A 57,671-nucleotide genomic window follows, 5' to 3' on the forward strand; every position below is an offset into this window, starting at 1 on the left:
CGGCTAGACCCTGAGGGTCTCGCGCCCGAGCGCACAACTCCTCACGCCCGAATGAAGCCGACTCCTCTGCTTATCTTGTTCATGACTCCGCTGGCGCTCCGCGCGGCGGTGACGCATTCCGGATTCACGGATCCGAATCCCTCCCCCACCAACCAATTCGGGGCACACGTCGTGCCACTGGCGAATGGCAACGTGGTGGTCACCGCCCCGGGCGACAATGCCGGCGGCCAGAATGCAGGCGCGGTCTATCTCTTCAATGGAGCCACGGCGGACCTGATCAGCACTCTGACCGGCAGCTCGACCAACGACAGCATCGGCTCGAATGGAGTCGTGGCCTTGCCCAATGGCAACTTCGTGGTGCTCAGCCCGACTTGGGACAATGGCGCGATCCAGAATGCCGGCGCGGTAACTTGGGTCCATGGCGGCACCGGGATTTCGGGCGCGATCAGTGCGGCCAATAGCTTGGTGGGATCTTCCACCGATGACTTGGTAGGCGCGATCCATTCCGTGAAGGTGCTGGCCAACGGCAACTACGTGGTCTCCAGCACGAGCTGGAACAACGGAGCGGTCGCCGACGCCGGAGCCGCCACCTGGGGCAGCGCCACCAGCGGCGTGAGTGGCACGATCAGCGTCGCGAACAGCCTGATCGGAGATTCCGCCGGCGATGCGGTGGGCGGCGATGTGGTCGCCCTGCCCGGCGGCAATTATGTGGTCGTGAGCTCCTCTTGGGCCAACGGCAGCGATTCCTCCTCCGGAGCGGTAACCTGGGGCAATGGCAGCAGCGGCGTGAAGGGTGTGGTCGCCGCGTCTAACAGCTTGGTCGGAGCCAATGGCAGCGTGGTGGGCAACGGCGGGATCACGATCCTGAGCAATGGCAACTATGTGGTCTCGAGCCCGGAGTGCTGGCGGCAGAATGTAGCCACAGCCGGAGCCGCCACCTGGGGCAGCGCCACCGCGGGCGTGAAGGGCGCGGTCTCCACCAGCAATAGCCTGATGGGGACCCGGGTGAATGACCGGGTCTCTTCCCAAGGCATCACGGTCCTGACCAATGGCAACTACGTGGTCAACAGCCCGGAGTGGGACAACGGCAGCAATGAGAACGCCGGTGCCGCCACCTGGGGCGATGGTGATACCGGGGTGAAGGGCGCGGTCGCCGCCTCCAACAGCCTCGTCGGCAACAAGCCCGGCGACTATGTCGGGAATCCCGGTGCCATAGCCTTGACCAACGGCAACTATGTCGTCGGCAGCGTCTATTGGACCTTCAGCGGAGGAGCCGCCACCTGGGGCGACGGCAGCAGCGGAGTGAAGGGCGTGGTCAGCCTCTCCAACAGCTTCACCGGCACCTTAACGGGTGACGGCGCAGGGTCGCGCATCACCGCCCTCGCCAACGGCCACTATGTGGTCACCTCCGGCGGCTTCGACAACGGCCCGGTCCAGAATGTCGGCGCGGTTACCTGGGGCAATGGCAACACCGGCTTGATTGGCAGCGTCAACGCTGCCAACAGCTTGGTCGGCACCAACACGGGTGACTTGGTCGGCGCATCGGATGTCGTCGCGCTCAGCAACGGCAACTTCGTGGTCGCGAGCGAATACTTCCGCAATGGCGGTGTGAACGAAGCCGGGGCCGTCACCTGGTGCAATGGCTCGGGTCCGGTGATCGGTGTGGTCAGCGCATCCAACAGCCTGGTAGGCAGCACTGCGGCGGACTCGATCGGCCGGAGAGGCACGGTGCGCCCGCTCGCGGGCGGGAACTATCTGGTGATCTCCAGCAAGTGGGACCGCAATGGCACCGTCGATGTGGGTGCGGCCACCTGGGGCAGCGGAACCACGGGCGTGAGCGGCGAGATCACTCCGTCTAACAGCCTCGTCGGTTCCACCCAGCAGGATGAAGTTGGAGAGAACGGCGCAGTCATCCTGTCCAACGGCAACTATGTGGTCTCCAGCCGCCGCTGGGGTGACGCCTTGGGTGCCCTCACCTGGGGCAGCGCGGCAAGCGGCCTCAGCGGCGAGATCAGCGCCGACAACAGTTTGATCGGCACCCGCAGCGGAGATGACATCGGCGACGAATTGCCGGTGCCGCTCTCGAACGGCAACTATGTGGTGGGCGTCACGAACTGGCACTACTTCTGGGACAGCTTCACGCTGGGTAGCGGCAGCAGTGCTCTAACAGGACAGGTGCACCACCATCCTTCCGGCTTCGTGCGCGGTGACGGCCAGACCTCGGTGCTGCCGCGGGTGATCCCGGACGACGTGAATGGCGTCTTCTATTGCTCCGTCCCCGACGCTGGCAAAATCATCGTCGGCTCGCAGACCACCGGCTTCCCGACCACCACCGCAGCCGTCGAACGCCTGGATGGCACGCCGCTGGCCAGCGGCAGCGTCCTTGACTTCGGGCCGGTGGCCACCAACACCGCGCTGGAGATCCCGGTAAAGATCCGTAATGCCGGGCAAGCGCCACTGGTGCTGCCGAATGTGGCGATGCATCAGGAATCAGGCCCTTTCTCGGTAAACTACTTGGGGCCCGTGGTCCTCGATCCCGGAGCCAGCATCACCGCCACCGTGAAGCTTCAGAGCACCCAGCTCGGCGACCGCACCGGGCTGCTGAAGATCACCAGCAACAGCAGCAGTTCTCCCGACTTCTCCCTGAACCTAAAAGGCCGCATCACCACCTTCACCGAGGCCGCATACAGCAGCTTCACCAGCGCCGCCGGCCTGCAAGGCGATGATGCTGCGGACGATGCAACCCCGCACGATGATGGCGTGGCGAACCTGCTCAAGTTCGCCTTCAACATGGATGCCTCCAAGCCCGATCACCGCATGCTCGAACCCGGGGGATCTTCCGGATTGCCGCGTTGCTCGGTGGTCGAGGAGTTCGGCCAGACCTGGTTGCAGGTCGAATACATCGCCCACTACAGCAACGTGATGCTGACCTACACCCCGAAGTGGTCGGCCTCACTGGCCCCCGGCAGCTTCGTGGCGATGACGGGGCCGGTGTCGCAGTATCCCCTGCCGCAGGAAGGCTGGAAGCGCGTGATCGCCCGGCAATCGATCAACCCCGCGATCCACACCCGGCGCTTCGCGATTGTTGAGGTGACGAAGTGAGGAGGGCGAAGCGCCGCGGCGGGACGATGACGACGCAAGCACTCCATCGGCCTCCCGCTGACTGGCGTGTGCTTCTGCCGGCACCCGGGCACGCCACGATGGCCGCGATTGGGCCTGCCGTGATTGGAGCCACAGCTGCGGCTACCAACTATCAGGCAAACCGGAGTAAAGATTCGAACAGATAGGATTGATGGGGAGAAGCCCGGTGTGTTAGAGGGGACTCAACTCCCCTTGAAATGAGAACCGACGAGGAAAAACGCGCCGCATATGAGCTGGCTCTAAAGCGAATGGAACATGAGCACTCCCTTGAAAGTGCGCGTCTGAACTGGTTCCTCGCCTTTGAGGCTTTCCTTTTTACCGGAGTCAGCTTTGGGCAGCTCAATTCCAGCGTCGCCATGGATCCCCGTTTCTTCCGGTGGCTCGTGCCGGGGGTCGGCACCTTGGTGGCGCTGGCGACACTTCTAGGGGTAGCTGCAGCTCAGCAGGCGAGAACGGCGTTGAAAAGGTGGTACCAAAAATACGTGAAGGAAGAGCCGGAGAATGACCCGGCAAGCTCCACAGATTCTTGGTTTAAGAAGTTCCAAGATAAATACTTCAAATCGAAGCTAGATCCGACGATTGAAAACGGAAGCAGTCCCCATCCTCCGTTTAGGCCGTCGCCTCGCGCAGGCGAATGGGGCCGTATTACATCGTGGGCACTTCCCCTTATCATCGTTGGTGGATGGATTGCCGTGATGTGCTTTTGTCATCCTGGCACGAAGACTCCGGGCAGTGAGGAAAGAGATACTTCTCCGGGCAAGGAAGGAGCCGGTACCAAGAAGGAACCGTAGGCGGTGATGGGTAGCCCCAGATCTTGCGCGTCCCATCCGGTGACCGCCCCCTGGGACCGCGAGGCCTCCGCCTCGCTTTGAAGGTCGAGGGGAAGAGAGGGCGTGGCCGGTGGCTTCCCTTCTGTCCAAGCCGGGCTAGAGCCCGGCGCTCCCGGGGGGGCTTTGAAGGTCGCGGGGAAGAGAGGGCACGACCCGTGGCTTCCCTTCTGTCCAAGCCGGGCTGGAGCCCGGCGCTCCCGGTGGCGGGCTTAGACCACGGTGCCCACGCCCGGGATCGGGCAGGGATACATGCCGTCCGATCCTGGCTTCGGGCCCGGGTCGGCATCCCAGGCGAGGCGCTTCGGCATCGTGTCCAGGGTCGAGTTAAGGGCTTGGTCCCAGGTCACCTCTCCGCCGCTGTAACAGGCCATGCGACCGAGGATCGAAGTGAGCGTGCTCTCTGCGGTGTAGTAGGCGTTGTTGATCGGAGTGTCGCTGCGGATGTGATCGTAGAGCACTACGTGCTCGGTGTCGTAGGGGTTGTTGTCCTGGCCGTTGAAGCGCCAGATGACCTTGCCCTTGCGGTCCTTGATCATGCCCGGATAGGCGGTGCCCGCGGTGCCGGCGAAGGTCTCGCTCACCCGCGACCAGACATCGTTCCAATGGCGTGCCTGCGCGTTCATCACCGTCCCGTCGGCATAACTGTACTCGACGTAAAAGTGGTCGTAGATCTCGCCATACTCCTTGCCCACGCGCTTGGTGCGGCCGCCCATGCCCACGGCCTTCACCGGATGGTCCTTCTTGAACCAATTGCCGACATCCAGATTGTGGACGTGCTGCTCGGTGATGTGGTCGCCGCAGATCCAGTTGAAGTAGTACCAGTTACGCATCTGGTATTCCATCTCGGTCATGCCCGGCTTGCGGTCGCGGACCCAGACGCCGCCGCTGACCCAGTAGACCTGCGAGGACACGTGGTCGCCGATCATTCCCCCCTCGATCTGCTTGAGCGTTTCGAGGTAGCTCTTCTGGTAGCGGCGCTGGAGGCCGCAGACGACCTTCAGCTTCTTCTGATCGGCGATCTTCGCGGCCTCGATCACCCGGCGGATGCCCGGGCCATCGACCGCCACCGGCTTCTCCATGAAGATGTGCTTCCCCTGCTGGACCGCATACTCGAAGTGCGCGGGGCGGAAGCCCGGCGGCGTGCACAGCAGCACCACTTGGGCCGCATCGATCGCCTGCTTATAGGCCTCGAAGCCGGTGAAGCGGCGCTCCTTCGGCACATCCACCCGCTCGCCGAACTGGGCCTTGAGCTGATCGTGGGCGATGTCGAGATTGTCGCCGAAGGCATCCGCCATCGCGATCAGGCGGGTGCCCGGCACGGCCAGCGATTGGGCGGCAGCCCCGCTGCCCCGGCCACCACAGCCGATCAGGGCGATCTTGATTTCATCACTGCCACCGGCCTGGGCATGCAGCACGGAGGGTAGAGCGGAAGCAGCGGCGGCAATCGTGCCGGCTTTCAGGAAGGAGCGGCGGTCGGAGCTGGGTACAGTCATGGCGCAAGGAACTACGAAAGCTATGTCGCGTTCTTGCGAGATGTGACACCGGGTTTTCACCGGCCCCCGGCGGGGACCGGCCAAATCCGCCGGGATCCGCCCGGCCTGCCTGCCTCAGGGATTCCCTGCCTTCTCCGGCTCCACGAATTCATCCACCGCGCGGAAATCCACGCGCTTGGTCTGGGAGTTGTTGAAGAAGAAGATGTAAGAGCGGGTATTCGGCTCCACCGGCCAGCGGGCGGAACTCAGCGGCTTATCGCCGTCCTTTTCGCGCACGCCGAAGCCGACGTCGTAGAAACGGCCTTCCTTTGCGCCTTCTGGCCGCAGGATCTGGCCCTTGCCCGGTGCGAGGATGAATTTCGCGGTGCCGACGAAGCCGAGCACGGTCTTGTCGCAGTGATTGTAGAAGTAATTGTCCCCGCGCCGGAAGGCCGGATCGTCGGAACGCAGCACCTCAGGCTTGTAGCCACCCTTCGGGTCCGGCAACAGCAGCACAATGAAGGCCTTGCCGGCGTCCGGCAGGGTAACCGCGGCGATAGGCAACTTCTTGTCCGCGGTGACGACCTTGAACTGGCGTCCAAGAGCCACTTGCGGTTCGGAGACGTTGTTGGTCGGGAGGGTGAAGGCCGCCGAGACCTTGTCTTCACCCGACGCCATCATCACCTCGCCGATTTCCTTCGGTACGCGCTCCGCGAGGAAGCGCACCTTCAGACCTTTGTTATCAGCTTCCTGGCCGTGCAGGATCGAGGAACAGGCGACTAGTAAGATCAGAGCGAATCGCATCATGGCGGGAAGCTATCAGACTTCATCCGGATGTAGCCACCGGAATGCGGCAACTTTGTAGCGGCGGCCGAAATTCTTGTTCGACTCGCTTTGCAGGCTCGCGATCGCCACCTCCGGCTTGTCCTGGCTGTCGACAAAGTCCTTGCCGCGTTCCACAACCGCCTCGCACCAAGCGCGGGCGAGGATCTTGCCGTCCTTGTCCACCGATTCGCCATAGGCGCGGACGATGAAACTGTCCGAGCGGGCCGCGAGCACCGGCGCGATCGGGGTGAGGATGTCGCCTTGCTTGACGATCCCCGGCATGCCGTAGCCGGCTGCGCCTTGCTCGGCTTCGGGGAACTTGAAGCGGCCGGCGACATTGGTGGCGACGGCACGGTCACCGTCGTTGAAGCCGTCGTTGATCTTCACATCCTTGGAGTCGAGCGCGGCCTGGATGGCACCCGCACGGGCCAGATCCTTGTCGTTGCCGGGCCGGCGGTTGATGAAGTCGGCAAGGCTGAGGAAAGGACCGCGCAGGCGGACTTGCTTGACGATGGCACGGGCGAGCTGGTCGATCTCGTCATCGCTCAGGGTCCGGCGGCCGATCCACTGGGCATCATTCATGACGTCCGTGGTGCCGCTCTTCGCGAGGGTGTTTTGCGGCGTCAGCAAGCCGGCGACGGGAGTGTCCTTGTCATTGCCACCGACCACCGAGTCGGCACCAGCGGCGCTGTGGACTACCACCGAGCGGCCCTTCACGCTGCCGAGCAGGGTCTTCCAGGCCTCGATCGAGGTTGAGTTGACGTTGAAGAGGCCATCCACCCGGATCATACTGGCGGTCAGCGTGGTGCCGAGGTCGGTCGGGTTCGCGCCGGAGAAGAGCTGGGCCAGGGTCTTCTGGACATCCACTCCCGAGGTATCGGGCAGGTAGCGGGTCACGGGCAGCTTGCCGCTGCCATTGAGGAATTCCTCGGCGACCACCTTCTGCGCGCGCTGCTTGCTGTAGGTCTTGAGCGTCTGCGGCGTGATCCCGGAGAAGAACCAGGTATCCCACAAGGCTTGGTTGGCGAGGTAGGAATGATCGGCCAGCAGGCGGCCACCGCCGCTCATTGCGCCGTCGGTCTTGTTAGCGGGAATCATCGGCGGAGCGAGGGAGTTTCCGATCGCATGCGAGATCTGTGGCAGCAGGGGCTCGCGCGAGTTCAGGATCGCGTAGCCATACTTCGGCCGGATCATCTCAAAGCCATTGGCGAAGGAGTGCTGGAGCGCCGCGAGAGAAACGATCGGTTCACGCGGGATCGAGTGAGTGATCACGTAGCTCTTGCCGAGCTGGGCATTCATTCCGCCGCCGAAGAATCCATTGCCGGCGCCTGCGGTCTCCAGGCTGCGGTTCTTCCAACTGGTCAGGGAATCAACCGTGTATTCATAGGGCCACGCGTCGAGTTCCTCCTGTGACAGGTCGAAGAAGTCGACGAAGTCGGCCTTGGGATTGAGACGGCTCAGGAAGCGCGTCCGCATCGCGGGATCGGTGCCTTGCTCGGTCTTGGCATTGTAGGAGAAGATCACGATCGGGGCCTTGCCGGCGGAGCCAGCCAATTGCCCGCCCGTAAGCGTCCGGCCGTCCTTCTCGAGGACCGACTTGAAGACCGTGGGCTTGTCCTTGGCAAAGAAACGACCCGTGATCTTGGTGCCGTTGACACCGGGTGCGGTCTGGCCGCGGTCTTCGCCATACTTCAAGCGCTTGTTGCCGAAGTCCCAGTCGATGAACATGCCACCATAGCCCAGGCTGTTGCTGCCGCGGTCATCGCCCACGTAGACCTCGTGGTGGGTCACCGAGAAGTGGCGGCTGTGAGTGGCGTAGCCGGGCGGCACTTGGCCGGTGGAGGATTGGCCGGCGGTGTAACCGTTCGGCCGCACCTCATAGGCAATCTTGCTATTGGCGCTGATCGTGACGGGCGTGCCCGCATCGGTCTTCAACTGGTAAACGATCCCGTTGCCGAGGTTGAAGCCCGCGCTGCCGATCAACTTGTGGTTATCGGTGGTCAGGGCACCCATCGTGTTCATGCCGCCGTTCTGCGAAATCTTGATGACCTCGCCCGGCTTGAAGACGAGCTGTTGCTGGTTCCCCGCCAAGAGCGACACGAAGTTGCCGTCGGAACTGGAGAGCGACTGGATCAAGGGACAGCGCAGCCAGGAGCCGCCGTCCAACTTCACCATGATGTCGTACGGGATCTGCCAGTACTTGATCGACATGTAGGCGCTCGTCGGGATGGCCACCGGCACATCGAGCGGATTCCACATCGTGATGATCGGATCGGCGACCACGGTCAGGGTGGTCGCGCCGTTGACGGTCTGGCTGCCGAGCGACAAGACCATCTGGTAGCTGATGATGGTTGGCTGCTTGAAGTAGAATTCGTCGTCGCTCTGGCAAGCCGTCGCCGACGAATCGACCATCAAATACGGAGCGCCGGAAGGGATGTTGCCGCCACCGGTGGTGTACTTCGCGCTGCCGGTGGTCTTCAGCTCCTTGTAGAGATTGTAGTAGGACCAGAGCTCGAGAAGGTTGATGCCGTTCTCGACATTGCTGCCGCTACCGACCTTGTAGAGCGCCGGCGTCCGCGAGACGTTCAAGGTGGCATTCGCGGTTGCCGAGGGGCGCTCCAGTTGCATGGAAAGATCCTTGCGGAAGCCGCCCGAGCGCACGTTGGTGAGCAAGCCGGTCGACGAAGAGGCGAGATCGTGGAAGAGCTTTTGCGGGGCCTTCGGGGAATTCGCCACAAACCCGGCCTGCTGCCAGTCGGTCACCTTCGGCATGTTGGGGTTGTCCCCTTTCAGATCATCGAAGGGATACTCGGTGCCCGCTTTGGCGAGTTCCACCGCATTGCGGGGCGCGGTCTGCAGACCGGCGCGCGTGGCGGCCAGCGAAGTATCGGTGGACACGGTGGGCGTGGACAGGGCCGCCTTGACGCCCTGGTCACCGGTCCACCAAGCGATCCGGGGGCTGCCCTTGTCATCACCGCTGGTGCTGCCGCTTTGGCGGATCCGCATCGCGGGAGCGTCGACGCGACCTTCGGTGCCGGCATCCTTGCCCAAGGTGCCTTCAGCAACGAGATGAATGACATCCTTGTCGCTGCTGCTCTTGGCGGCGTCGACTTGCTTCACGTCGTCAAAATTGCCCGAGACCAGCCAGGAGCGGAACGAGGGGCCGGGCCGGGTCGTCGCGGTCGAATCCCAGGAATTGTAAACCCCGGTCCAGTGACGACGCTCGGCAGTCGCGGCGGATTCATCGCCCTTGCTGCCTGAGGCCAACTGGTCCGCGGTGGTAGTAATCCGCTGATCCGGGCCAGTCTGCTTCTGGAGCTGGGCAATCGCCATCGCCAAGGCCATCCGGGCATTGGCCCGCGCCTCGGCGAGATTCGATTCCCGCCCTGAAGTGGATAGTGAGACGGTGGATAAGGTTAAGAGCCCCACCGCCAGGATAGTCAGCAAGACCATCAAGGATAGGGAAATGACCAGGGCGAATCCATTCTTACGAAGGGGGAGGAAACGAAGGCGAAAGACTTGGACGCGGGTCGGCGAACAAAGGTTTTTCATCAGACAGCAAACGATCGGGTTTAGATGTAAATACATCCTCCGGAATCTGTCTGACAAATCCTTTTTCCGAAAACCGACGATTTTTTGTATGACAAGGGGTTCCGACCCCACCCGATGGGGTGGGGAAAATGGCCAGAAAACACCCTAAGACGCCCCAAAAGCGGGGAGTCAGGCCTCGCGCGGGTCCTCTTGTGAAGCGCCTCCCGCCTTCGAAAGGGAAGGTGCTCAGAATTCGCAGTGCCCCGGCGTCCGCGCGAAGGGGATCACGTCGCGGATATTTTGCATCCCGGTCACGAACATCAACATGCGCTCGAAACCCATGCCGAAACCCGCATGCGGGACAGTGCCATACTTCCGCGTATCGATATACCAAGAGTAATCCTCCGTGCTCAGGCCGTGCCGCGCCATGTTGGCCAAGAGCACGTCGAGCCGCTCCTCACGCTGGCTACCGCCGACGATCTCGCCGATGCCCGGGACCAGCAAATCCATCGCGGTGACGGTTTTGTCGTCATCGTTCAGGCGCATGTAGAAGGGCTTAATCTCTTTCGGGTAGTTGTAGACCGTGGTCGGCTTCTTGAAGTGCTCTTCGGTTAGCCAGCGCTCGTGCTCGCTCTGGAGATTCAGGCCATACTCGACTGGATACTCGAAGCTCTTGCCCGACTTCAGGAGGATCTCCACCGCTTCGGTATAAGACACCCGCTCGAAGAGACTATTCGCCACGAATTCCAGGCGCTCGCGCAGGCCCTTGTCCACGAACTTCTCGAAGATGCTGAGATCGCCGTCCTGGTGCTCAAGCGCTTCTCTAACAAGATACTTCACCATCGCCTCGGCCAGGTCCATGTCGCCCTGCAAATCGCAGAAGGCCATCTCCGGCTCGATCATCCAGAACTCCGCGGCGTGGCGCGAGGTATTGGAATTCTCCGCACGGAAGGTCGGGCCGAAGGTGTAGATATTTCCCAGTGCCGTGGCAAAGAGCTCACCCTCAAGCTGGCCGGATACGGTCAGGTGCGAGGCCTTGCCGAAGAAGTCCTCTTCGTAGGACTTGGCCTTGCCCGCCAGTGGATCGAGGGTAGTCACGCGGAACATCTCCCCTGCCCCTTCGCAGTCGCTGGCGGTGATGATCGGCGTGTGGATGTAGTAGAAGCTGCGCTCCGCGAAGAAGCGGTGCACCGCGTGGCTCATGCGGCTGCGCACGCGGAACATCGCGCCGTAGAGATTCGTGCGCGGCCGCAGGTGCGCGATGCTGCGCAGGAACTCCGGCGAGTGTCCCTTTTTCTGCAAGGGGAAGTCATCCGGCGCTTCGCCTAACAGGCGCACCGAGGTCGCCTGCATTTCCCAAGCCTGGCCACCGCCCTGCGAGGCCACCAGCTTGCCCTCCACCGCCACCGAGGCCCCCGTGCTCATCCTGGCCAAATCCTCCGACCCGGGAATCCCGGCATCCGCGATCACCTGCAAGTTCCCCATCGTCGAGCCGTCATTGAGCTCCAGGAAAGAGAAGGCCTTCGAGTCGCGCCGCGTCCGCACCCAGCCGGCGGCGTGGACGGAATCGGCGGGGGCGGAGGAAGCGAGAAGATCGCGGATCAGGCTGCGCATGACATGGTCTAGACAGCGGCCCGGGGCCGCGCAAGCCCAGCCCGGAGCCTGCGAATCAATCCTCCCTGCGCGGCACTACAATCACCGCCTCTACCCCCTCCCCCGGAGAACTCCGGATCTCCAGCTTTCCACCCAGCATCCCGATCCGCTCGCGGATCGTGAATAGCCCCATGCCCGTGCCTGCCTGCCTGCCGGTCAAGATACTCGCCGAGTCGAAGCCTTTCCCGCCGTCCTTGACGATGACCCGCAGATTGACCGCATCCTCCGCGGCCAAAACGACCGTCGCAACCTTCACACCCGAGTGCTTCACCACATTGAAGAGCAACTCACGCACGGCGGAGAAGACCAGGCTGCGGATGTCGTGGTTCTCCGCATCGACCTTCCAATCGAGCACGAGCTTCACCTGCAATTCATGCTTGTCCTTCATCCACACCCCACCCAGCCAATCGAGCGCGGAAGCGAGGCTCTCGCTCAGCACCGGCGGTGAAAGCTCCACCGTCAGCGAGCGCAAGCTCACCAGACATTCCCCCAGCAAACCCGCGACCGCGCTCACGTCCTCCTTCAGCTGCTCGTCGCCGCTTCGTCGCATGCCTTCGCAGCGCATCTTGGCGGAGACCAACAATTGCTGCACGTGATCATGCAGCAGCTCGGCCATGCGCGTGCGCTCGCGTTGTTCGCTGCGCGTCAGCTCGGAAGCCAGTTGACGGAGCTGGTCCCTCTGGGCGCTCAACTCCGCGGTCCGCTGCTCGACCCGCTCCTCTAGGCTGTCATGGGCCTGTTGGAGTTGCTCAATTGACTTCTTCCTTGCGGTGACGTCGGTGAACACCACCGCCACCTGCCGCTCCGCGGGCCCGCCGACGCGGAAGGCGAAGAAATCAAACCAGCGGTCGCCCAGCTTGCTCGCCGGCCGCTCAAAGCGGACCGCCTCCCCACTCACCGCCACCCGGCCATAGATTTCAAACCAATGCTCCTCATGCTCCGGGGCGAATTCCCGCATCGTCTTGCCAACCGCATCGTGTAGCCCGGTCTGGCGTTCGAAAGCGGGATTCACCCTCAGAAAGCGGTAGTCCACCGCCAGGCCGTCTTCGTCGAAAATCACCTCGATGATGCAAAAGCCTTCATCGATGGAATTGAACAAGGTCTGGTAATCGACCTCTGACTTTTTCAGCTCCGCTTCGCCCCGCTGGCGCTCGATCAAGTCCGCCGCCTGCCGCGCCACCACATCTAACAGCAGCAACTCCCGCTCCGAGGCTTCGCGGGCCTCCTTCCAGTGAGTGGCAAGCAGGCCCACGATTTTGCCCCGCCGCGATACCAGCGGTGTGTACTGTACCGCATGGATGCCCACCGCTGCATAGAAGTCCGCCGTGCTCGTGTCGCGCATGAGGCCGCAAGCGTGGATGTCCGGCGCACTGTAGCGCCGCTCACTGGCGAGCGCCCTCGCCCCGGCGGCACAGGCATCCGCATCCACCAGCGTCCATGCCGCCACCGCAGCCGCGTCGAAGCCGACGGTTGCCAGCAGCTCCAGCTTCTCATCCTCCTGGCATAGCATCTGCAAGCTGCCGAAGTCCGCACGCGCGAGCCTTACCGCGGCATTGAGCAGCACCTGATAAAGCACCTTGCCCTCGCCCTCTTCCATCAAGCTGCGACTGATCTCCTGGAGTTCCCGGGCATCCGCCACTTCCTGCTCCAACCGGGCTTCGCTTTCACGCAAGGCCTTCTCCGCCAGCCGGTGGGCGAGGATTTCCGCCGCCTGCCGCGCGAGCAAATCAAGAAAGCCGAGTTGCTGTTCATCCAGGCGCGGGTGCTCACGCCAATGAATCGTATAAACGCCGATGACCCGGCCGCTGCGATTGATCAAGGGCGTCGATAGCGCCGAGCGCAGCCCCTCTTGCAAATGAGCGGCCCGCGAGCCATCCGGATCGGAAGCAAGCGGGTCATCGAAGTCCATGATCACGCGCTCACCTGTAGCGAGGGCGATACTACAAGAAGTCTGCGAGTCCCGCTCCAGATGGACGAATTTGGAGATGATCCCCGCGCTCAAACCGCGGTGCACGACGATCGACAGCTTTTCGCGCTGTTCATCCAAGACCTGCACTGTCCCGGCATCCGCCGCCACGACCTGCATCGCAGCATTCAGCAACTCCGCCGCGACCGCCTCAATGCTGTCGCCGCTCACCATTCGGAGGGCGAGATCGCGGGGGAGATTGCGCATGGAGTGGTTTAGCCAAGGGGGTCCGGGCGCGCAAGAGGAAGAAGGAAATGGACAGGATACGGTTCAAGTGATCACGCCCCCCCGCCCGAGTCGGGAAGGGACGAAACCCGAGGTTTCGCAGGGCTGCATTCATTCTCACCAAGTTGTGAATTTTAAACACATGTCATTCAAACGGTCGCGTATCTAATCACCTCAAAAACGGCCAGATAAAATCAGTCTTCGTCCATAATCGGACATTCGCGAATTTACGGTTTCTTTTGTTGAATCGCTCGTTTGAGCCGCGTAAACGCGTCTGCTTCTCACCACTTCATGAGACATTCTATCTATTGTTAGTTTATCTCAGGAGATGCAAGCCAATACACCCACCCTTACATGAACACTACTCCTCGTGTCTATCGGTCCGCGGCGATTGCCTCGGCTGCCATTCTCGCGGCCTGCCTTCCGGCCGGTGCTGCGATCACCTTCGCGAACCCCGGCCTCGACGGCACCCCCGGCTACGGCAACGCTCCGACCAGTTGGCTCGGAATACCCAACGGGACCCCTTATTCCCAAGCCACCACTGCGGACGGATCCCAACCGATCCTCTTGGGGCCTACCGGTTTCAATGTAGCCAATGGATACTTTGGGACTCCTCAGTCAGGAAGTACCTTTGCTGCCGGAATCTACGGCAACATTGCAGGCGGCATCTACCAGCAAGGAATCCAGCAGACGCTCAGCGGCTTCACCGTTGGCGAGACCTATTCCTTCAGCTTCTTTCAGGCCGTGGTGGGATACAGCGGTGCACAGGACGATAGCGGCAGCTGGAAGGTATTCGCCAATGGCACGTTGATTGCGACGACTGCACCAAGCACTACCACCGTGGCTTGGAACGCTCCCGGCAAGCCCCTGATCTGGGAAGAGCGGACTGTCACCTTCACGGCTACTGCGGACACGATCAATATAGCGTTCCTCTCCTACGATCCCGAAGGCATTGGCACTGTGACCGAAGACAGGACCCTCATGGGCATCGACTCATTTTCACCCATCTTTGTCCCGGAACCTTCCGCCGCGATGCTGGGTCTGGTAGGCGCACTGGGCCTCCTCCGTCGCAGGAGGGCTTGAGTGCCTGGAGGCGGCCCCGTATCCGATGGGACTGGGCCGCCTCCGATTTCGCTTACTGCAAGCTCACCCGCACCCGCCCGAAGCGCTTGAGCGTCGGTGGCAAGGTGGCGTCATCGGTGATGAGATGCTCGCGGCGACCGTTGACCGCATTGCCCACGCTGGTGCTGGCATTACCATCCCATGCGGCACCGCCCTTCTGGTTGGAGATCACGGTCCAGTTGACCAAGTCATTCGAGACCTCGACCTCATAGAGGACGTCCGCGGGTATGAACTCCGGCAGGGTGAAGCGCAGACGCAGCAGGTTCTTGCCATTTACCGCCACCACTTCCGGGTTCACGCGCGAGAGGGCCATATCCGCGGCACCCTCAGTCGGATCGCTGCCAAAGGCATACTCGATGAGATTCGCGATGCCATCGCGATCGGGATCCGCATCTTCGCCAACGATCACCGGGTTGCCGAGTTCCTGCTCGCTGAAGTGATCGGAGAGCCACTGGCTGTAGCCTGCCACCGGCATCCAATTTACCGCATCCACCCAGGCCGCATCGGAGCCGCTGCTGCCGCTGCCATCCTTCACATAGCGCCAGCGCAGGACGTGTGCGCCGGGGTCGACCGCATAGGACTTCAGCACCCAGTCGACATTGCCGCTGATTCGTCCGGCCTTCAGCACGCCATCGATGTAGAACTCCAGGTAGTCTCCAACTTGCGAGGAGACCTTCCACCCGAAGCTGATCTCGCCGGGGCCATTTACGGTGGTCTCCATCCAACTCTGCTGGCCGTGGGTGATAGGTGCGCTCTGCGCCGCATCCACGCCATCCATGCTGGTGACCACCTGGCCCATCCAGATGCCATCGCCGCCGGTATTGAAGGCCAGGCTGCTGTCCAACGCGACCGGCAAGCTCACACCGAAATTCGCGGTGATGCTCCGGTTTGCCGTGATCGCGAATTGCAGCGGGTTCACCGTGCCAGTCGCGTTGCCAGTCCAGCCGGTGAAGACCAGCCCCGCATTCGGCGTGGCGGTCAGGGTGACATTGGTGCCGCGGTCATACTTCGGCAGCTCCGGTGACTTGCTCACGCTGCCGAAGTTGGCATTCACCGCCAGGAAGTACTTCGCGGAGTTGATGTCGTTCGGGATCGTGCCGTCAGTCTGTTCGACCAGATTCGTCACGCCGTCGCCGTCCGGATCGCCAGTGGCGGTTTGAGCGAGGCTGTTGTTGAAATACTGCCGCTCCCAGGCGTCGAGCAGGCCGTCACCGTCCTCATCCTCGGTGCCCGCGTTCTTGCCATCGATGGTCACCAGCACATTGGCCGGGGCCGCGCCGCTGTTCACAATCCGCAGGTAGTAGGTCTGCCCCGGTTGCCATGGCCAGCCACTCGGGCTGAGCGCCTGGTTCAGGCTGCTATTGGCGCCGCTGGTGAGCGCGTGCTGATTGCCGCTCAGGCCCGGCAGGGTCCCCTGCTCCACGCGGAGTTGCACCGTGGCGGTATGCGTGGCGGTCCACTTCAGGCGCGTGCCATCCGCCGGTGCCACGATCTTGTAGAGCAGGCTCGCACCCGCCGGCACGCTGGTATCGATCACCCCATTGTAGAAGCTCACCGGCGTGGCGAGCGGGGCAGCTCCCGTGGTGCTGCTGGCCAGGCTGAAGGTGGCATCGCTATTCGCGCGGAAGCCCGCGTAGTAGGTATGGCCGGGACGCAGCGGCGGTGTGTTGAAGGAATACACCGCCGGGGCATCGTGGCCCGCGCTGTCGTAGGGTCCCTGGTTCTTGAGGTCCGCGGACCAGGACTCGATCGAGCTGGTGCTAGTGCCGTTGTTCTGCCCGGAGGGCACGGTATCGCGCACCCACATCACCACATCGCCCACTTGCTGGGTGAAGCCGAGGTTCCAGGTCGCAGGGGCATCGCCCGGGACGGTGAAGCGGTAGTAGCGCCAGTCGCGGCCCACCAGGGTCTGATTCGCCACGCTGGCGCTGGCGATGTCCAGATCGGTGACCTGGCCGGTGGAAGCGATCAGGCGGTAGCGGGCATTGCTGCCGCTCGCGGCTTTCACGCCCAGCACCCAGCGGCCCGGGCGGAGCTGGCGCTCGGTGCGCCCGTCAAAGGGAACCCAGTTGCCATACTCGGAGCCGCTGTCCTCCATCTTGCGGTGCACCAGCGAGTCGCCGGTCGATCCCGTGGTGTTGTGGTCGGTGGTCGGCACGCCGTCCTCACGGATGTAGAGGTTCGGATTGCCGCTGATCGCCTTGAGTTCGGTGCGCAGCAGGCCGGCATTTCCCTGCGGCACCTCAATGGCGTAGAAGTGCCAGTCATCCTGGCCGATATCCACGCCACGGTCGCCCGGCAGCGGGTTGCCGGCGCTGTCATTGCCGCTGTCGCCGAATGTGAAGTTGTGGCCCCCGGGCATCTGCCACGCCGGGCGCTCCAGGGTCACCGGCTGGCTGCTCAGTGTGTATTGGGTCAGGCCGCTGGCCGTCACCTCGATGAACCAGGTCTCGTTGAAGGTGAGGAAGGGAGGCACGAGGAGTGCCGTATTTCCAGTGATGCTGATGCCCGATCCGGGATTTCCCCACTGTTTGTAGATCCGCAGGGTGGTATCGCCCTGCGCGTGGTTCAGCTTCAGCAGCCAGCCGAGCACCGGCTGGTTCGAGAGCGAGGCAGGGATCGCCACTTCGTAGAATTGCTTCTGCCCGTCGGCGAGCTGCTTGGTGTCGCTATTGGAGAAGCCATTGCCATTCTGGCTGGCGGCGAAATTCATCACCGTCCGCGGCTTGGCCACGATCACCAGATCCGCGGTGGCATCCGGATAGACGCTGGAGAGATCGTCCGCACGGAGCGTCAGGCTGTAGGTGCCCGCGGGTGGATTCGGCACGGTGATCAGGTTGTCCGCCAGCACCCGCGCGATTCCGCCGGTGGGCGTGGAAGACTGGCCTCCACTGGTGGCGAAGTCGCTTGAGGAGCCATCCGGATAGGGCAAGCGGCTGCCGGAAATCAGCGCCATGCGTGGATTGCCGGTACGGTTGTTGAGCTGAACTTCCAAGCTGACGATGCCATCCGGGACTGTGAACTGGTAGGCTTTCACCTGTGCCCCAGCGAGGCTCACCGCGCTCGTCAGTGGATTCAGGCTGGCGGTGCCAAGACTGGGGACCGCGATCGGGCCATTGCTTGCCAAGGTGCCATTGCAAGTGCCCGTGCCGATCACATCGCTGGTCGGCGGGTTCACCCCTTCGGCGACCACGGCGATGTAGTAGTCGCCGGCGATAATCTTGTCCTGGTTGTTCGGCGGCAGCAGCACATAGCGCTCGGCTCCGGCCTTCTGGACCTTGGTCTCGCGGCCGTTGTCGTCCTGCATGTCACCGGCCGTGCCCACGCTGAAGTCGGGGATGAAGCCGCGGCGCGCGGCCAGCATCGTCTCGCCGGAAGTCGGCGCGAAGGTGAACTCCCAGCTCGGGGTATTATCCGGCACCGTGACCTTGAAGTAATTCGCCTCGCGCGGCACCAGGTTGCTGATCGGCGCCGTGCTGCCGGCGGCGAAGCCCAGGGTGTCGACCGGGATTGTCTGGCCGTTGCCGATGAAGCGGCTCTCGATGGTATAGGAACAAGGCTGGCCGGTGGTGCCATTGATCGGATCGCTGCCGTCATTGTAGACGCCGATGTAGTAGGTCCCCGGCTCCAGCGGGCGGCCCATCGCCAGCACGAGGCGGTCATCCACGCCGCGACGATTCGAGACCGTCGTGTCATAGGTGCGGCCGGTCCAATCCTTGCCCGCGCCGATCTGGTAGCCTGTCGGCCAAGTGGTCGAGGCCGAGGGCGACCAGCCGCTGCCCCCGCCATTGTGCGTGCCCGAACTGGCGGGCAGCAGATCGCGCCGCACGGTCATGCTGGGATTGCCACCCGTGATGCTCTTCAAGCGCAGGTCCCAGCCCGCCGCACCAGCAGGGATGATCACTTGGAAATACTTCCACGCGGTCGAGGCCTGGTTGCTCACGCTGACGGTGCCGCCGCCCAAGGGCACGTTCTCCGGGGCGTGGGCGATGACTACGAGATTCGCCGTAGCATCCGGATAGCCGCTCACTTCATCCGCACGAACCGTAAGGGTGTAAACACCCGCCGGCGGATTCGCGACGTTCACTAGATCGTCGTCAGCCTGGCGAGCGAGTCCACCGCTGATGGTGCTCGTCTGGCCGCCGCCGGTGCCATAATCGAAGGCTGCGGAATCCGGCTGCGGCACGCGGGTGCCAGACATGAAGGCCATGATCGGATTCCCCGTGCGATTATCCAAGCGGACCTCGAGGCTCGCCGTGCCCGCAGGGACGGTGAAGCGATAAGCCTTCATCTGCGCACCCAGCAGGCTCACCGGCTCGCTGATGCCCGAGAGGCTCACGGCACCGAGGTCCTGCACCGCGGGCGAGCCGAGGTGATTGAAGGTGGTGCTGCTGGTGCCGCTGCCCACCACCGTGCTGGATGGAGGATTCACGCCCTCACCAATGACAGCGACGTAGTAGTCCCCCGCCGCGATGAAGTCCTGGTTGTTCAGCGGTAGCAGCGAGTAGCGCTCCGCTCCGGTGCGCTGCATCTCCATCTGCCGGTTGCTGTCGTCCTGCAGGTTGCCGCCCACGGCAGCATTGAAGTCCGGAATCGCCGAGCGGCGCACCGCGATCATCGATTCGCCGACGCTGTTATTCAGGGTGAAGTCCCAGCGCGGAGTATTCGCCGGGACCGTGATCTTGAAGTAGGCAGCCTCGCGCGGCAGCAGATCGGTGGCGGTGAAGCTCGCACCCGTGTTGAAGGGCACTTCGGCGATCGCAATCGCTTGGCCCGCGCCTATGCCACGGCTCTCAATGCTGTAGTTCGCCGCGGTATTCGCGCTGCCCGTGATCGGGTCGGTGCCTTGGTTATAGACCCCCACGAAGTAGGTACCGGGAACCAGCGGCCGGTTCATCGCGGCCACCAAGCGGTCGCCGGCAGCGCGGCGCGGGGAGGTGGTGCTATCATAAATCCGGCCGGTCCAATCGCTGCCGCCAGCCCATTGATAACCGCTCGGCCACACGTTGTCACCCGAAGGTCCCCAACCGCTGCTGGCTCCGTTAGTCGTGCCGAGGGTCGCCGGAAGCTGATCGCGGCGCACGACCATCTGCGGGTTGCCGCTGGTGATGTTCGCGAGGCGCAGGTCCCAGCCCATCACGCCATCCGGCACGGTCACCTGGAAGTAGCGCCAGGCGGTGGCGGCCTGACCGCTCACAGCCGAGGTGCCGGCATTGAAGGCCAGCGGCATCGGCGCATTCGCGACGATCGCCAGGTTCGCGCTGGCATTCGGCCAGTTGGGAGAAACTTCATCCGCACGGACGGTGACCGTATAGATGCCTGCGGGTGGGTTCGCGATGTTGATCAAGTCATCGTCGGTCGTCCGCCCAATGCTGCCGGCGGGCACCGAGGTCTGGCCGCCACCGACACCGTAGTCGTAGGCGCTGCTGTCCGGCTGCGGAATGCGGTTGCCGGAGATTAGGGTCATCTGCGGATTGCCCACGCGGTTGTCGAGGCGCACTTCGAGACTCGCCGTGCCGACGGGCACCGTGAACTGATAAGCCTTCACTTGTGCTCCTGCCAGGCTCACCGCCTGGGTGATGCCGGCGGCATTTGCGGCGCCGAGATCCTGCACTGCCACTGGGCCGAGATTGGTGAAGATCGCACTGCTGGTGCCGGTGCCGACCACATTGCTCGCCGGTGGATTCTGGCCCTCGCTGATGACTCCGAGGTAGTAGTCACCCGCGGCGATGGCGTTCTGGTTGTTGTCAGGCAGCAGCAGGTAGCGCTCGCCACCGCTGCGCTGGATCTTCGTCTCACGAGCCCCGGTATCCTGGATGCTGCCGCTGGTGGACGCGAACAGGTCAGGGATGAAGTCGCGGCGTGCGGCCAGCATCACCTCACCCGCGGAAGGAGCGAGGCTGAATTCCCAGCTCGGCGTGTTCGCGGGAATGGTGACCTTATAGTAAGCCGCTTCGCGCGGCGCGAGGCTGGAGATGTTAGCAGTGGCACCCGGAGTGAAGGCGAGGTTGTTCACCGGGATGATCCGGCCGGCACCGATGCCGCGGCTTTCCAGAGTCAAGCTCGCCGGCTGGTTGGTGGTGCCGTTGATCGGATCATTGCCGTCGTTGTAGATGCCGATGTAGTAGGCTCCCGCGACCAGCGGACGTCCCTGTGCCGCTATGATGCGGTCATTCATGTCGCGGCGCGGCGCGGCGGGCTGGTCGAAGTTGCGACCGCTCCAGTCAACGCTGCCGGCCCACTGGTAGCCACTCGGCCAAGCGGTGTCGCCGGTTGGTCCCCAGCCGCTGCCCGCCCCATTGCTGGTGCTGGTGCCATTGGGCAACTGGTCGCGGCGCACAACCAGGGCACAGTTGCCACCCGTCACGTTTGCCAAGCGCAAGTCCCAGGCCTGCAGGTCGGCGGGAATATCGACGCGGTAGTAGCGCCACTTCAGTGGATCCACGGTGACTGCCGTACTTGCCTCGGGCGCGACGGCGGGCGGATTGATCGGGCTGACGTTCAGGCTGAAGGCACCCAGCGGCTGCTGCGGGGTGAAGACACCGACATACCAGACGTCTGCCTGATGGTTCACACGCTGGATGAAGCCGGTAGTGCTGGCATCATCCATGTAGGTGTTGTTGGTATCCGTGACGCTGGTGCCGCCGTCCGTGCGCTTTTGCCAGCGCCCGGGGACCTTGTTACGGCGCACGGCGAGCTGGGTGCCGGGCACTTGGTTGGCGAGCTGGAGTTCCCAGCCGAGCGCGCCCACTTGGGAAGGCACATCGGTCAGCGCGTAGAAGCGCCAGCCGGAGCGAGTGTGCTGGTCATTGACCTTGTTGTCGGTGAAGGACAGCGGGGTGATCACCGGATCGCCATTCTTCAAGCTGAAGGTGTAGGGCGCCGTGCCCCACACGGTGATGTACCAGGTGCCGTCGGTCAGGTAGTTCGGCACCAGGGTGATGCCCTCGGTGGCACTGCCGGGAGCGTTGGAGAAGGCTTCGTTGTCAAACTCCGCGGGCACGCTGCCCTTACGCACCGCGATGTCGGGATTGCCGGCCACCGCGGTCGCGTTGATGTCCCAGGCGATCTGGTCCACCGGCACCTGCACGCGATAGACGCGGTAGGGAGCACCGCTCACGGCCACATTGTTGACCGTGCCATTGTAGGCCAAGTTGCTGACCTCTTGGATCCGCGAGTCGAGGCCGATGGTTTCTCCCATCGGCGCGGCCACGCTGGCGAACCAAGAGCTGGTCCCGGCACCGAGAACCGGCGGCACCAGTAGCATCTGCCCGGCTTGTTTGCGGGTGTAGTTCGAGCTCGAGTTCGTGAAAGGCAGCTTGTTCGAGCGCAGAGCGATCTCACGGATGCTGCCGCCGAGCCACAGGCTCCAGGCCGGCGTGCCGAGGGGAATGGAGGACTTGTAGAAGCGGATGCCTTCCGGCGGCATCGGCGTGGCGGGCGCATTCTGCGGCGTCACTGCCTCACCGAGGTCATACTGGCCGTTCGAATTCGCATCTGTGAAGGGGAGCGTGCCGAGTTCATGCACGTAGGGCTTGCCGCTGACGATGCTCCACTGCGCGCCTTCGCTGGCGAAGACCATCAGATTCCACTCTTCGTTCGCTGCGAATTGATCATCGCGCAGCACCAGACCATCCGAGCCCACTTGGGCGGAACTGAAGGTGCTGCTCGTAGTGGTAGGCAAAGCGGTCTTCGAGAAGTAGAGCGCCGCCTCGCCGGAGCTGACCGTCAGGCGCGTGCGCCAGCCGCCGATGTCCGAGCTCTGGCTGGTCACCTTGAAGAAGTGGCGGCCCGCGCGGGTGTTCGTATTCGAGACAATATTTGTCCCGGCCTCTGCCATGCCCGGATCCCACACCAGGATCGTGACAAGGGGCTGCCAGTCATCCAGCACCACCGCGGTAGCGGTGTAGTTCACGCGGAAGGAGCCGCGGTCATTCGGCAGCGTGTAGCGCGAACCATTCGGCAGACCGCTGAAGGTACCGCTGAGGCTGCCGCCCTGAAGGATGGTGAAGCTGTTGCTGGTGGCGATCGTGTCGTGGAAGTTGTTCACCAGATCCACGTTCAGCGTGCCCGTGACCGTCACCGCGCCGGTGGCGGTGATCTTGTCGTAGCTACTGCCCGCCGAGGTGCCGCCAATTTCGATATTCGTCGTAGATCCCGCTTGGAGCGTGAAGGCGCCGTTCACTTGCAGCGAACCAGTGTTGATTCCCGCCGCGGGCGAGACGCTCCCCGCCACGCTCAGGACGCCGGACACATTGCCAGTCATCCGCAGGCTCGCCCCGGGAGAAACCGTGAATGCCGAGGTGGTGAGTGTTTGCGAAGTGGTGGAGCGCAGCAATCCGCTCTGCAGATTGATCGTGGCGGTCCCGGCATTGATGCTCGCACCGAGAACAAACTCATTGGCGGGACTGAGCAACACTGCGCCATTGTTGGTGGTGATCCCCTGCGTGTTACTGATGTTGCGCCCGGCGTTTAATGTGAGCGGCAAGGGCCCACCGGAAGCACTGATGACGCCACCGATGCTGAGATCGTTAACCGCATTCAGCACCAAGCTGCTGGAAGCTCCCGCAGTCTTCGTGATGTTGGCGTTCACCGTGAGGTCACCCAGCGGACCGAAACCGCTGCTAGTATTGAGGATCACGCCATTGCCGAGGTTCAGCTCGGTCTGGATGGTGTTCACCATCACGTTGGCGCTCGCATTTGTAGGCGAGAAGATCTTCGGATTCGTGCCGCTGAACGCACCCCCGCTCGAAGCGGCGGTCGAAACGGTTAGATCGCTCGCCGCATGCAGGCATAGCGGCAAGGCGAACAAGGAGGAGACTAGGCGTTTCATAAATCAGGAGGAGACGGGACGGGCCGCGGCCCGACTTGTTAGGTGAACCGGCGTCTTTGGGTTCCGCCGGGTTCTGCTTTCACCTCGCATGTCGGACAGGGTGCGGATTTCTTGGCGAAATAGTTCCCAAGATCCTCCAAAGGCCACCAATCTGTGCCTGATACCACCCAAAGTGGTAACGCCACTGCTCGCTTTTGCGGATCTAACCGATGGACCAACTCTGTACTTGTTAGAGTGACCCGCCGCATCGATCGGAGAAGCGCCTACTACTTTAGGTGAAGCCCAGCGAAACCCGCTTGACCGCTCTTCGCATCCGGCTCTCGCCGTCCCCCTTTGATCCACCGGACCGTCTTGCCAACCCAGGTTACAATGAAAAGCCCCGGCCGGCATTCACTGCCGGTCCGGGGCTTTTTATTCGTTCTCCTTGGACGGGCTACTTCTTCTCCGCGGAGCCCAGGAAGTTGTAAACAATAGCACCAAGGGCACCGCCAACGATCGGGGCGACCCAGAAGAGCCAGAGTTGCTGGAGCGTCCAGCCGCCGGCGAAAACAGCCACTGCGGTGCTGCGGGCGGGATTCACCGAGGTATTCGTGACCGGAATGCTGATCAGGTGGATCAGCGTCAGGCCCAAGCCGATGGCAATGGGAGCGAAGCCCTGGGGTGCGCGCTTGTCGGTAGCGCCGAGGATGATCAGCAGGAACATCATGGTCATCACCACCTCGGTGACGAAGCAGGACATCATCGAATATTTGTCCGGAGAATGGGCATCGTAGCCATTCGAGGCGAAGCCTGCGGTGACATCGAAGCCTGCCTTACCGGAGGCGATCAGGTAAAGGATCCCGGCACCGGCGATACCGCCGACAACTTGAGCGCCAATGTAGGGCCCGAGCTTCGACGCCGGAAAGCGCCCGCCCAAGCAGAGGCCAACCGAGACAGCGGGATTCAGGTGGCAGCCGGAGATGTGGCCGATGGCGTAGGCCATGGTCAGCACCGTTAGACCGAAGGCCAGCGACACGCCCACAAACCCGATCCCGTGATCAGGATAAGCGCAGGCAAGTATCGCGCTTCCACAACCGCCCAAGACCAGCCATAGGGTCCCAAAAAACTCCGCAGCATATGCTTTCATGATGTCTTCTTGTGTTGATTTTGTGAGGGAGGGCAGCAACGGCGGCGGAGACATTCCGACCCGGGGAATCCCCCGGCCTTGCAAGTCTCGCCACCATTGGGGGCAATAACATCCCAAAAAAATGCGGACAAGGAGAATCGGGGAGGACTCCCGTTAGGAAATCGTCACGGCAGAGAGGCGTCTGATAGAGGCTTGTCTTCCGGCCAAGCCGGGCCCGGGGGATTGCAAATTGCTTCACGACGGTAAGGCAGCCTGCCTGAAAGCGGCAGGCCCCACGCAACCCATTCCCGATGCGCGCCGTCAGGCGCCTTTCTCCTCGAGCGCGTGGATACTGACGGCGTGCTCTTGGCAGAGCTTGAAGATCTGATCACGCTCTAACAGCAGGGTCTTGCGGGCCTCAACGGCGATGGCCTTCACACCGGCGTCAACACAGGCCTGAATGGTGTGAGGGCCGATGACAGGGACGTCAAAACGGAAGTCCTGATCGGGCTTGGAGACCTTGACGAGCATGACGTCCTTGCCCTTGCCGAGCTCGCCCCCGCGCTTGATGCAGGAGTTCGTACCTTCGAAGGCTTCGACGGCGAGGACGGTGCCGTGGCGGACGACAACGGTCTGGCCAATGTCGAGGCGACTGGTCTCCTTGGCGATGCGGAAGCCGAATTCGGCGTCCTCGATCTGGCGCTTCTTCATCGGCGGACCGCAGACGGTGCCGGGATTGGGCAACAGATCTTCGAGGAAAGTCGTGGCGGGTAGCAGGCGGATGTCGTCCTTGCCCAGTTCATCGGCGATGCCGCCGAAAAGCGACTCGGCGTTGCGCTCCTTGAGACGGGCAAGGAGCATGAGGGTGCGGAGATCGGGACGGAGATCGAAGAGATTCTTCGGCGCGATCTGGCCGACCATGATCGCCTCCGAGGCCTTCTGGGCCTTGAAGAATTTGATCATCTTGCCGAGCTGGCCGACGCGGAACCAGGCAGAGGCATCGACGAGCTCGAGGAAATCCGGCGAGGTCTCGCCCTCGAAGGCGGCGGCGACGAGTTTCACATCGGGACACTTCGAGCGTGCAGCACGGGCAAAGGTCTCCGGGTAAACGCCGTTGCCCGCGATGATTCCGATGGTCCGTTGTTCCGCCATGCCTTGCCTCTCAATCGATTCCGGAGGGCCGGAGCCGGATTCTTCTGCCGCCCTGCCTCGCCGTTGGGGAATCCTTGCGGGCACCGTGGGACCCGGCTAGCGCAAAAACGGCTATAACATGGGAAATCCTGTGCCCTCGACGAGAGATACCGTCGATCCGCCATCAAAGGTTTCTCTCTCCTTGTCCTTCTCCTGCTCAAATCCTGACTTTCAAGCCGGGCCAGCCAATCTGATTGGTTTGGAACAGAGGGAAGGCAAGAGAAAGACGGGAGGGAGGAAAGTCAGGTTGAGCCTATTGGTGCGCCGCCATTCATTCACTTGGCAGCACGGACGACGAAGTCCGCGTAAACCTTTTGATTGCCGTCGAGGATGCGGACGCGGAATTCGTCGGGAAGTTCGTCCACGTCCAGGGACTGGCCATTGGTATACTCCCCTTCCCCCAGCTGTTTGGGTGAGCGGTATTCGAGGCCGGTGCGGAACTTCACCTTACCCTCCCCATCGCTGACGATCACCATGAAGTGCTCGGTGGCGGCGCTCTCGTAGTCCGGCCGGATCCAGGTGACCAAGAGGCGGCCCTGCGGAGCGGGTCCGGCGAGTTTCTTTTTGATTTCAGCCTCGCTATAGAGTTCCAGACGCCAGCGCTCGGCCTGGGCCACTTGGAATTGGGCGCGGGACAGCATCTTGACAGTGATCCCCTGCGCGGACTCCGGACTGACCACGTAGGCGTCCGGTAGCTTGGGCTTCGGTGGCGGGGCGGTTTCCCGTTCCTTGGAGGCTTTCAGCATCGCGTCGAGTTCGGCGCGGCGCTTCTCTTTGAGGTAGGCGTCGGCCTTCTCGGGATCGTAGCCGTGCAGCCTGCGGACCTCCTCGGGAAGCTTGGTGAAGGGCACCTTGGCAGTGCCTTCCTCATGGGAAATGGACAGACCGTCGGGCTCGACCTTGGTGACGGTGACCGCCTTGTAGGTCTTGCCATCGGTAGTGGTGAGGTCTTCGGCACGGGCGGCCGCCAAGCCGAGGAGAACGAGGGTGCCGCAGATCGCCCTGCGGAAGAGTCGGCCCGAACGGGTCGGGAATGCCGGAAATGGCTGTGCATCCATGCGGGATGAGAGTTATTCCAAGAGAGATCTATTCACCCGAAAATTGCGCGGTGGCGCGAAGGTGAAAGTACCGGCAGTGGGACTCGAACCCACACTCGTTAGAACTCGATTTTGAGTCGAGCGCGTCTACCAATTCCGCCATGCCGGCTTGGAATGTGGCGGCGATCTAAGGGGGTCACCGGGCCGGAGGCAAGGGGGAAAACGCGCCCCCGCCGATAGAAAGTTCCAGGCACCGCGCCACGCGGGTGACTCGGCGGCGAAAATCCATTTGCGGTGCTACTCGCCGTCATGCGCCTCGCCCCCATGCGTCTCGCTGTCACGCTCCACCGGACGCTGATACTGCACCTTGCGGGCAAATTCCGCACGCTCGGCGAATACCTTCCTGATCTCCGGATTATTGATGCGCGCCCCGAGCTTGAGGGCCTCATCCGGATGGCTCCAGAGCAGGCGGTCCGCGACCGTGAAGCCAGCGGCATCAAAATAGGGTCCGGGCGGAAAGCGGTTGGCCCACGCCAGTTCCTCTTCCACGCTGGAATTCGTCGATTCACTACGGATCCGCTGGAAAAGTGAGAACTCGCAACGATCCCGGTGGGCCATCACGTAGTCCGCGGCGGCCTCCGGGTCGCGCTCGCCCCAGACGCGGAATAGCTCGCTTCGCGCCCAGTCCTGCGGCTGAAATTTCATGACATCGGTCTCGCCGCTCGGTGGCGGGAACATGGCCTCCAGCTTCGCGAAGTCGGTGTCCTCCGGAAGCCTCGTATCGCGCATGAAGAGGCGCTTGAGGTGATCGCCTTTGTCGAGGGAAGGCAAATCCGCCTTCAAGATCTCCAGCACCATGGCCACAGCCGCCTCGGGGTCCGACTCCGATACCACCACGGACCAACCGAGCATGGCTTCCTGGGCACAGGCGGGATTGCTGATCGCGGCGTGGAATGCCTCGAAGTCCCCTGGCTCGGCCGGGGCGCATTTGCCGGCACGGTAGCACCACTCCTCCAGCCGGGAGTCCTGCTTGCCCGCCGCGGCCAACTTGGTCAGCTCCGCCAGGGCCATGCGGGCTTGGTGGCCCTGCGGTGATTTGAAGAGGGTATCCAACTCCGATTCGATCTTCGCCAAGCCATAGCGGGCCTTGTCCTCGATGACGGCGGCGAGGTCGTAGAGATCACGACTGCAGGACAGGGCCGCCACGGTTTCCTTGGCGAGCGCGTCCTGCTCGTCGATGCGGCCGTTATCTTCGCCGATCTCGAGCCAGCGGCGTTTGAAGGAAGCGAGCAAGGGGTTTTGCGACTGGCCCGTGGAATTGGAGTTGCCCTTCGCGGTCACTCCCGCGGATGGCCGGGACCTCGCCGTGATTGCTGTGGCCGGAACCGCGGAGCCTGCCGAGGCCGATGCGGGAGATGGATCACGCAGTGCGAGAGAGAGACAGCTTCCCGCTAGGATAATGATGGCCGCGGCCAAGGCGGATTTCTGGGCAATGGTCATGGCTAGAGTGGTGGTGGCGCTTGTCGCAGTGGCGGAGCCGGCCATCACGGCAAGCGAGCGCTCTGTGACGACTGCGGCCAAACCCAATGGTGCGGGCGGTGCGGCGTGGGCGGCGATGACTCCGGCCAAGCCGGCCGCACCGGCGGCGACCCCGCGCTTGGCGAAGAGCAGGCGCATGCGCTCCACGGCGCGGTTCACGCGTTTCTGCGCGGCCTCGCTGCTGATGCCGAGCACGGCGGCCATTTCGTGCGCAGGCTTCCTTTCAAAGTAGCGCAGCAGGATGGCCTCGCGATCGGAGGGCGCGAGTTCGCCGATGACGGCATCCAGTTGGGGTGAAACTACTTCCCATCCCGGGCCGGATTCGGCGCTGGTATTCATGGCGGCGGCAGCTTGTTCGCGGGCTTGGCGGCGACGCTCCCCACGCACTGCCTGCGCCGCAATGTGGCGCGCGGTGGAATGCAGCCAAGCGGCGAGAGATTGTTGTTTGGCCAGACTCCCCGCGCTGCGGGCCAAGGCGAGAAAGACGCCCTGGGTCACATCCTTGGCCAAATGCGAATCCTGGACCGTGCGCTGCGCGACCGCGTGCACCAGATCGATGTGCCGGCGCACCAATTCCTCAAAGGCGGCATCCGAGCGGCGCTCGATGTATTCGCGGAGGAGCTGGGTGTCGGGAAGCGTCTTCACTCACACTAGAGTAGCCACTGGCGCGAAAAGCGGACAAGAGAAGTCGAGTGAGGTGATTTCCCCGGTAGTGGCGGCGCTTCTGGAAATAGCGTCCTCGAGAAATAACGCCCGGAGAGTGACTCGCCATCCGCGGAGTGTGGGGATGCACGGGATCACATCAGCTCGTCCGGGTATTTTTTCGCTGGTCGGACGGCGGGAGTGAGCCTCAAGGTGTGAACGGGCTTCACGCTAGCCCTTTTTCATTCAGCACTCTCCACCCCACCCGCGCCCCCATGAAGCACCATCTTTGCTTCGGGCGTAGCTGCGAAACAGGCGTCCATCGAAATTGGTGCCGGGTCTGCGGGAGCCTGATTCTTCCAATGATCTTCTTGGAGGGCCTTTCAGCCGCCCCTCGGGTAAGTCCGGATGCATCCAAAGGGACGCCGGAAGTGGGCCACGAGGTGAGTTCGGCTGACGAGTTCCGATATGGAGAACTCACCCGGAGAATCTTCAGTCTATCGCAACCTCGCCCCCGCGCTAATCCCAGCGGCAATCTCGAGGCACTCTTGAAGGCCCGCGAGGCGATGATCGCCCTGCCCGGACATGCGGCGTATCTGAAGAATGAGATCGAGCGGGCCCTACGGAACGAGATCGACGGCAAACAGCCTGACTTCATGCACGAGCGACGCGTCACCTTCGCGGTCCTGGGCGAACTGCGTTCTCCCGACTGTGTCGCATTGCTGGGGAAGTATCTCGAAGATCAGCGCGATCCATGGAAGGATGTCCCGCGAGGAGAGTGGCCTCGTTCGGCCCCCAACCGAACCTACGCGCAGGAAGCCTTGGAGAAGATGGAGATCGAGGGAATCTACCCGCCGAGGACCGGGCTCCCTTGGGAGCAATCAGCGCGCGCCGATCTGTGGAAAATCTGGATGGCACAAGTGAGATCCGGCGTCCGGACCTACCGGTTCAAGGGTGGTCATGAGGACTATGGCATCGACGGTCCAGTTGACGCGGAACGGATTCCGCCACTGGAGATAAGCCAGCCATTTTTGCCAGCACCCCATCCGGACGAGGTCGCGTGGATCGAGAAGCGGCAGTTGGAGAAGGCAGTTGAAGACTGGCGGGAGTTTGTGAAGGACACGGCGCGGAATCCGACCCGGCAAGCGGTCATGAAACTCGCGCGAGGTTTCTACGACAAGAGGCTGGAAAAAGAGCTGCTGGAAGAACTCTGGGCTGAATCCAGCGACGCATTTCGCGCCATCCCAAATCACGCTGACTTCGTCGAAGCCGAGATCCGGAGCGTATTTGAAGCCGAGATGATCGCAGCAGCCGAGTTCCACACCTTGGGAACCATCGGTGGGCGCGAGCTAAACCCATCAGGAATGTATAGCATGCGCAGCCGCCTCAATGATGTGCTGGCTTCACAGCACACTCCGGACTGCGTCAGGATGGTTTGTAAGTTCCTGGATGATGACCGCAATCCTTGGGGCTATAAGGAGAAGACTCGCGATACGAATATTGAACTGTTGCCACCATTCTCGATGTGGGCAGGAAACGCACTCGCCTGCATGCTTGTGGAGCCCTTGCCCCCGACAACGGAGCGAGTGAAGGGAGATCAAAAGCTTTGGTTGCGGAACTGGAGGAAGTGGCGCGATCAGCTCAAAAGCGGCGTGCGGACCTATCATTTCAAAGGGGAGACGCAGCGGTATGATCTGAATGGGCCGGTGTCGCCTTTTGTTGCTGTGCTTCCTCCATCAGTGCCGGATTCATGGAAGCCCACGGGATGGTGGATTGCTTTGGCCGGGGTGGAGCTTGGGGCAGTGCTGGCGTTGGTGGGCCTGAAGAGGCGGAAGCGGATTTTGGGAGAAGAGAGTCCTCGCGTCTGAAAGAAGCGTCTCCGAGACATGACGCACGGAGAGCGACATTCCATGAGCTTGGGACGAAGCTCCACAAGTGCGGGGATTCACCCAGCCGGAATGGCTGCACCATTCCGGCACGATGGGAGTGCCTCGCCCCGGTGAGCCCGGATTCTCCCCCCAGATCACCCAAGCTCTGGCCCGGGACGAAGCAGATGAACTATCGCAAGTCCTCCGGGCGGGGCAATACCGATCCATGGCGATGGCGAGTTTCGGAGATTGCTTGTTCGCGGAGGAAGGCTGGAAGTTCGATCTTTCCAGACCATACAGGAGCGTGGCTGACCATGCGGACTCCGGCGTCAATCGCCGCTGCTGCAAGCTCTGGATCGCAGCCAATGGTGCGAAGCACGCCGTAGCTGGAGGTGGCGAGGCGACGATTCAGAGTATCGGCGCTTTCGTGCCAGAGCGGGATACAGGGTAAGGAAAATTCGCGACCGGGAGTCAGTGAGAGCTCGGGCTTCACACCAGCAGCGGTGGCAGCAAGGAGCAACCGGGCGATGTCGCTTTCCTGCACGGACTCGGTCGCGCGGATCAGGCAGCGGTCGAAGGGGCGATAGCGGAAGAGGTTCGTCTCGCAATCGAGCGCGGAAGGATCGTGGCCGATGCCGAACTCGTGGGCCATCCACCAGGCATCGCTGCCCGCGGCGGCGGAGAGTGTGTCCGCGGAGTCCGGTGCGAGGGCGAGGAGTGACTTGAGAAGGGCTGCGACTTCCGGCGAGAGAGGCGCGCTGAGTTGCGGTGGAGCGGCATTTCGCCAGATGGCGAATTGGGCAACGTAGTTCGGACCGCCGGCCTTCGCCCCGGGGCCGAAGCAAGAGCGCTTCCAGCCGCCGAAGGGCTGGCGCTGGACGATGGCACCCGTGATGGGACGATTGATGTAGGCATTGCCGACTTCGACGCGTTCGCGCCATTCATCGACCTCGGCGGGATCGAGCGAATGGATGCCGCCGGTGAGGCCGAAGTCGGAATCGTTCTGGATCCGGATCGCGTGATCGAGGTTCTCCGCGCGGACGAGACCGAGGACGGGGCCAAAGCACTCGGTGCGGCGGAACCAACTCTCCGGGGTGATGCCGAGCTTGATGCCGGGCGACCAGAGGCAGGGATTGCCATTGAGCATGGCGGGTTCGAGCAGCCATTCCTCGCCGGAATCGAGGGTGGTCTGGGCGCGGGCGAGGGCTTCGCCGGGCTCGCTGATGACGGGAGTAGCGATCGAGTCGAATTCCCAGGAGGAACCGGCCTTGAGCGAAGCGGCGGCATCGCGGAGGCGGCGGCGGAAGCCGGGGTCATCGTAGAGTTCGGCTTCAACGATGGCGAGGGAAGCGGCGGAACACTTCTGGCCGGAGTGGCCGAAGGCGCTCTTCACTAGATCCTTCACCGCGAGGTCGGGATCGGCGGCGGCGGTGATGACGAGGGCGTTCTTGCCGGAGGTCTCCGCGAAGAGCTTCAGTTCCGGCTTCCAAGAGAGGAACATGCGCGCAGTCTCATAAGCACCGGTGAGGATGACCGCGCCGATACGGGAATCGGTGACCAGCGAGCGGCCGATTTCATTGTCCGGGCAGGGCAGGAATTGCAGGACTTCGCGCGGCACGCCACCATCCCAGAGGGCATTCACCATGACCCATGCGGTGAGCACGGTTTCCGGTGCGGGCTTGAGGATCACGGTGTTCCCCGCGACGAGGGCGGCGAGAATGCCGCCGCAAGGGATGGCGTAGGGGAAATTCCAGGGAGGGGTAACCAGCACGGTGCCGAGCGGCTCATAACTGAGGCCATCCTCCGCATTCGGCGCGGTCATACTGCGCGCATAGTAATCGGCGAAGTCGATGGCCTCGCTGAGCTCGGCATCGGCTTCCATCACCGACTTGCCGGCGTCCATGACCATGGTGGCGATGGCTTCACCGCGCTGGGCGGCGATGGCGGCGGCGACCTCGCAGAGGATCCGGGCGCGACCCTGGACCCCGAGGGATTGCCAAGGGGCGCGAGCCTTCACGGCGATTTCCAGGGCGCGCTCGATCTCGGCAGGCCCCGCCAAGGCGTGGCGATAGGCCGAGATGCCGGGGCGCGAGGGATCGGCGGCATCGACTTCGGAGCAGCCATTGCTGAACTCGCCGCCGATCTGCAGCGGCACGAAGGTCGAGGTGGCCATGCGGCGCGTCTTCACGTGATCCCGGACCCAGGAGACGTTTTGCGGCAGCGACCAATCGGTATCGGCTTCGTTGTGGAAAGCTTGATCGAGGGAATGCGCGGAGCGCTTTTCCTGACTGCGGTCTTGGATGCGCTTCGGACCAGCGGGTGTGCTGTCGATGGCCGCGCAGGCATTCAGGAAGCGCTCCTTCTGACGGCCCCAGGCATCATCACCGGGACGCATGCCGAAGAGATCGTGAAGGAAGTTCTCGGGCGAGGTATTCTCATCGAGACGACGGACGAGGTAGGCGATGGCGCTGTGGAAGTCCTCGCGCTTCACCACCGGGGCATAGAGCAGCAGGCCCTGGGCAGCATCGCGGACCGTGCGGGCCTGGTGGTTGGCCATCCCTTCGAGCATCTCGAACTCGACGCTGTCTTCCACACCTTCGCGGGCGCGGAGCAAGAGGCCGTAGGCGATGTCGAAGAGATTGTGGCTGGCGACGCCGAGGCGCACGGCCTTTGCGTTCTCCGGCTTGCAGCCTTCATGGAGCATACGCTTGAAGTTAGCATCCACCGCGACCTTCGAATCGTAGGGGGCGAGCGGCCAATCGTGGATCTCGGCGTCCACCTTCTCCATCGCGAGGTTCGCGCCCTTGACGATCCGGATCTTGATGCCGGCCTTGCCCGCATCCACCCGCTTGAGCGCCCAGGCATTCAGCTCCTTTTGCACCGGCCAAGCGTCGGGAAGGTAGGCCTGGAGGACGATGCCCGCTTCAAGACCATGGAACTCCGGCTCATCTAGTACTTCGCGGAAGGCTGCGCAGGTCAGGCGCAAGTCGCGGTATTCCTCCATGTCGAGGTTCACGAACTTGTAACCGCCGTCTGCGCGCCGATGCTGCATGGCGGCGCGGTAGAGCAGGCGCAAGCGGGCCTTGATCTCAGTGAGGGTTTCCTCCAGTGCCACGAGGTGGATCTGGCTGAAGATCGCCGAGATTTTCACCGAGATGTAGTCGGTATCGGGATCGGCGAGTCGGGCGAGATTCGACTCCAGGCGGTGGTTCGCTTCCTCCTCACCGAGCACGGCCTCGCCGAGTTGGTTGAGGTTCATGCGCATGCCGGCGCGGCGGCGGCGCTGAAGGTGGCGACGGAGCTTGTTCTCCTCCGCGGGCAGGATCACCGAAGAGCTCTCCTGGCGCATCTTCTCAGCCACCAGTGGCATCACGACTTCCGGTGCCGCGGCGGAGGCCATCTCGCCAGCGCGCATGGCCACACGGGCGGGGAGCGGCAGATACTCCGGCACACCATAGTCATCGATGAGGTCGCGGAAGCGCTTTGCCTCGCGCGATGGCGTGGGTGGGCGGAAAACTTGGTCGGCCATCGCGAAAGTGAAGGCCTTGCCCGCGGCGTCGTGCATCATCGCGGCCATTTGCTTGGCTTGCATGCGCTCGCCCCACTTCAGCCCGCGGGTTGCTTCCTCCAGCAACTCAGCCGCCAGATCGATCGCCAGTTCCGGCAGCTCAGCGTCGGAAGGTCGAAATTGGCGGCACTGATCGATGAGGTCCCGGACGCGAGTCATACTAGTCACTTTAACCCACGCGTCTTGACCGGAACTGCCATGAGTGCCGAGACAGGGGGCCAATTTGGGATGAAGTGCCGAGTGATCGGTGCGCGGTGATCAGTGGAAGAATTTGAGACTTGAGCGGGGGTAATTGCGCGATTTTCAAACGCGATTTAGGCGTCAATAAGCTGGGGAACTGGGACAATTGAGAGGTAGTCCGAATGGCAGTTCCGTGGAATATTCCTCCGTGGTCCACGTAAGTGGGGACCGCTTTTTCCCGTCACGATGCGTCTTGCCCTGATCCAAACTGCCTGGCTGCTCGCTCCGGCTGCGATTGCCGCTGAAGCGCCGCTGTCCTTCAACGAATCGATTCAGCCCCTGCTCTCCGACGCGTGCTATCACTGCCACGGACCGGACAGCGGGACGCGTGAACCGAGGACGATCCTTTGCGGCTTGATCGGAAGGACTATGCCTTCAGGCCGCGCAAGGATGGCAAGGCGCTGCTGGTGCCGGGCAAGCCGGAGGAGTCCGCGCTGATCAAGATCATCCACGAGACCGATCCGGAGAAGCGCATGCCGCCGCCAAAGGCGCACCGCCAGCTCAAGCCGGAAGAGGTCGCGCTGCTGGAACGCTGGGTGAAGGAAGGTGCGAAATATGAAGAGCACTGGTCCTTCATCGCGCCGGTGAAGAAGGTAACGCCTGAGATCGCGGGCGATACCTGGTCGCGCAATGGGATCGATAAGATCGTCCTAGCGAAGCTGAAGGAGAAGGGGCTCTCTCCTGCCCCGGCGGAAGATCCGCACACGCTGATCCGCCGCGTGGCGCTGGATGTGACCGGCTTGCTGCCGGATCCCGCGGATGTGGAAGCTTTTGCCGCGAACCCGAGTGATGCGGCATATGAGGCCTACATCGACAAGCTGCTGGCCTCGCCGCGCTACGCGGAGCACCGCGCGCGCTACTGGCTGGACTACGTGCGCTACTCGGACACGCACGGGCTGCACTTCGACAATCTGCGCTCGATCTGGCCTTACCGTGACTACCTGATCCGCTCCTTCCAGAACAACAAGCCCTTCGATCGTTTCCTGACCGAGCAGCTTGCGGGTGATCTACTGCCGGCGGCGAACATTGATGAGATGGTGGCGACGGGCTATATCCGCGCGAATGTCTCGACCAACGAGGGCGGGACGATTCCGGAGGAAGTGCAGGTCAACAATACGCGTGACCGCACGGAGGCCTTCGGTGCGGCATTCCTGGGACTCACGGTGGGCTGCTCGGCTTGCCATGACCACAAGTTCGACCCTACATCACAGAAGGATTTCTACAGTCTCTCCGCGTTCTTCAACAACACCGCGGAGAAATCCTGGGACGAGAACGTCCAGGATCCGCAGCCGGTGCTGAGAATCCCGGCAGCAGACAAGCTGCCCGAACTGGAGAAGGCGATCGCGGCGCGGCATGAGCCGGCGGCGAAATACGAAGAACTCAACAATCACGCCGAGGCCGACTTCCGCCAGGCCGTGGCCAGCGGACTGAAGGCGACCCCGGTCTCCACCGACGATTTAAAGGTCCGCCTGCGTTTCGACGAGGGCCAAGGCGACGTGGTGAAGAACAGCGCGCCAGGGGCAGATCCTGCCAGCTACAAGGTGGAAACCAATCCGCTGGTGTGGGGCGAGGACGCCTGGTTGTGGCCATCGATGCGGATGGACATCGCCAGCCGACTTGCCTTGCCGGAGGAGGGCGACTTCGAGTCCGATCAGCCGTTCAGCGCTTCCTTCTGGACGATGGCGCGACTGAAGACCGCGAACATTGACACCGGCACGGGCTCAATGCTTTCGCGCATGGGCGATAGCTCGCGCAACTCAAACCGCGGCTGGGATCTTTTCTACGAGGGCGGGAAGTTCATTTTCCACATGGTCCACCAGTGGCCGCAGAATGCGATCCGGGTGGAGAGCGCCCCCTTCGCGCGCGGTGAGTGGAAGCACGTGGGATTTACCTATGATGGTTCCGCGAAGGCAGCGGGCGTGAAGCTCTACGTGGATGGCCGCGAGGTGCCGCTGAAGGTGACGAACGACACGCTGCAGCCGGGCCAAACGATCCGCACGGATGTGCCGCTGCACGTCGGCCGGCGCGAGGACACGCAGCCGCTGCGTGAGACGCGGTATCAGGACCTGCGGCTCTATACCCGGACGCTGTCTCCCGAGGAATTCGCGCGCCTGCCTTATGAGGATGTGGCATCGGAGATTCTGGCGAAGCAGCCCGATCCGGCGAAGTGGTCGCAGGATGAGCGCTTTGTGGTCCTCAATCGCTGGTTCTTGGGCAGCGTGAATCAGGAAGCGGCGCGTCTGCGCGGTGAACTAGCCCAGGCGGATGCCGCGATCAACGAGATCACCAAGGGCGGCACGCCGACCTTGATCGCGCGTGAAAAGGCGACACCGGCGACGGCATCGGTCCTGAACCGCGGTGTCTATAGTGCGCGCAAGGAGCGGGTATATGCGCGGACGCCAGAATTCCTGCCGCCGATGGCTGCCGGGGAGACGCATGACCGCTTGGGACTTGCCCGCTGGCTCTTGCAGGCGGATCAACCACTGCTGGGCCGGGTGACGGTGAACCGGATGTGGCAGGAGATCTTCGGCACCGGCATTGTGGAAACGACCGATGACTTCGGGATCATGGGGATGCGGCCGAGCAATCAGGATTTGCTGGACTGGCTGGCGATCGAGTTCCGCGAGACCGGCTGGGACATGCGGAAGATGTACAAGCTGATGCTGATGTCCGCCGCCTATCGCCAAAGCAATGCGGCGACGCCGGACAAGATAGCGAAGGACGACAAGAACCGGCTGCTCTCACGCGGACCGCGCTTCCGCATGGATGCCGAGGTGCTGCGCGACAGCGCCTTGCAAGCCGCTGGATTGCTAGTCGAGAAAACCGGTGGGCCGCCGGTGAAGCCGTATCAGCCGCCCGGCGTGTGGGAAGCGGTGTCGATGCCGGAGTCGAACACCAAGGCTTACACCGCCGACACCGGGGAGAACCTGTATCGGCGCTCGATGTATTCCTTCTGGAAGCGCTTCGCTCCCCCGCCCTCGCTGGAGACCTTCGACGCGCAGGCGCGTGAAGTAGTTTGCACGCGTCGGGCACGGACGAATACGCCGCTGCAGGCGCTGGTGACGATGAATGACCCGCAGTTCGTGGAGGCGGCAAGAAAGCTGGCGGAGCGGGCGATCAAAGCCGCGCCGGATGATGCGGCTCGGATCCAGTTCATGGCGGAGGCGACGATTTCGCGGAAGTTGTCCGAGAAGGAAGTGCCCGCCTTTGCGAAGAGCCTCGAGAAGTTCCGCAGTTACTTCACAAGCAAAGCGGATGATGCCGCGGCACTGCTTACCACCGGTGATTCGCCCGCCGATGCTTCCATTCCTGCCGCGGAGACCGCGACTTGGACGATGGTGGCGAACCAATTCCTGAACCTCGACGAGTACGTCAACAAATGAAGCCTTTCCATCCATGCTCCGATTTTTCGGGCGAAGGACCCTCGGTTCTCGATCTTCCGGTGCCACATGCTGTGAAGCAGCGCTGGCTGGAGCTTGCCACGCGGCGCCAGTTTTTCGGCCGCTCGGGCAAAGCTTTGGCTTGGGCAGGCTTGGCCAAGCTGATGGGTAGCGGCCAAGCGCTGGCGTCGGGCGGTGAGCCCAGCGTGATGCTGCCGAACTTCGCGCCGAAGGCGAAGCGGGCGATCTACCTGTTCATGGCGGGCGCGCCGTCGCAGTTCGAGACTTGGGATTACAAGCCGGAGCTGGTGAAGCGCTTCGACCAGGATCTGCCGGAGTCGGTGCGCGGCGGGCAGGTGCTGACGGGGATGACGGCGTCGCAGTCGCGTTTCCCGATTGCGCCGAGTGTCTTCAATTTCCAGCAGCATGGTCAGGCTGGGCATTGGTGCAGTGAACTCTTCCCGCACACGGCGAAGGTTTCGGATGAGTTCGCGGTGCTGAAATCGCTGCATACGGAAGCGATCAACCACGAGCCGGCGATCCTGCTGGCGACCTCCGGCAACATGATCCAAGGCAAGCCTTCGATAGGAGCGTGGCTGTCCTACGGCCTTGGCTCGATGAACGAGGACCTGCCGACCTTTGTGGTGCTGACCTCGAAGCTGCCGCTGACGGTGAATATCCAGGCGCTGTCGTCGCGGCTCTGGTCTTCCGGCTTCCTCTCGCCAGAGCACGCGGGCGTGGCCTTGCGCTCCGGTGGTGATCCGGTGATTCACCTTTCGAATCCGAAGGGTGTGAGCCGTGAGTTGCGCCGCGCGATGATCGATGGCGTGAACGACATGAACCGCCAGATCGAAGAGCGTCTGGGCGATCCGGAGACCAACGTGCGGATTTCGCAATACGAGATGGCCTTCCGCATGCAGGCCTCAGTGCCGGAGCTGACCGATCTCTCCGGCGAGCCGGAGTCGGTGTGGGAAATGTATGGGCCGAAGGCCAAGGAGCCGGGCACCTATGCCTACAACTGCCTGATGGCGCGCCGCATGGCGGAGCGCGGAGTGCGTTTCACCCAGATCTTCCACCGCGGCTGGGATACCCACGGCGATCTTCCGAACCGCATGCGCATCCTTTGCGAGGACGTCGATCGTCCGACCGCGGCGCTGATCGCCGACCTCAAGCAGCGCGGTCTGTTAGAAGACACGCTGGTAGTTTGGGGCGGCGAGTTCGGCCGCACGGTTTACTCGCAGGGCGGCTTGTCCAAGGACAACTACGGCCGCGACCACCACCCGCGCTGCTTCTCGATGTGGATGGCTGGCGGCGGCGTCAAGCCCGGTGCCACCTATGGCGAGACCGACGAGTTCTCCTACAACATCGTGAAGGATCCGATGCACATCCGGGATCTGAATGCGACGATCCTGCATTTACTCGGCGTCGACCACGAGAAGCTCACCTTCAAGTTCCAAGGGCTGGAGCAGAAGCTGACCGGGGTGGAACCAGCGAAGGTGGTGAAGGAGATCTTGAGCTAAGCCGCGCCATTCCCACTGTCTCAATGCCCCGTCATGCTACGGCGGGGCAATGAGGCGGCCGATGGCGTCGATTTACGCGCTCGGTTTGGCCGGAGCGACAGAGAAGGTGCGCGTGAAAGAGCTGGCTTGCGCCGCTTAGGCCTCCCGGCATCTCTTCTCATCCCTCGACGAGCCCTTGTCTCAAGCTGTAGAATTCAGTGACTCCAGCCAGCTTCTCGGCCGTGAATGGGTCACCCCAAGCGTCGTCCCCTCTTTTCCCGCTGCGATTGTCAAACTCCAAGGGGCTCGTCGGGGGCGCTGCTATGCTCATGGCCAGAAGAAGTCGCAGGCACTCTCCGGCATACTTTCGTGGATCTCCCGTGTCTGCGCCATACATGTCGCAATAGCCCACTTCGGAACAGTTCTCCACCATTTGCCGGAAGACCTCGCGCACACCCACTGGAATCGAATGCATCAGGGATATTGGAAAATCATCCCCCAAGCCTGTAAGCTCAAGCGCCATGCCCTCTTCCCCCCAGTCTGGCAAGAACTCGCTGGAGGCCAGCCTGACCCGATGGGCGATGAATCGGTCGATCGATTCATGACGTATCGCCATTTCCTCGCAAAAGATTTTCAAGCAGACGGCTGCATAGACCTGCAACTGCCTGTTTGTGAATGAATCCAAGACCTTTGGCATCATCGTTAGAATACCGGTGAGACCTTATCACCACATTCGAGCTTTCCTCAATTTTCTTGCGAGGCGAGCGCGGATCGTAAAGAGGAAAGGAAAACCCTATCTCCTCTATCATGAGCCGAATCCCCTGCACGAAGTGTGGAGCAATGATTCTCCCCGCGACCGCCAATGCCAACGGCGGCCTCTGCATGCCGTGCTCCCAAGGCCGTGGCAAGTGCGAGCGCTGCGGCATCTCGATGTCCAGCGCCCGCGGGGACGGCCGTTTCATCTGCTACGAGTGCAGCACCACGGAGAAGATCGCGGCCCTGCCCTTCCTCGACGCGGACTGGAAGAAGGTTGAAGACGTCGACTGGAGCCGTATTGCCTCGAACTATGAGTTGTTCGGCCGTGACTTGCTCCGCCTCCATGCCGCCCGGCAAGGCGCGGATCCCGCGTATGGGATGGTCTTCCAGCTTTCCCAGAACGGGGTTCTGGATATCCACATCAATACGCAGGAGGGCATCGCCGGGATCCCTGCGAAGATGCGGAGCATCGCCAACTGGGGGAAGGAACTCACGGATGAGGGCTGGCTGGAGAAGATGGGGCTGTGGTACACGCCCTCATGGAGATACGACTCCATCGGCTGCACGCTTAAGTCGGAGTTCGCCCCGATCGAAGATTTCCACTACCGGCTTCACGAGGTTTTGAGCGGGGCTGATGATGACCAGGAGCTGGTGAGCAAAAAGTTCGACGAAGCCCGTCTGGCAGCCGTCGCTGCGATTAAGGCCTCTCCGCAATACGCCGCCATCCCGAAGACCGCGGACTTCCGCTGCCAAACAGCCGACGATGACGGGCTTGATTACGATACCAAGCAACAGCTTGGAGCCTGAGGGGAGTATCCGTGCTGCTTGCGAATCGACGGCAGCATATAAAGGGGGGAGTGCTCCGAAACTTCTTCCTTCACGGCTTCCCGTTTCCATCGAAGCTTACCCGAATGAATCTCCGTGCATCTCTTCTCTTCGCCTCGCTCGCGGGGTGCTTTCCGCTGCATGCGGAGGAACCCCTGGCTGACCTCATCGCGCGGCTCGGAACCACCGCCGACGAGGGCAAGGGGATCAACGAAGCAGAACAAGAACTGGCCAAGGCCATCGCCCCCCACAATACCGCCGCCGCTGATCTTCTGCTTCCCCTGCTGAAGTCGGACAACAAGGACGTCAGGCAGCTTGCCGCCTACTGCCTGTTTGAGCTTCCCGCGGGCAGTCTGCTTGAGCGGCACCTGCCCGCCTTGACGAAGGCCTGCCGCGAGGAACGCGGATGGCTGCCGCATGCGATCGCGGACATCGGTTCAGACGCCGCCCTCGCCTTCCTCGCAGCGGAGTTCCGGCGGGAACCACAGACCCACGCCCAGATCGACCATGCCTTGATCCACACCGCGCCCCGCTCCGTGCCTCACTTGTTGCACGAGTTAGCGGTGGCAGAGGAAGGAGACACCAAGTTCCTCGAAACGCTGCCGGCCCTGTGGCCTGAGATGGCCGCGAATGCCGCTGCGGCAGTGGAGCCCTTGCTCGCCATGGCGCGCGACGACGCCGCTCCGCTCTTCCGCAGACAATGTGCCATCGCCTCCCTGGGAGCCATCGGGCCCGCCGCAAAGGCAGCCCTTCCCCCGCTGAAAGCTTTGGCGGAAGCCAACCCGGCGCTAGCGGATGCAGTCCAGCAGGCCATTCAAAAACTCAGGGACAGATGATGCGGCGGCACTCCTCTTGCCCGCCAGCTATCTGGACAGCGGCGGCGATCCGGTGGAGAAAAAAGAAATGACAGGCTTCCGCGACGACTCCCGGCCAGCCGCTGCGTAGGAAGATGGCATCATGAAATCCCTGCGTCTCCTTCTCTTCCTTCTCCCCGCCCTCGCCTCGGCCCAAGAAACGATTGAGAAGCTGGACCCGGCGCTGGATGATATCCTCGCGCCGGACACCAAGGTGGAGACGCTGTGCAGCGGCTTCGATTGGGCGGAGGGACCGGTGTGGGACGAGAAGGAGCATCGCCTGCTATTCTCCGATGTGCCGCGCAATACGATCTACCAGTGGAAGGAGGGCGACAAGGAAGCCTCCGTCTACATGAAGCCGTCGGGCTTCACCGGCGTGGGCAAATACTGCGACGAGCCGGGCTCGAACGGCTTGGCGATCGACGAGAAGGGCGTGCTCTTCTGCGCCGAGCACGGTGACCGGCGGATCTCCTACCTGACGCCGGGCGGGGGCAAGCGGACCTTGGCGGACAACTTCAACGGCAAGCGCTTCAACTCGCCGAATGACCTGGTGATCGCGAAGGACGGCAGCGTTTTCTTCACCGATCCTCCCTACGGCCTGCCCGGGCGGGAGAATGACACCCAATTCAAGGAGCTGCCCTTCAATGGCGTCTTCATGAGCACGCCACAGGGAGTGGTGTCACTGGTGACCCGTGACCTCGACCGTCCAAATGGAGTGGCGCTGTCGCCGGATGAGAAGATTCTCTACGTGGCGCAGTCGCATGGCCCCGCACCGATCATCATGGCCTACACCTTGGCCGCGGATAAGAGCGTCGCGGGCAGCAAGATCTTCTTCAATTGCAAGGAGCTGAAGGGACCGGGCGCGCCGGATGGGATCAAGGTGGATTCCAAGGGGAATGTGTTTTCGACGGGCCCCGGGGGATGCCTGATTCTGAATCCGGAGGGGAAGCTGTTAGGGCGGATCCTGTGCGGGCGGCCGACGGCAAACGTGGCCTTCGGCGAGAGCGGGACGAAGCTCTACCTGACTTCCGATGACCGGATTTTGAGAGTGGCGCTGAAGCGGTGAGCGCAGCCTCCCCCGATCAGGGTGACTCGGTCACGATGACTCGATAGTAACGACAGCCGCCCGGGGCAAAGCCAGTGTCTTGCCACTGCTTCACGGAGCCGTCTCCCGTGATCTGTGGCGAAGTGATGGGCCAGGTTTTCAAATCGTCGCTGGCTTCGACACGATAGCTCCGGCCCGTGCTGGTGGCGAAATTCACGTCCGCTCCCGATCCATTCGTCACCACATCCCACGCGTAGCGGTCCTGCTGGAGTGGGTTCTTGTCGAAAAGATACTCCTCCATGGTGTTCATGCCGTCGAGGTCGTCATTGGCGTCGTCCGCCACGTCGGCACTTCCGAAGTGAAGGACCTTCCAGTCGTGGTAGCCGTTCGAAGCGGCGGCACTCGCCGTTGCGGAGGGGGTGGACTGTTCACTGCCGTTGAGAGTGATGGCGCGGTACTCGTAGGTGGTTCCCGTGGCCGCCGTCGTGTCGTTGAAATCGAGGACCGCGGCACCTGTGGTCCCTAACAGAGCCCAGGTCCCGGCTCCGATCCGACGCTCAACGCGATACCCCGTCTCCACCGTGGAATTGTCACTCCAGTGGAGGTGGATCGCATTCAGAGAGGGCGATGCTGTCAGGCCGAGCGGCGGCCGCGGCTTCACTGGGCCGGCGTTGTGCCTGTAGGTCTTCCACGTGGTGGCATTGCTCGCCGAAGTGGCGATGCGTCCGGTGTAGGTGGCCGAGACATTGGTTCCATCGTCCGCGATGTCCATGATGCCGTAACGCTGGGGGCCCTCGCTCACGCCACCGGAATAGGGCCCTCCCTTCTCTGAGCCGTCACGCGTGAGCGCGGCGGCATGGAAGACCGGAATCCGCACGCCCGCCACATAGCTATCCGTTGCGCGGCCATCGTCGTAGGCCAGTGCATGCATGTCTCCGGAAATGATCACCACATTGCGGATGTCCTGATCGCGGATGAATTCCAGCAGCTCCTTGCGCTCGACGCTATAGGAGCCCCAGTTGTCGCGCACCGAGCCGACCTGGATGAATGGCACGCCGCTCATCCACACGATCAGTGGTACCTCAGCATCGCGTGCCGCCACGAGCTGATCCTTGAACCACTGCTTCTGCACCGGGCCCATCATCGACTTGTTGGCATTGTCGGTGTCCGAGTCGCGGTTGCGGTCGGAGCGCAGATCGGAGAGAAGGAAACGGACCCGCCCGCAGGTGAAGGCCTGATAGATCGCTTCATTCGGCCCACCCGCCGGCAGCGGGTAGTGCGGGACCAGCTCGCGATAGACCGCGCGGCTCGCGCGGCGGCCGTTGCTGGTCTTGTCGGAGGTGTTGCCGGAGAAATCGTGGTCGTCCCAGATGTAGGCAGTCGGCAGCTTGCGCACCATCTCGCCCATTTCCGGGCTCAGGGTGATCGAGTTGATGATGTTCTCGCGATAGGGTTGCTCGTTGTCCTCGTCGGTGTCCTCATAGTTGAAGTCGCCCATGTGGATGAAGAAGCGCGGGTTTTCCGTGAGGATCTTCTGGTGCACATATTGTCCGTTCTCGTGCCAATCCCCGCAGGAGGCGAAGCAGAAGCGGAACGAAGTCGGCCCGGGGAGCGGAAAGGTGCGAAAGGTTCCCGTCTTGTCCGCCGCCGTCTCCAGCACCCCGCCGACCTCAAGCGCGTAGTAGTACTGGGTATCCGCCGTCAGGCCGCTGAGATCGACCCGCACATTGTTTCCCGTAACGGCCGCAGAGGTGACCGGAGCCGAAAACAGCGGATTGCTGAAATCGGGGACAGTCGAAACCGCCAGCCGCGCCTGCAAGCCGGGGCCCGTGAGATGGGCGGTAGCCGCGATCGATTGGTGCGTAACTGCACCGCACCAAGGTCCGGCGGCAACAGGGGAAACCGCCTGCGAAGGCGAGATAGCGGCAGCGAAGAGCGCCACCGCGGTGGGGAACCGGGATCTCATGAATACGGGATGGGGGGATGGCTCGGGGGGGACCATCCACCGGCAGAAGAACCGGTGTGAGGCTTTCACAATGGCGCTTTGCCGCTCTCAATCAAGCGCCGATCGCCCGGGCTACTCCTCCCGTGCTTTTTGCAGCGCAGCGCGGATCTGGTCCGGCGCCACGTCCTGGAGAGTATTGTGCCGGCCGCCGGGGATCTCCGTGTAGCGCACCACCGAGGGTGTCTTCTCCGCCAGCTCCCGCGACATCCGCACCGGAATCGCTTCGTCGTCGGCCCCGTGGAGGATGAAGACCCCTGCCCCACCCTTCTCCGCCATTTCCTGGAGCCGCGCCCGGTTGTCGAAGCGGTGCCAGACGAGCCAGCCCAAGTTTACATTAAACATCGCCTCGGTCATGTCCATGGTGCTGGTGAAGGGCGCGAGCAGCACGCCGCGACGAATGTCGTATTCCTTCGCGCCCTCCAGGCAGACGGCAGCACCCAGGCTGTGGCCGAAGAAGCGCAGTCTCTTTTGATCGGCGGGGAGCGACCAGCCCAAGGCCTCCATCCCGGCGGGCACCACGGCCTTGAGGTTATTCCGGATCGTCCCGGGACTCGGCTTGCCCGCGCAGCCACCGTAGCCCGGCATGTCCATCAGCAGCCAGGCATCCTGCTCCGGGCCGTGCTCGCGGAGCCAATCCGACCATTCGAGGGCCAAGGTGCCGTTGCCTCCACAGACCAGCCAGAGGTGCTCCGGTTTCGCCGTCTTCGAGAGCAGGTAGGCCTGCTGCTTCCCTTGGGCGGTGGTGTAGTCGATCACCCGGGTCCCCGGCTCTGCATCCCAGTTCGCCACGTCGCCCGCGCCGTAGGGCCGGGGAAAGTAGATCAGCTTGCTCTGGCAGCCGGCAAGCAGGCCTAAGGTACCTACGGTAGGGACGACGGTCCAAAGGAACATATGGCGAAGAAAGCGGCGGACCAGCGACATGGCAGGAGAAGAAGAAGAACCAAGAGAGTGAGGGATCAGGCGCGGCACCGAAAATCGAAAATCCGATGGCAAACATCGTTTCTCTGAATGGAGAGCCTACCTTTTCGGAGGCGGAGGAATGCTGACACTCCTGCTTGCGAGAATGCCCGCGGCCCGCTTGTATCCTTTTTGCATGAAAATTCCGCTCCTTTCCCTCCTCCTGACCTTGCCGCTCGCCGCGGATGAAATTGCCGCCGTCGCAGACATGAAGGCCGCCGCGGATGCCTTCCTCGGCTCGCTGGATGAATCGAAGAAGGCCAAAGCCCTCTTCCCCTTCGACTCCGACCAGCGCGAGAATTTCAAGTTCACCCCGCAAGTCCGCACCGGCCTGCCCTTCAAGGAAATGGACGAAAAGCAGACGGCCGCAGCCAAGAAGCTGCTCGATACCGCCCTGAGTGATAAGGGCAAGCTCAAGGCCAGCCAGATCATGATCCTGGAAAGCGTGCTGGCGGGGATCGAGCAGAAGCCGGAATATCGGGATAACACCAAGTACTACATCTCGGTCTTCGGCACGCCCGGTGACGAGAAGGGCTGGGGCTGGAAGTACGAGGGCCACCACTGCGCGCTGAACTACACCGTCGTGGGTGGCAAGGAGATCGCGGTCACACCGTCCTTCTTCGGCGCCAATCCCGGCGAGGTGATGGAGGGCGAGCACAAGGGCCTGCGGGTCCTCAAGGCCGAGGAAGAACTTGGCATGTCACTGGCCAATGCCCTGCTCGAAAGCGGCAAGAGCGCCGTAAAATTCAGCGACAAGGCGCCGAACGAAATCCTGACCGCCGAGAACCGCAAGGCCACCGCGCTGGAACCAGTCGGCGTCCTCGCCTCCGAAATGACCGATGAGCAGAAGAAGGCCCTGCGCACCTTGATCGCCGAATACACCGGCCGCCATCGCGAAGCCCTTGCGGAGGACGACATGAAGAAGATCGACGACGCGGGCTTCGACAAGATCCGCTTCGGCTGGGCTGGCGGCACCAAGCGCGGCGAAGCTTGGTACTATCGCGTGCAAGGCCCGAACTTCCTGATGGAAGCGGCGAACACGCAGAACAACGCGAATCACATCCACGCCACATGGCGGACCTTCGAAGGAGACTTCGCCCGCGACTTCATGGCGGAACACTACAAGCAGCACGAGAAAGACGGGGGCGAGCACTGAACCGCCGTGCGCTACTCGCTGCTGCTTTCCATTCTAGGCGTCCTGCTTGCGCTTCTGGGCCTGCAGGCAGGATGGCCATGGAGCATTCCACTCGTGTGGTTGGCGCTGAATTTCGTGGCCCTTGGCGTTGCCCATTCCCGCGGCGGCCACGGTATCTTCGGCAAGCGGCCGGATGGCACCCTTCGGTGGTGGAGCTGGGTGCTGTTCCTGCCGCTGCTGCTTTACACGGCGGCGGTGTGGCATCTTATCCGGCTGATCAGCCGCGAGGCGGCGGTCAACCGCCTAACAGAGCGGATCGCGATCGGCCGTCGTCTCCTGCCCGGGGAATTGAAGGAGAGCTTCTCCAACCATGTCGACCTCACCGCGGAGTTTCAGGAGCCCGACGCCTACCGCAGCAGTGCGGGCTATTTTGCCTTTCCAATTCTTGATGCGGCTGCGCCGAACCCCGAGCACTTGGCGCAGGCGATTGAAAGCCTGAAGGAGGGGCCGGTCTTTATCCATTGCGCCCAAGGCCATGGCAGGACCGGACTCTTTGCCTTGGCCTTGCTGCTCTCCTCCCGCGCGGTGGGATCGCTCGATGAGGGACTCGATCTTCTCGCCAAGGCCCGCCCGGCGGTACGCCTGAATCGTTCGCAACTTGCATGTGCCCGCGCTTTCGCAGCACTACACAAGGAGCCCGATCCCTCGTCATGAAGCTTCGCTGCATCCGATGCTCTCTACCGCTGTTAGCTTTCCTGCTAACGGTGGCCGGTGCTTCCGCGCAGCAGTATCCCTTCCCCCAGCACATCCTCTACACACCGGGGACGATCCTGCCTTCGAACTACACGCAGGCCCAGCTCGATGGAGATGTGCGCGCCTTCTACGACTACTGGAAGCAGAGCTACCTGAAGACCGCTGGAACCACAACGGACGGCCGCACGATGTATCGGATCGCCTTCGGGAAGTCCGGGGCTGGCGCAAATGCCACGGTTTCCGAAGGCCAAGGCTACGGCATGCTGATCCTGCCGCTGATGGCCGGGCATGACCCGGCAGCGCGGACGATCTTCGACGGGCTCTATGAGTTCGCCCACGCGCACCCCAGCCCGGGCGACGGGCGATTGATGGATTGGAAGATCCCGCGCGATGCGAGCGCGGGTGGCAGCAGCGCCTTCGATGGCGATGCGGACATCGCGCACGGGCTCATCCTCGCCCACGCGCAATGGGGCAGCGGCGGGACCGTGAACTACGCGGCTGCGTCTAACACTTGGCTGGCGGGAATCCTCGCTTCGACCATCGGGCAGACGAGCCGCTTGCCCACGCTGGGCGACTGGGCCTCACCGACGAGCGGCAAGCAGTATGAACCGCGTTCCTCCGACCTGATGCCCGGTCACTTCCGTGCCTGGGCGCGGTATTCGGGGAATCCGGTGTGGAATACCGTGACCGCGAATTGCTCCGCGGTGGCGACGGCGATCCAGGCGAATCACAGCGCGGCGACCGGCTTGCTGCCGGACTTCATGATCAACGCTAACCCGCTCAGCGCGGTGAAGCCCGCTGGGCCGAACTTTCTGGAGAGCGAGAACGATGGCTCCTACTACTACAATGCCGGGCGAGTGCCGTGGCGCCTCGGCGTGGACGCGCTTTTGAATGCCGAAGCGACGGCGTCCAAAACGCAGGCCGCAAAGATCGCCGCGTGGATGAAGACGAAGGCTGGCGGCAATGCGGCGAACATCCGCGCGGGCTACAAGCTGGATGGTAGCAATATCTCCGGCAACGACTACGAGACGACCTTCTTCATCGCGCCGATGGGCGTGGCTGCCATGCTCGATTCTGCCAACCAGGCATGGCTGAACTCGATCTACGCGAAGGTCCGCACCACGCATGAGGATTACTTCGAGGACACGGTGAACCTGCTGTGCCTGATCGCGATGAGCGGCAACTACTGGGACCCGACCACCGTTGACCAGCAGCCCGGGTTGATCCGCCGTCACGTCTTGCCACCTGATGGCCGGATGCAACTCGAGAGCGCCCGGCCGGAGCAAGTCGTGGTCTTCACGGTGAATCCCGCGGCGGGCCGCTATGGCCTGGTGCTGGAGCGGACCAGTGACTTTGGCGCGTGGACGACCTTGGCGACGCGGGCGGCCGGGGCTGCGAACTTCCAAGCCGCGGCTGACGTGACGGTGCTAAGCCAGACCAGCCCGGTGCGGATCCGGGATGGCTCGGCCGGGGCCGGGGCGAGCCACTTCTACCGGGTGAGGATTGGGAATTGAGAGGAAGGCAGGCCATGAACAATCAAGCCGAGGATGGTCCTGGACAAATCGATGACGCCGAAGTCCTGCGGCGCGAGATCCAGATGGATTCGGGTGCGGTGCATACCATCTCAGAAGAAGAGTTTCTGGCTCGGGTCGGTCGTGCACGCCCGAGGGAGAAGTCCAGCCCAGCCCCTCACTGCGGGCCCTCTGACCAAGGGAGTGGGGTGAACTCACCTAGAACTTGGACGGCGGGATCCGGGTGACACCGCCCAAAAAGCGGCGATTCTCGCGCGCACTCCAAAAGCGGCTGCGCCGCTAAGGGGAGCACGGTTCTTGATCGGGGCGGGCGGGGCAAACTCCCCCGAAATTTCCGCGAAAGATTCCCCCGATTCTTGGTAAGACTGGGTGGAGATGTCCGCCGAACCGCACAATGCCGAGGAAAGAATCGTGGGCCTGATCGCCCGGCACCAGCCGGAGATCCACCGCTACATCCTCTCCCTGCTGCCGGACCGGATGCTGGCGGACGATGTAGTGCAGGAGACGAATCTGGTCCTGTGGCGCAAGGCGGCGGATTATGATCCGTCCCAGCCCTTCCTGCCTTGGGCCTTCACGATCGCCCTTTACCAAGTGAAAGCGGCCCGCCGGGACGCCGGCCGCGACCGCCATGTTTTCGATGATTCGCTGGTCGAGATTCTAGCCGCCGAGGGCCGCGAGGCCGAGTCCCACGGCGGAGACCTGGAAAAGGCACTGGAGAGCTGTCTGCAAGAGCTTCCGGAAAAGCAGCGCCAGCTGATCCTCGCCCGCTACGCCCCCGGCAACTCGGTGCAGGCCTTGGCCGCCGAGCGCAGCCAGACGCCCACCGCCCTGTCCCTGACCCTCATGCGCATCCGCAAGGCGCTGGAAACCTGCATCGAGCGCAAGCTCGCCCTGCCATGACCGAGGACCGCTTGGAATTGCTGCTGCACGCGCTCTTCGAGGAAGCCCTCGATGAGGCGGGGCGGGCGGAGTTGAACGAGCTGCTGCTTGCCAGTGCGGACGCGCGGGCTCGTTACCGCCGCGCGACCGCCCTTCACTCCGCGCTTTTGAGGAAGGCAGCCCATCCCTCCTATTTTGGAGCCCCGGTGGAGGCCTCTGCCGAGGCCAGGCTTGTCCCCTTCCGGAGAGGCCGTTGGCTCGCAGCCGCAGCGGGGGTCGCCTTGCTTGGCTCTGCGGCCGCAATTTTCATGACCCGCCCGCGCGGCCCAGTGGCAAATGTGCTGGAAGCCCAGGATGTCGCATGGACGGAAGGCTCCCCCTCCCCGGCTTCCGGCCGCGTGCCGGTGGCCACGCCGCTGGAGTTCACCCGCGGCTTCGTGAAGCTCGGCTTTCCCAGTGGTGCCAGCGTCGTGCTGGAAGGCCCCTGCCGCTTCCGCCTCGATGAGAAGGAAGCGCTCTCCGTGATCCATGGCCGCGCCTCGATCCACACCCCGAAGGGTGCCCAAGGCTTCCGGATCGATACCCCCGGTGGTCGCTTCGTCGATCTTGGAACGGAGTTCGGCCTCGCGGTCGGCAATGATGGCGCGGATCCGGTGGTGCTCACCGAGGTCTTCAAGGGCGAGGTGGAGATCCAGGCCACGCCGCGGGATAGCACCCGGCTCACTGTCGGCGAAAGCCGCGCGCTGGTCCGCGAGTCGGGCAAGCCAAAGCTGCTCGCTGATCTCGACGAATCGCCGGTGGCCCTCGTCAACCACGCCCACGATTTGCCGCAATCGAATGGCGAGGAAGGCAACCTCGCCCTCGGCAAGCCGGTCTTCAGTCCCGGTTACTGCACCCGGCCGCACGGCTCGGTCTTCCCGCCTGACAATCTAACCGATGGCCGGCTGAACGACAGCGGCGTGCCCGGCGACTGGTCCTTCTGGCTCGCTCCGGATGGTGAGGATGGCGAGTTCACCGTCGATCTTCTGGCATTACAGACGGTTGGCCGGATCGAGCTGCAAAATACCAACAACCGCGGCATCGACGACCGCGGGACGGCGGCCTTCGAGCTCTTGGGTTCGCTCGACAACAAGAACTTCTTCCCGCTCGTCACGGCGGAGCTATCCCGCGTCACTGCGGCCAAGGGTGAGGCCTATCCCTTCCAGCCCTTCAGCTTCGATCCGGTGGAGCTCCGCTATGTGAAGATGGTGGTGAGTGCGCACTACCGCAATGAGAAGCGTCCCTCCAATCATCCCTGCCAAGGTGGAGGCCTGAACGAAATCCGCATCTTTTCGAAATGACCCGGCTGCTCCCAAGTCACGGCCCCGCTCTTGCGGCGATCCTCCCCTGCCTCGCCATCGTGCCCGCGCGGGGGGCGATCGACTTCGCGCATGAGATCCGCCCGATCTTCAATGCCCACTGCACCGCCTGCCACGGTGGAGTGAAGGAGGCAGGTGATGTCTCCTTCATCTATCACGACAAGGCGCTCGGCAAAGGCGAATCCGGCAAGCCGATCATCGTGCCCGGAGATCCGGATGCCTCGGAGGTGATGCTGCGTGTCACCTCCGCCGATCCGGACGAGGTGATGCCGAAGCCCGAGCACGGCCCGCCCTTGGCAAAGAAGGAGATCGATACCCTGCGCCAATGGATCAAGGAAGGCGCTGTGTGGGGCGAGCACTGGTCCTTCGTCGAGCCCAAGGCCTCGCCCGCACCCGCCGTGAAGGATGCGACCTGGCCGCACAATGATATCGACCGTTTCCTGCTCGCGCGCATGGAGCGCGAGGGCCTGCACCCCTCCAAGCCGGCCGACAAGGCCGCCCTGCTGCGCCGCGTCTCGCTCGACCTGACAGGCCTGCCACCCTCGCTCGAAGAGCTCGATGCCTTCCTCAAGGACAACTCCGCGGACGCCTATGACAAGCAGGTGAACCGCCTGCTCGCCTCGCCGCGCTTCGGGGAGCGTTGGGCCAGCGTCTGGATGGACCTCGCCCGCTATGCCGACTCCGAAGGCTTGGGCATCGATAGCCGCCGCGACGTCTGGAAGTACCGCGACTGGGTCATCTCCGCTTTCAACCGCGACCTGCCCTACGACCAATTCACCGTCGAGCAACTTGCCGGCGACCTAATCCCGAATGCGACGATCGACCAGCGGATCGCCACCACCTTCAGCCGCCTCAGCCAGGCCAACAATGAAGGCGGCACCGATGATGAAGAGTTCCGCGTGATTGCCACCATGGACCGGGTCAATACCACCTGGGAGGTCTTCCAAGGGACGACCATGGGCTGCGTGCAATGTCACAGCCACCCTTACGATCCGATCCAGCACAAGGATTACTACCGCTTCCTGGCCTTCTACAATCAGAGCGTGGATGCCGATGTGCCGGAAAACCATCCGGTGATCAAGGTACCGCTGGACCCGGCAAAGTATGCGGAAGCCGGAGCGCTGGAAGAAAAGATCAGCAGCTTGGAGGAACAGATTTTCCAGACCCGCAAGTCACTGGATTCCCGCACCCGCTGGCTCACGCCGCGGGAAATGAAGGGCAGCAGCGAGAAGGCGGTGCTCGAGATCGTGAAGCAAGACGGTTTGGCGGAGTTCCGCACCGTCGGCAATGTCGCCGCAGGGGCGGTGCACACGCTGGATATTCCGATTCCCGGCGGGCTCACGCATTTCAATGCGTTGAAGGTGGAGGTCCGTCCGGTGGATGAGGCCAAGGCGATTCACACACCGGAGTGGGGCGCGATGATCCGCAAGTTTGAGCTGCAGGTGATCGCCGCGGACGGCACGGCGACGCCGGTCCCACTGGCAGAAATCGTGGCGGATGAAGCGCACCCGATCTTCGATCCCAATCTCTCGATCAAGGGTTCCAATGAAGGCTGGGGCCAATACACCAAGATCTTCAAGCCACGCCATGCCGTGCTCGTTCCCGCGGCTCAGGTCGATCTGCCACCCGGCTCGACCTTGCGGGTCGTCCTCGCGCATTCCACCAGCTCGGCGGGCGGTGCCTATCCCCTGATCGCCAAGCGCGGCCGCATCGCCATCAGCGATGACACGGCTTGGACCACTCCGGACAACGCGGTCGACCGGCTGAAGGCAGATCTCTCCGCCGCCCGCAAGGCCCTCAAGGCAATCCCCTCCACCACCACCCCGGTGATGGAGGACCTCCCGCCGGAGCTTGCCCGCGAGACCCGCCGCTTCATCCGCGGCAATTGGATCGACAAGGGCGAGGTGATCGACAAGCCCGGCACGCCCGCGGTCTTCCCGCCGATGGACCCGAAGGCCAAGCCGGACCGTCTGGCTATGGCGCGCTGGATCGCTTCGCAGAAGAATCCGCTAACCGCCCGCGTAGCGGTGAACCGCTTCTGGCTGGAGCTGTTTGGCGTGGGCATCGTGCCGACTCCGGAGGACTTCGGCTCCGCCGGGGAAAGGCCGACTCATCCGGAGCTGCTGGACACCCTCGCGGTACGCTTCGAGACGGACATGAAGTGGAGTGTGAAGTCCCTGCTCCACGAGCTGGTGAGCACTGCCGCCTATCAGCAGGACTCTGCCATCCCGACCACGCTGGCCGAGCGCGATGCGGACAACCGTCTGCTTGCCCGCGGCCCGCGCCAGCGCCTGACCGGCGAGATGGCCCGCGACAACTCGCTGGCGGTCGCCGGCCTGATCCAGCAGCGCGACGGTGGAGCGCCGGTGAATCCGCCGATCCCCGATGGCGTGTGGCGCCCCTTCGACTCGGGCGACAAGTGGATGACTCCGGAGCCCGGCAGCCCCGACCGCTACCGCCGCGCCGTCTACACCTACTGGAAGCGCAGTATTCCCTACCCGACCTTCGCGACCTTCGATGCGCCCTCGCGCGAGCTGTGTTCGAAGCGCCGCATCCTCTCGAACACGCCTCTGCAAGCTCTCGCCGTGCTCAATGACCCCGCCTTCAACGAATGCGCCAAGGGCTTGGCCCGCCGCATGAAGTATGAAGCGCAGGGTGACGTGAAAGAGCGCCTCGCCTTGGGCTATCGCCTCGCCACCTCCAGACCGGCAACGCCGGACCGGATCGAGGATCTGAACGCCCTCTACACCAAACTGGAGAAGTCCTACGCCGCGGATCCGGCCTCGATGCAAGGCATGGCCGGCACCCCGGATGGCGCGGCCTATACCGTGGTCGCGTCCGTCCTGCTGAACCTTGATGAAGCGCTGATCCGATAGGACCGGCATCTGAACATTCACTTTTCTCTCCCGCCATGTTCCAGCAACTCCAGACCGAGAAGCTCCAACACATCACGCGCCGCCGCTTTCTACGCGATTGCCCCGCTGGCATTGGTGCCTTGTGGATGGCGACCCAAGGGCTGTCCTCGGGTGCGGGCCGCCTGAAGATCTCGCACGATCCCTCCGCGCCGCTCGCGCCCTTGCTGCCCTCCTTCGCGCCCAAGGCGAAGCGGGTGATCTACTTGCACATGGATGGCGCGCCGAGCCAGCTTGAGCTCTTCGACTACAAGCCGCAGCTCGTCCGCTACAATGGCAAGGAGTGCCCGAAGGAATACCTCGAAGGCCAGCGCTTCGCTTTCATCCAAGGCGTGCCGAAGATGCTCGGACCGCAATTTGAGTTCAAGCAACACGGTCAGAGCGGGGCCTGGGTCTCCGACCGCTTGCCGGAATTTTCGAAGCACGTGGACAAGGTCTGCTTCATCAAGACGATGCAGACCGACCAGTTCAACCACGGCCCGGCCCAGCTACTCCTGCACACCGGCAACCAAAACCTCGGCTACCCCGCGATGGGCTCCTGGCTGACTTGGGGTCTTGGCACGGATAACCAGAACCTGCCTGGCTTCATGGTGCTGATCTCCGGCGGACGTTTCCCGCGAGCCGGTGCCTCCCTCTGGGGTAGCGGCTTCCTGCCCTCCGTCTATCAGGGCGTGCAGTGCCGCTCGATGGGCGACCCTATCCTCAACACGGCCAATCCACCCGGAGTCAGCCGCGACATCCGCCGCGCCGCGCTCGACACCCTCTCCAAACTCAACACCAAGGCCCACGAGGACTTCGGCGATCCGGAGACGATCACCCGCATCGCCCAATACGAGATGGCCTACCGCATGCAGGTCTCGGTGCCGGATGTCATGAGCATCAAGGATGAGCCCGCGCACATTCACGAGATGTACGGCACGCAGCCGGGGAAGGATTCCTTCGCAAACAACTGCCTGCTCGCCCGCCGCCTCGCGGAGTCCGGCGTGCGCTTCATCCAGCTCTTCGACTGGGGCTGGGATTCCCACGGGTCGAATGCCGGCGAATCTCTCACCGATGGCTTCGTAAAGAAGTGCAAGGACATCGACAAGGCGATCGCCGCCCTGCTGACCGACCTCGATCAACGCGGGATGTTAGAAGACACCCTGGTCGTCTGGGGCGGTGAGTTCGGCCGCACTCCGATGCAGGAAAACCGCGGCGGCGGTGATGGCAACAAGTTCACCGGCCGCGACCACAACCCGAATGCCTTTACCATCTGGATGGCCGGTGCCGGCGTGAAGCCAGGCTTCACCTACGGCGAAACCGATGAAATGGGCTACCACGTCGCCCGTGATCCGGTCCACCTCCGCGACCTGCACGCAACCATGCTGAACCTCTTCGGCTTCGACCACCAGCGGCTGTCCTATCCCTTCCAAGGGTTGGAGCAGAAGCTCACCGGGGTGAAGCCGGCGAAGGTGGTGAAAGGGATCTTGGCCTGACCGGTGTCCCCCTTTTCTGCCAGGCAGCAAAGGGCCACATCGCAAAAAAATCTCGTTCCCCGCGAGGGGTAACGCCTCCTCCAGGCGTTGCTTCCATGAATGGCACACGTCTTCATCGCTCGCCCCCTCCGCGTCCTGGCTGCTACCGCAGCCACGTTTTCCTTGTCCGCGTGCCAAGCGAAGAAGGAGGCGACGGTCACCGCCACGCCCCCGCAGATTCCTTCGCCCCCACCCACCGCAGCACCATCTACAAGCACCCCGCTGCCCCCCTTCGCGTCTCCCACCCTCAAGATCGCCACGGTGGATATGAAGCAAGTCTTCAGGGAATACCATCGGACCATCGCGGCGGACAAGGACCAGCGGGCCGCGATCGTAAAGGTCAATCAGGAGAATCAAGAGCGGCTTGAGAGCATTCGGAAGCTCCAGCAGCAAGTCGAAGAACTGGGCAAGGCCATCACCGATCCCGCGATCTCCGATTCCAAGCGGCAGACCCTGGCCAAGGAGCGCCAGGCCAAGTTTGAGGAAGGCGTTGCCCTCGACAAGGAACGCCAGACCTTTCTCCAGCACCGCGAACAAGCACTTCGTGAGAAGACCATGGAACGTCGCGGCGCTCTCTTCGAGGACATCCGCCGCGTGGTTGTCGATACCGGCAAGGCCGAGGCCTGTGACTACGTCTTCGACAAGTCGGCCATCGACTCCTTGCAGCTGCCCTTCTTTCTGCTCACTCCTGATAGCGCCGACCTAACCGGAGAAATCCTCGCCCAACTGAATCGCGATGCACCAACGCCGGAAGAAGAAAGCAGTGCTCGCACCGAGCCCGATATCCCGCTAGGCAAATGATGAGATGAGTGGAGACCCGGTCAGATTGACCGTCGGCCTGACACGCTGCGATGAAGCCGCGTGGCGGGAGTTCCATGCCCGCTACTTTGAAATCCTGAAATCGATGGCGCTCGCGCGCGGGGTAGCCCCCTGCGAGGCTCCGGAGATTGTCCAGCGCGTCTATCTCCGCGTGCTGCGCCATGCCAAGGTCTTCCAGAGCGACCACGACTTCGAGGCTTGGCTTGCCTGCCTGACGCGTTGCGAAGTCATCGACTCCTCGCGCCGGAGCCGCCGCCGGACCTGGCTGGGTGAGCGCTTCCAGCAGTGGCAGGAAGAACGCCGCGAAGAAGCCCCGCCAGCCAGCGACGAACGTCTCGCCGACGCCTTGCATTCCCTGACTGAGGAGGAACGCCACCTGCTCACCCGCCATTATGTCGATGGCTGGAGCCAAGATGAACTCGCCGCCGCCCAAGCCACTTCCACCAAGGCGATCGAGTCCCGCCTCGCCCGCCTGCGCCGCCGCGTCCGCAGCCTGATGATGGACCATCCCGATACGCCCGTAGAACCATGAACCCGTCCGACCCGATTCTCGACAGTTTGCTCGACGCCGTGAAGGCGACCAAGCGCCGCCGCCAGAACCGGCGCACGCTGGTGGCAACCTGTCTCGCCTGCACGGTCGCGGCTAGCATCCCCTTTCTG

At 62.9% G+C, this 57,671-nt stretch carries 33 protein-coding genes and 1 tRNA gene (1 of these 34 running past the window's edge); 19 read left to right on the forward strand and 15 right to left on the reverse strand.

From position 1 onward, the window contains the following. The first annotated feature begins 51 nt into the window (after positions 1 to 51). A complete protein-coding gene (locus BV071_RS07540; RefSeq protein ID WP_035604436.1) occupies positions 52 to 3,102 on the forward strand; it encodes a hypothetical protein in 3,051 nt (1,016 codons plus the stop codon). Between the two features lie 236 nt (positions 3,103 to 3,338). After that, complete coding sequence (locus BV071_RS07545) at positions 3,339 to 3,932, forward strand: hypothetical protein (RefSeq protein WP_035604444.1); 594 nt, start codon at positions 3,339 to 3,341, stop codon at positions 3,930 to 3,932. 248 nt (positions 3,933 to 4,180) lie between these two features. On the opposite strand, the gene BV071_RS07550 is transcribed toward BV071_RS07545, so the two are convergent. From BV071_RS07550 to BV071_RS07570, 5 genes are all read right to left on the reverse strand, one after another. Beyond that, positions 4,181 to 5,464 carry a Gfo/Idh/MocA family oxidoreductase gene (locus BV071_RS07550; RefSeq protein ID WP_035604446.1) on the reverse strand — a complete coding sequence of 428 codons (1,284 nt, stop codon included), beginning with the start codon at positions 5,462 to 5,464 and terminating at the stop codon, positions 4,181 to 4,183. 114 nt (positions 5,465 to 5,578) lie between these two features. Continuing rightward, a complete protein-coding gene (locus tag BV071_RS07555; RefSeq protein ID WP_035604448.1) occupies positions 5,579 to 6,250 on the reverse strand; it encodes a hypothetical protein in 672 nt (223 codons plus the stop codon). 12 nt (positions 6,251 to 6,262) lie between these two features. Then, positions 6,263 to 9,721, reverse strand: coding sequence for a hypothetical protein (locus BV071_RS07560; protein WP_035604450.1), 3,459 nt, complete (start codon positions 9,719 to 9,721; stop codon positions 6,263 to 6,265). Between the two features lie 324 nt (positions 9,722 to 10,045). Continuing rightward, a complete protein-coding gene (asnS, locus tag BV071_RS07565) occupies positions 10,046 to 11,413 on the reverse strand; it encodes an asparagine--tRNA ligase (protein ID WP_035604452.1) in 1,368 nt (455 codons plus the stop codon). Between the two features lie 55 nt (positions 11,414 to 11,468). Beyond that, positions 11,469 to 13,625: a GAF domain-containing protein gene (locus BV071_RS07570; protein ID WP_081885856.1), complete on the reverse strand. Its 2,157-nt coding sequence runs from the start codon at positions 13,623 to 13,625 to the stop codon at positions 11,469 to 11,471. A gap of 372 nt (positions 13,626 to 13,997) precedes the next feature. On the opposite strand from BV071_RS07570, the gene BV071_RS07575 reads away from it, so the two are divergent. Then, positions 13,998 to 14,726 (forward strand): hypothetical protein, encoded by a 729-nt coding sequence (locus BV071_RS07575; protein WP_035604457.1) that lies wholly within the window; start codon positions 13,998 to 14,000, stop codon positions 14,724 to 14,726. 52 nt (positions 14,727 to 14,778) lie between these two features. On the opposite strand, the gene BV071_RS07580 is transcribed toward BV071_RS07575, so the two are convergent. The 6 genes from BV071_RS07580 to BV071_RS32640 all read right to left on the reverse strand — a co-directional run bounded on the left by BV071_RS07580 (position 14,779) and on the right by BV071_RS32640 (position 29,115). Further along, a complete protein-coding gene (locus BV071_RS07580) occupies positions 14,779 to 23,598 on the reverse strand; it encodes a pre-peptidase C-terminal domain-containing protein (RefSeq protein ID WP_265594189.1) in 8,820 nt (2,939 codons plus the stop codon). 433 nt (positions 23,599 to 24,031) lie between these two features. Continuing rightward, a complete protein-coding gene (gene aqpZ, locus BV071_RS07585; RefSeq protein ID WP_265594190.1) occupies positions 24,032 to 24,778 on the reverse strand; it encodes an aquaporin Z in 747 nt (248 codons plus the stop codon). Positions 24,779 to 25,024: 246 nt separating this feature from the next. Then, positions 25,025 to 25,855, reverse strand: a complete 831-nt coding sequence (lpxI, locus tag BV071_RS07590) for a UDP-2,3-diacylglucosamine diphosphatase LpxI (protein WP_035604463.1) — start codon at positions 25,853 to 25,855, stop codon at positions 25,025 to 25,027. 314 nt (positions 25,856 to 26,169) lie between these two features. Beyond that, positions 26,170 to 26,952 (reverse strand): hypothetical protein, encoded by a 783-nt coding sequence (locus tag BV071_RS07595; protein ID WP_035604465.1) that lies wholly within the window; start codon positions 26,950 to 26,952, stop codon positions 26,170 to 26,172. Between the two features lie 68 nt (positions 26,953 to 27,020). Continuing rightward, positions 27,021 to 27,100: transfer RNA gene (locus tag BV071_RS07600), tRNA-Leu, on the reverse strand. Positions 27,101 to 27,228: 128 nt separating this feature from the next. Next, positions 27,229 to 29,115, reverse strand: a complete 1,887-nt coding sequence (locus BV071_RS32640) for a sigma-70 family RNA polymerase sigma factor (protein ID WP_052573024.1) — start codon at positions 29,113 to 29,115, stop codon at positions 27,229 to 27,231. Between the two features lie 545 nt (positions 29,116 to 29,660). Between BV071_RS32640 and BV071_RS07610 the strand changes: the two genes are divergently transcribed. Next, on the forward strand, positions 29,661 to 30,980 hold the full coding sequence (locus BV071_RS07610) for a hypothetical protein (protein WP_265594191.1): 1,320 nt from the start codon (positions 29,661 to 29,663) through the stop codon (positions 30,978 to 30,980). Between the two features lie 190 nt (positions 30,981 to 31,170). On the opposite strand, the gene BV071_RS07615 is transcribed toward BV071_RS07610, so the two are convergent. Further along, positions 31,171 to 34,707, reverse strand: a complete 3,537-nt coding sequence (locus BV071_RS07615) for a bifunctional proline dehydrogenase/L-glutamate gamma-semialdehyde dehydrogenase (protein ID WP_035604472.1) — start codon at positions 34,705 to 34,707, stop codon at positions 31,171 to 31,173. Positions 34,708 to 35,135: 428 nt separating this feature from the next. On the opposite strand from BV071_RS07615, the gene BV071_RS07620 reads away from it, so the two are divergent. Together BV071_RS07620 and BV071_RS07625 are read left to right on the forward strand one after the other, a co-directional pair. Then, a complete protein-coding gene (locus tag BV071_RS07620; protein WP_052573025.1) occupies positions 35,136 to 38,171 on the forward strand; it encodes a DUF1553 domain-containing protein in 3,036 nt (1,011 codons plus the stop codon). Then, positions 38,168 to 39,688 (forward strand): DUF1501 domain-containing protein, encoded by a 1,521-nt coding sequence (locus tag BV071_RS07625; RefSeq protein ID WP_081885857.1) that lies wholly within the window; start codon positions 38,168 to 38,170, stop codon positions 39,686 to 39,688. Before BV071_RS07620 ends, BV071_RS07625 begins: the two co-directional genes overlap by 4 nt. Positions 39,689 to 39,845: 157 nt before the next feature. Here BV071_RS07625 and BV071_RS32645 read toward each other — a convergent pair whose 3' ends face one another. Then, positions 39,846 to 40,367 (reverse strand): hypothetical protein, encoded by a 522-nt coding sequence (locus BV071_RS32645; protein WP_052573026.1) that lies wholly within the window; start codon positions 40,365 to 40,367, stop codon positions 39,846 to 39,848. A 107-nt stretch (positions 40,368 to 40,474) separates the two neighbouring features. Between BV071_RS32645 and BV071_RS07635 the strand changes: the two genes are divergently transcribed. From BV071_RS07635 to BV071_RS07645, 3 genes are all read left to right on the forward strand, one after another. After that, complete coding sequence (locus BV071_RS07635) at positions 40,475 to 41,230, forward strand: hypothetical protein (protein WP_265594192.1); 756 nt, start codon at positions 40,475 to 40,477, stop codon at positions 41,228 to 41,230. Between the two features lie 104 nt (positions 41,231 to 41,334). Then, complete coding sequence (locus BV071_RS07640) at positions 41,335 to 42,084, forward strand: hypothetical protein (protein ID WP_035604477.1); 750 nt, start codon at positions 41,335 to 41,337, stop codon at positions 42,082 to 42,084. Between the two features lie 121 nt (positions 42,085 to 42,205). After that, on the forward strand, positions 42,206 to 43,168 hold the full coding sequence (locus BV071_RS07645; protein WP_035604480.1) for an SMP-30/gluconolactonase/LRE family protein: 963 nt from the start codon (positions 42,206 to 42,208) through the stop codon (positions 43,166 to 43,168). Between the two features lie 16 nt (positions 43,169 to 43,184). On the opposite strand, the gene BV071_RS07650 is transcribed toward BV071_RS07645, so the two are convergent. Together BV071_RS07650 and BV071_RS07655 are read right to left on the reverse strand one after the other, a co-directional pair. Further along, on the reverse strand, positions 43,185 to 45,113 hold the full coding sequence (locus tag BV071_RS07650; protein ID WP_265594193.1) for an alkaline phosphatase D family protein: 1,929 nt from the start codon (positions 45,111 to 45,113) through the stop codon (positions 43,185 to 43,187). 111 nt (positions 45,114 to 45,224) lie between these two features. After that, entirely contained in the window at positions 45,225 to 46,043 is an 819-nt protein-coding gene (locus tag BV071_RS07655; RefSeq protein ID WP_035604486.1) for an alpha/beta hydrolase, read from the reverse strand. A gap of 202 nt (positions 46,044 to 46,245) precedes the next feature. Between BV071_RS07655 and BV071_RS07660 the strand changes: the two genes are divergently transcribed. The 10 genes from BV071_RS07660 to BV071_RS07705 all read left to right on the forward strand — a co-directional run. Continuing rightward, a complete protein-coding gene (locus BV071_RS07660; protein ID WP_035604495.1) occupies positions 46,246 to 47,265 on the forward strand; it encodes a DUF3500 domain-containing protein in 1,020 nt (339 codons plus the stop codon). 6 nt (positions 47,266 to 47,271) lie between these two features. Further along, the gene (locus BV071_RS07665) at positions 47,272 to 47,958 is read left to right on the forward strand and encodes a tyrosine-protein phosphatase (protein WP_052573027.1); all 687 of its coding nucleotides are present in this window, start codon (positions 47,272 to 47,274) and stop codon (positions 47,956 to 47,958) included. Next, positions 47,955 to 49,511, forward strand: a complete 1,557-nt coding sequence (locus tag BV071_RS07670; protein ID WP_265594194.1) for a glycosyl hydrolase family 8 — start codon at positions 47,955 to 47,957, stop codon at positions 49,509 to 49,511. Before BV071_RS07665 ends, BV071_RS07670 begins: the two co-directional genes overlap by 4 nt. A gap of 393 nt (positions 49,512 to 49,904) precedes the next feature. Beyond that, a complete protein-coding gene (locus BV071_RS07675) occupies positions 49,905 to 50,429 on the forward strand; it encodes a sigma-70 family RNA polymerase sigma factor (RefSeq protein ID WP_035604502.1) in 525 nt (174 codons plus the stop codon). Further along, positions 50,426 to 51,748, forward strand: a complete 1,323-nt coding sequence (locus BV071_RS07680; RefSeq protein WP_035604506.1) for a discoidin domain-containing protein — start codon at positions 50,426 to 50,428, stop codon at positions 51,746 to 51,748. The genes BV071_RS07675 and BV071_RS07680 overlap by 4 nt, the downstream gene beginning before the upstream one ends. Continuing rightward, entirely contained in the window at positions 51,745 to 54,642 is a 2,898-nt protein-coding gene (locus tag BV071_RS07685; protein WP_052573029.1) for a PSD1 and planctomycete cytochrome C domain-containing protein, read from the forward strand. The genes BV071_RS07680 and BV071_RS07685 overlap by 4 nt, the downstream gene beginning before the upstream one ends. A gap of 35 nt (positions 54,643 to 54,677) precedes the next feature. Continuing rightward, on the forward strand, positions 54,678 to 56,153 hold the full coding sequence (locus BV071_RS07690) for a DUF1501 domain-containing protein (RefSeq protein WP_035604508.1): 1,476 nt from the start codon (positions 54,678 to 54,680) through the stop codon (positions 56,151 to 56,153). Positions 56,154 to 56,252: 99 nt separating this feature from the next. Continuing rightward, on the forward strand, positions 56,253 to 56,993 hold the full coding sequence (locus BV071_RS07695; protein ID WP_035604511.1) for an OmpH family outer membrane protein: 741 nt from the start codon (positions 56,253 to 56,255) through the stop codon (positions 56,991 to 56,993). 4 nt (positions 56,994 to 56,997) lie between these two features. Then, positions 56,998 to 57,543 (forward strand): sigma-70 family RNA polymerase sigma factor, encoded by a 546-nt coding sequence (locus BV071_RS07700; RefSeq protein WP_035604513.1) that lies wholly within the window; start codon positions 56,998 to 57,000, stop codon positions 57,541 to 57,543. Beyond that, on the forward strand, positions 57,540 to 57,671 hold the start of the coding sequence (locus tag BV071_RS07705; RefSeq protein WP_035604514.1) for a hypothetical protein. The gene runs 225 nt beyond the window's last position; only the first 132 of its 357 coding nucleotides appear in the window; the start codon lies at positions 57,540 to 57,542; the stop codon falls past the right edge of the window. Before BV071_RS07700 ends, BV071_RS07705 begins: the two co-directional genes overlap by 4 nt.

It is taken from the genome of Haloferula sp. BvORR071 (genome assembly GCF_000739615.1).
Lineage (GTDB): Bacteria > Verrucomicrobiota > Verrucomicrobiia > Verrucomicrobiales > Akkermansiaceae > Haloferula.

Coding starts and splice junctions, on each gene's coding strand:
- BV071_RS07540 (WP_035604436.1), top strand. CDS start 52: ATGAAGCCGACTCCTCTGCTTATCTTGTTCATGACTCCGCTGGCGCTC.
- BV071_RS07545 (WP_035604444.1), top strand. CDS start 3,339: ATGAGAACCGACGAGGAAAAACGCGCCGCATATGAGCTGGCTCTAAAG.
- BV071_RS07550 (WP_035604446.1), bottom strand. CDS start 5,464: ATGACTGTACCCAGCTCCGACCGCCGCTCCTTCCTGAAAGCCGGCACG.
- BV071_RS07555 (WP_035604448.1), bottom strand. CDS start 6,250: ATGATGCGATTCGCTCTGATCTTACTAGTCGCCTGTTCCTCGATCCTG.
- BV071_RS07560 (WP_035604450.1), bottom strand. CDS start 9,721: ATGGTCTTGCTGACTATCCTGGCGGTGGGGCTCTTAACCTTATCCACC.
- asnS (WP_035604452.1), bottom strand. CDS start 11,413: ATGCGCAGCCTGATCCGCGATCTTCTCGCTTCCTCCGCCCCCGCCGAT.
- BV071_RS07570 (WP_081885856.1), bottom strand. CDS start 13,625: ATGCGCAATCTCCCCCGCGATCTCGCCCTCCGAATGGTGAGCGGCGAC.
- BV071_RS07575 (WP_035604457.1), top strand. CDS start 13,998: ATGAACACTACTCCTCGTGTCTATCGGTCCGCGGCGATTGCCTCGGCT.
- BV071_RS07580 (WP_265594189.1), bottom strand. CDS start 23,598: ATGAAACGCCTAGTCTCCTCCTTGTTCGCCTTGCCGCTATGCCTGCAT.
- aqpZ (WP_265594190.1), bottom strand. CDS start 24,778: ATGTCTCCGCCGCCGTTGCTGCCCTCCCTCACAAAATCAACACAAGAA.
- lpxI (WP_035604463.1), bottom strand. CDS start 25,855: ATGGCGGAACAACGGACCATCGGAATCATCGCGGGCAACGGCGTTTAC.
- BV071_RS07595 (WP_035604465.1), bottom strand. CDS start 26,952: ATGGATGCACAGCCATTTCCGGCATTCCCGACCCGTTCGGGCCGACTC.
- BV071_RS07615 (WP_035604472.1), bottom strand. CDS start 34,707: ATGACTCGCGTCCGGGACCTCATCGATCAGTGCCGCCAATTTCGACCT.
- BV071_RS07625 (WP_081885857.1), top strand. CDS start 38,168: ATGAAGCCTTTCCATCCATGCTCCGATTTTTCGGGCGAAGGACCCTCG.
- BV071_RS32645 (WP_052573026.1), bottom strand. CDS start 40,367: ATGATGCCAAAGGTCTTGGATTCATTCACAAACAGGCAGTTGCAGGTC.
- BV071_RS07635 (WP_265594192.1), top strand. CDS start 40,475: ATGAGCCGAATCCCCTGCACGAAGTGTGGAGCAATGATTCTCCCCGCG.
- BV071_RS07640 (WP_035604477.1), top strand. CDS start 41,335: ATGAATCTCCGTGCATCTCTTCTCTTCGCCTCGCTCGCGGGGTGCTTT.
- BV071_RS07645 (WP_035604480.1), top strand. CDS start 42,206: ATGAAATCCCTGCGTCTCCTTCTCTTCCTTCTCCCCGCCCTCGCCTCG.
- BV071_RS07650 (WP_265594193.1), bottom strand. CDS start 45,113: ATGAGATCCCGGTTCCCCACCGCGGTGGCGCTCTTCGCTGCCGCTATC.
- BV071_RS07655 (WP_035604486.1), bottom strand. CDS start 46,043: ATGTTCCTTTGGACCGTCGTCCCTACCGTAGGTACCTTAGGCCTGCTT.
- BV071_RS07660 (WP_035604495.1), top strand. CDS start 46,246: ATGAAAATTCCGCTCCTTTCCCTCCTCCTGACCTTGCCGCTCGCCGCG.
- BV071_RS07670 (WP_265594194.1), top strand. CDS start 47,955: ATGAAGCTTCGCTGCATCCGATGCTCTCTACCGCTGTTAGCTTTCCTG.
- BV071_RS07675 (WP_035604502.1), top strand. CDS start 49,905: ATGTCCGCCGAACCGCACAATGCCGAGGAAAGAATCGTGGGCCTGATC.
- BV071_RS07680 (WP_035604506.1), top strand. CDS start 50,426: ATGACCGAGGACCGCTTGGAATTGCTGCTGCACGCGCTCTTCGAGGAA.
- BV071_RS07685 (WP_052573029.1), top strand. CDS start 51,745: ATGACCCGGCTGCTCCCAAGTCACGGCCCCGCTCTTGCGGCGATCCTC.
- BV071_RS07690 (WP_035604508.1), top strand. CDS start 54,678: ATGTTCCAGCAACTCCAGACCGAGAAGCTCCAACACATCACGCGCCGC.
- BV071_RS07695 (WP_035604511.1), top strand. CDS start 56,253: ATGGCACACGTCTTCATCGCTCGCCCCCTCCGCGTCCTGGCTGCTACC.
- BV071_RS07700 (WP_035604513.1), top strand. CDS start 56,998: ATGAGTGGAGACCCGGTCAGATTGACCGTCGGCCTGACACGCTGCGAT.